At 72.8% G+C, this 56363-nt stretch carries 53 protein-coding genes and 2 tRNA genes (1 of these 55 cut by a window edge); 38 read left to right on the plus strand and 17 right to left on the minus strand.

Going from position 1 to position 56363, the window contains the following annotated elements; translation table 11 throughout:
* Positions 1–489: the 3' portion of an ATP-dependent DNA ligase gene (locus AB0C04_RS11960; RefSeq protein WP_357052047.1), read on the plus strand. It extends 1095 nt beyond the left edge of the window; the window shows 489 of its 1584 coding nt (coding positions 1096–1584); its start codon lies beyond the left edge, outside the window; the stop codon is at positions 487–489.
* A gap of 63 nt (positions 490–552) precedes the next feature.
* Here AB0C04_RS11960 and AB0C04_RS11965 read toward each other — a convergent pair whose 3' ends face one another.
* Positions 553–1377, minus strand: coding sequence for an SURF1 family protein (locus tag AB0C04_RS11965; RefSeq protein WP_357052050.1), 825 nt, complete (start codon positions 1375–1377; stop codon positions 553–555).
* A 165-nt stretch (positions 1378–1542) separates the two neighbouring features.
* Between AB0C04_RS11965 and AB0C04_RS11970 the strand changes: the two genes are divergently transcribed.
* Positions 1543–2946, plus strand: coding sequence for a cobyrinate a,c-diamide synthase (locus AB0C04_RS11970; protein WP_357052053.1), 1404 nt, complete (start codon positions 1543–1545; stop codon positions 2944–2946).
* Complete coding sequence (locus AB0C04_RS11975; RefSeq protein ID WP_357052056.1) at positions 2943–3512, plus strand: GNAT family protein; 570 nt, start codon at positions 2943–2945, stop codon at positions 3510–3512. The genes AB0C04_RS11970 and AB0C04_RS11975 overlap by 4 nt, the downstream gene beginning before the upstream one ends.
* Positions 3513–3618: 106 nt before the next feature.
* Here AB0C04_RS11975 and AB0C04_RS11980 read toward each other — a convergent pair whose 3' ends face one another.
* Positions 3619–5751, minus strand: coding sequence for a transglycosylase domain-containing protein (locus AB0C04_RS11980; protein ID WP_357052059.1), 2133 nt, complete (start codon positions 5749–5751; stop codon positions 3619–3621).
* 132 nt (positions 5752–5883) lie between these two features.
* Here AB0C04_RS11980 and cobC point away from each other — a divergent pair, with 132 nt between their 5' ends.
* The 3 genes from cobC (at position 5884) to cobA (ending at position 9450) form a co-directional block, all read left to right on the plus strand.
* Complete coding sequence (cobC, locus tag AB0C04_RS11985; protein ID WP_357052062.1) at positions 5884–7023, plus strand: Rv2231c family pyridoxal phosphate-dependent protein CobC; 1140 nt, start codon at positions 5884–5886, stop codon at positions 7021–7023.
* Entirely contained in the window at positions 7023–8147 is a 1125-nt protein-coding gene (gene cobT, locus AB0C04_RS11990) for a nicotinate-nucleotide--dimethylbenzimidazole phosphoribosyltransferase (protein WP_357052272.1), read from the plus strand. The genes cobC and cobT overlap by 1 nt, the downstream gene beginning before the upstream one ends.
* Before the next feature lie 67 nt (positions 8148–8214).
* The gene (gene cobA / locus AB0C04_RS11995) at positions 8215–9450 is read left to right on the plus strand and encodes a uroporphyrinogen-III C-methyltransferase (protein ID WP_357052065.1); all 1236 of its coding nucleotides are present in this window, start codon (positions 8215–8217) and stop codon (positions 9448–9450) included.
* Between the two features lie 154 nt (positions 9451–9604).
* Here cobA and otsB read toward each other — a convergent pair whose 3' ends face one another.
* Together otsB and AB0C04_RS12005 are read right to left on the minus strand one after the other, a co-directional pair.
* Positions 9605–12166, minus strand: coding sequence for a trehalose-phosphatase (gene otsB, locus AB0C04_RS12000; RefSeq protein WP_357052275.1), 2562 nt, complete (start codon positions 12164–12166; stop codon positions 9605–9607).
* 41 nt (positions 12167–12207) lie between these two features.
* Positions 12208–13608 (minus strand): trehalose-6-phosphate synthase, encoded by a 1401-nt coding sequence (locus AB0C04_RS12005; protein ID WP_350872038.1) that lies wholly within the window; start codon positions 13606–13608, stop codon positions 12208–12210.
* Positions 13609–13914: 306 nt separating this feature from the next.
* Here AB0C04_RS12005 and ettA point away from each other — a divergent pair, with 306 nt between their 5' ends.
* The 4 genes from ettA (at position 13915) to AB0C04_RS12025 (ending at position 17526) form a co-directional block, all read left to right on the plus strand.
* On the plus strand, positions 13915–15591 hold the full coding sequence (gene ettA, locus AB0C04_RS12010) for an energy-dependent translational throttle protein EttA (RefSeq protein WP_350872039.1): 1677 nt from the start codon (positions 13915–13917) through the stop codon (positions 15589–15591).
* A 2-nt stretch (positions 15592–15593) separates the two neighbouring features.
* Entirely contained in the window at positions 15594–16040 is a 447-nt protein-coding gene (locus tag AB0C04_RS12015) for a thioesterase family protein (RefSeq protein ID WP_357052070.1), read from the plus strand.
* 53 nt (positions 16041–16093) lie between these two features.
* Entirely contained in the window at positions 16094–16810 is a 717-nt protein-coding gene (locus AB0C04_RS12020) for a hypothetical protein (protein ID WP_357052073.1), read from the plus strand.
* 131 nt (positions 16811–16941) lie between these two features.
* A complete protein-coding gene (locus tag AB0C04_RS12025; RefSeq protein ID WP_357052076.1) occupies positions 16942–17526 on the plus strand; it encodes a YbjN domain-containing protein in 585 nt (194 codons plus the stop codon).
* 60 nt (positions 17527–17586) lie between these two features.
* On the opposite strand, the gene AB0C04_RS12030 is transcribed toward AB0C04_RS12025, so the two are convergent.
* The 3 genes from AB0C04_RS12030 to AB0C04_RS12040 form a co-directional block, all read right to left on the minus strand.
* Complete coding sequence (locus tag AB0C04_RS12030) at positions 17587–17967, minus strand: globin (RefSeq protein WP_357052079.1); 381 nt, start codon at positions 17965–17967, stop codon at positions 17587–17589.
* A 167-nt stretch (positions 17968–18134) separates the two neighbouring features.
* Positions 18135–19532 carry an MFS transporter gene (locus AB0C04_RS12035; RefSeq protein ID WP_357052082.1) on the minus strand — a complete coding sequence of 466 codons (1398 nt, stop codon included), beginning with the start codon at positions 19530–19532 and terminating at the stop codon, positions 18135–18137.
* Between the two features lie 236 nt (positions 19533–19768).
* A complete protein-coding gene (locus tag AB0C04_RS12040) occupies positions 19769–20836 on the minus strand; it encodes a mechanosensitive ion channel family protein (RefSeq protein ID WP_357052278.1) in 1068 nt (355 codons plus the stop codon).
* A 278-nt stretch (positions 20837–21114) separates the two neighbouring features.
* Here AB0C04_RS12040 and AB0C04_RS12045 point away from each other — a divergent pair, with 278 nt between their 5' ends.
* Entirely contained in the window at positions 21115–21648 is a 534-nt protein-coding gene (locus AB0C04_RS12045; protein WP_357052085.1) for an HNH endonuclease, read from the plus strand.
* 17 nt (positions 21649–21665) lie between these two features.
* Here AB0C04_RS12045 and AB0C04_RS12050 read toward each other — a convergent pair whose 3' ends face one another.
* From AB0C04_RS12050 to AB0C04_RS12060, 3 genes are all read right to left on the minus strand, one after another.
* Positions 21666–22508 carry a class F sortase gene (locus tag AB0C04_RS12050; RefSeq protein WP_357052088.1) on the minus strand — a complete coding sequence of 281 codons (843 nt, stop codon included), beginning with the start codon at positions 22506–22508 and terminating at the stop codon, positions 21666–21668.
* A 13-nt stretch (positions 22509–22521) separates the two neighbouring features.
* The gene (locus tag AB0C04_RS12055; RefSeq protein ID WP_357052091.1) at positions 22522–23061 is read right to left on the minus strand and encodes a hypothetical protein; all 540 of its coding nucleotides are present in this window, start codon (positions 23059–23061) and stop codon (positions 22522–22524) included.
* Between the two features lie 86 nt (positions 23062–23147).
* Entirely contained in the window at positions 23148–23618 is a 471-nt protein-coding gene (locus tag AB0C04_RS12060; RefSeq protein ID WP_357052094.1) for an Lrp/AsnC family transcriptional regulator, read from the minus strand.
* 146 nt (positions 23619–23764) lie between these two features.
* On the opposite strand from AB0C04_RS12060, the gene AB0C04_RS12065 reads away from it, so the two are divergent.
* From AB0C04_RS12065 to AB0C04_RS12130, 14 genes are all read left to right on the plus strand, one after another.
* Positions 23765–24667 (plus strand): tryptophan 2,3-dioxygenase family protein, encoded by a 903-nt coding sequence (locus AB0C04_RS12065; protein ID WP_357052097.1) that lies wholly within the window; start codon positions 23765–23767, stop codon positions 24665–24667.
* Between the two features lie 20 nt (positions 24668–24687).
* The gene (gene kynU / locus AB0C04_RS12070) at positions 24688–25995 is read left to right on the plus strand and encodes a kynureninase (protein ID WP_357052100.1); all 1308 of its coding nucleotides are present in this window, start codon (positions 24688–24690) and stop codon (positions 25993–25995) included.
* On the plus strand, positions 25992–27323 hold the full coding sequence (locus AB0C04_RS12075; RefSeq protein WP_357052103.1) for an NAD(P)/FAD-dependent oxidoreductase: 1332 nt from the start codon (positions 25992–25994) through the stop codon (positions 27321–27323). Before kynU ends, AB0C04_RS12075 begins: the two co-directional genes overlap by 4 nt.
* A 23-nt stretch (positions 27324–27346) precedes the next feature.
* Positions 27347–28828 (plus strand): 2-hydroxymuconic semialdehyde dehydrogenase, encoded by a 1482-nt coding sequence (locus tag AB0C04_RS12080; RefSeq protein ID WP_357052281.1) that lies wholly within the window; start codon positions 27347–27349, stop codon positions 28826–28828.
* 32 nt (positions 28829–28860) lie between these two features.
* Positions 28861–29655, plus strand: a complete 795-nt coding sequence (locus tag AB0C04_RS12085) for a fumarylacetoacetate hydrolase family protein (RefSeq protein WP_357052285.1) — start codon at positions 28861–28863, stop codon at positions 29653–29655.
* A complete protein-coding gene (locus AB0C04_RS12090) occupies positions 29652–30602 on the plus strand; it encodes an acetaldehyde dehydrogenase (acetylating) (protein WP_357052106.1) in 951 nt (316 codons plus the stop codon). The genes AB0C04_RS12085 and AB0C04_RS12090 overlap by 4 nt, the downstream gene beginning before the upstream one ends.
* The gene (gene dmpG, locus AB0C04_RS12095; protein WP_357052109.1) at positions 30599–31672 is read left to right on the plus strand and encodes a 4-hydroxy-2-oxovalerate aldolase; all 1074 of its coding nucleotides are present in this window, start codon (positions 30599–30601) and stop codon (positions 31670–31672) included. Before AB0C04_RS12090 ends, dmpG begins: the two co-directional genes overlap by 4 nt.
* Entirely contained in the window at positions 31669–32442 is a 774-nt protein-coding gene (locus tag AB0C04_RS12100; protein ID WP_357052112.1) for a fumarylacetoacetate hydrolase family protein, read from the plus strand. The genes dmpG and AB0C04_RS12100 overlap by 4 nt, the downstream gene beginning before the upstream one ends.
* Before the next feature lie 43 nt (positions 32443–32485).
* A complete protein-coding gene (locus AB0C04_RS12105; RefSeq protein WP_357052114.1) occupies positions 32486–32917 on the plus strand; it encodes a RidA family protein in 432 nt (143 codons plus the stop codon).
* On the plus strand, positions 32914–33438 hold the full coding sequence (locus AB0C04_RS12110; RefSeq protein ID WP_357052117.1) for a 3-hydroxyanthranilate 3,4-dioxygenase: 525 nt from the start codon (positions 32914–32916) through the stop codon (positions 33436–33438). The genes AB0C04_RS12105 and AB0C04_RS12110 overlap by 4 nt, the downstream gene beginning before the upstream one ends.
* Positions 33438–34472 carry an amidohydrolase family protein gene (locus AB0C04_RS12115; RefSeq protein WP_357052120.1) on the plus strand — a complete coding sequence of 345 codons (1035 nt, stop codon included), beginning with the start codon at positions 33438–33440 and terminating at the stop codon, positions 34470–34472. The genes AB0C04_RS12110 and AB0C04_RS12115 overlap by 1 nt, the downstream gene beginning before the upstream one ends.
* A gap of 418 nt (positions 34473–34890) precedes the next feature.
* A complete protein-coding gene (locus AB0C04_RS12120; RefSeq protein WP_357052123.1) occupies positions 34891–36354 on the plus strand; it encodes an amidase in 1464 nt (487 codons plus the stop codon).
* A gap of 75 nt (positions 36355–36429) precedes the next feature.
* Positions 36430–36720, plus strand: coding sequence for a hypothetical protein (locus AB0C04_RS12125; RefSeq protein ID WP_357052288.1), 291 nt, complete (start codon positions 36430–36432; stop codon positions 36718–36720).
* Complete coding sequence (locus AB0C04_RS12130; protein ID WP_357052126.1) at positions 36707–37114, plus strand: DUF5130 family protein; 408 nt, start codon at positions 36707–36709, stop codon at positions 37112–37114. The genes AB0C04_RS12125 and AB0C04_RS12130 overlap by 14 nt, the downstream gene beginning before the upstream one ends.
* 173 nt (positions 37115–37287) lie before the next feature.
* Here AB0C04_RS12130 and pepN read toward each other — a convergent pair whose 3' ends face one another.
* Positions 37288–39849, minus strand: coding sequence for an aminopeptidase N (gene pepN, locus AB0C04_RS12135; RefSeq protein WP_357052129.1), 2562 nt, complete (start codon positions 39847–39849; stop codon positions 37288–37290).
* A gap of 212 nt (positions 39850–40061) precedes the next feature.
* Here pepN and AB0C04_RS12140 point away from each other — a divergent pair, with 212 nt between their 5' ends.
* The 4 genes from AB0C04_RS12140 to AB0C04_RS12155 all read left to right on the plus strand — a co-directional run bounded on the left by AB0C04_RS12140 (position 40062) and on the right by AB0C04_RS12155 (position 43142).
* Positions 40062–40688: a disulfide bond formation protein DsbA gene (locus tag AB0C04_RS12140; protein WP_357052132.1), complete on the plus strand. Its 627-nt coding sequence runs from the start codon at positions 40062–40064 to the stop codon at positions 40686–40688.
* A 174-nt stretch (positions 40689–40862) separates the two neighbouring features.
* Complete coding sequence (locus AB0C04_RS12145; protein ID WP_357052135.1) at positions 40863–41306, plus strand: hypothetical protein; 444 nt, start codon at positions 40863–40865, stop codon at positions 41304–41306.
* A 97-nt stretch (positions 41307–41403) separates the two neighbouring features.
* Positions 41404–42603, plus strand: a complete 1200-nt coding sequence (locus tag AB0C04_RS12150; RefSeq protein ID WP_357052138.1) for a DUF1015 family protein — start codon at positions 41404–41406, stop codon at positions 42601–42603.
* Positions 42604–42674: 71 nt separating this feature from the next.
* Positions 42675–43142 carry a ribose-5-phosphate isomerase gene (locus AB0C04_RS12155; RefSeq protein ID WP_357052141.1) on the plus strand — a complete coding sequence of 156 codons (468 nt, stop codon included), beginning with the start codon at positions 42675–42677 and terminating at the stop codon, positions 43140–43142.
* Positions 43143–43190: 48 nt separating this feature from the next.
* On the opposite strand, the gene AB0C04_RS12160 is transcribed toward AB0C04_RS12155, so the two are convergent.
* Positions 43191–43529 carry a hypothetical protein gene (locus tag AB0C04_RS12160; RefSeq protein WP_357052144.1) on the minus strand — a complete coding sequence of 113 codons (339 nt, stop codon included), beginning with the start codon at positions 43527–43529 and terminating at the stop codon, positions 43191–43193.
* A gap of 141 nt (positions 43530–43670) precedes the next feature.
* On the opposite strand from AB0C04_RS12160, the gene AB0C04_RS12165 reads away from it, so the two are divergent.
* Positions 43671–44216: a hypothetical protein gene (locus tag AB0C04_RS12165; protein WP_357052147.1), complete on the plus strand. Its 546-nt coding sequence runs from the start codon at positions 43671–43673 to the stop codon at positions 44214–44216.
* Between the two features lie 157 nt (positions 44217–44373).
* Here the strand turns inward: AB0C04_RS12165 and AB0C04_RS12170 are convergent, their stop codons facing one another.
* Together AB0C04_RS12170 and AB0C04_RS12175 are read right to left on the minus strand one after the other, a co-directional pair.
* Positions 44374–44640 (minus strand): hypothetical protein, encoded by a 267-nt coding sequence (locus AB0C04_RS12170; RefSeq protein ID WP_357052150.1) that lies wholly within the window; start codon positions 44638–44640, stop codon positions 44374–44376.
* Positions 44641–44770: 130 nt separating this feature from the next.
* Positions 44771–46918: a M14 family zinc carboxypeptidase gene (locus tag AB0C04_RS12175; RefSeq protein WP_357052153.1), complete on the minus strand. Its 2148-nt coding sequence runs from the start codon at positions 46916–46918 to the stop codon at positions 44771–44773.
* A gap of 156 nt (positions 46919–47074) precedes the next feature.
* On the opposite strand from AB0C04_RS12175, the gene AB0C04_RS12180 reads away from it, so the two are divergent.
* Positions 47075–48106, plus strand: coding sequence for an L-dopachrome tautomerase-related protein (locus AB0C04_RS12180; protein ID WP_357052156.1), 1032 nt, complete (start codon positions 47075–47077; stop codon positions 48104–48106).
* Between the two features lie 51 nt (positions 48107–48157).
* Here the strand turns inward: AB0C04_RS12180 and AB0C04_RS12185 are convergent, their stop codons facing one another.
* Positions 48158–48739 carry a GNAT family N-acetyltransferase gene (locus AB0C04_RS12185; RefSeq protein WP_357052159.1) on the minus strand — a complete coding sequence of 194 codons (582 nt, stop codon included), beginning with the start codon at positions 48737–48739 and terminating at the stop codon, positions 48158–48160.
* A gap of 183 nt (positions 48740–48922) precedes the next feature.
* Here AB0C04_RS12185 and AB0C04_RS12190 point away from each other — a divergent pair, with 183 nt between their 5' ends.
* Complete coding sequence (locus tag AB0C04_RS12190) at positions 48923–49495, plus strand: N-acetyltransferase (protein WP_357052162.1); 573 nt, start codon at positions 48923–48925, stop codon at positions 49493–49495.
* A 95-nt stretch (positions 49496–49590) separates the two neighbouring features.
* Here the strand turns inward: AB0C04_RS12190 and AB0C04_RS12195 are convergent.
* Positions 49591–49664: transfer RNA gene (locus AB0C04_RS12195), tRNA-Gly, on the minus strand.
* A gap of 313 nt (positions 49665–49977) precedes the next feature.
* Between AB0C04_RS12195 and AB0C04_RS12200 the strand changes: the two genes are divergently transcribed.
* The 6 genes from AB0C04_RS12200 to AB0C04_RS12225 all read left to right on the plus strand — a co-directional run bounded on the left by AB0C04_RS12200 (position 49978) and on the right by AB0C04_RS12225 (position 55447).
* A tRNA-Pro gene (locus tag AB0C04_RS12200) sits at positions 49978–50051 on the plus strand.
* A 146-nt stretch (positions 50052–50197) separates the two neighbouring features.
* The gene (gene tig, locus AB0C04_RS12205) at positions 50198–51544 is read left to right on the plus strand and encodes a trigger factor (protein ID WP_357052165.1); all 1347 of its coding nucleotides are present in this window, start codon (positions 50198–50200) and stop codon (positions 51542–51544) included.
* Positions 51545–51714: 170 nt separating this feature from the next.
* Positions 51715–52356 (plus strand): ATP-dependent Clp protease proteolytic subunit, encoded by a 642-nt coding sequence (locus AB0C04_RS12210; protein ID WP_350872100.1) that lies wholly within the window; start codon positions 51715–51717, stop codon positions 52354–52356.
* Positions 52357–52366: 10 nt separating this feature from the next.
* Positions 52367–53029 carry an ATP-dependent Clp protease proteolytic subunit gene (locus AB0C04_RS12215; RefSeq protein ID WP_091595842.1) on the plus strand — a complete coding sequence of 221 codons (663 nt, stop codon included), beginning with the start codon at positions 52367–52369 and terminating at the stop codon, positions 53027–53029.
* Between the two features lie 209 nt (positions 53030–53238).
* The gene (gene clpX, locus AB0C04_RS12220; protein ID WP_357052170.1) at positions 53239–54534 is read left to right on the plus strand and encodes an ATP-dependent Clp protease ATP-binding subunit ClpX; all 1296 of its coding nucleotides are present in this window, start codon (positions 53239–53241) and stop codon (positions 54532–54534) included.
* 115 nt (positions 54535–54649) lie between these two features.
* Positions 54650–55447, plus strand: coding sequence for a carbon-nitrogen hydrolase family protein (locus tag AB0C04_RS12225; RefSeq protein ID WP_357052173.1), 798 nt, complete (start codon positions 54650–54652; stop codon positions 55445–55447).
* Positions 55448–55585: 138 nt separating this feature from the next.
* On the opposite strand, the gene AB0C04_RS12230 is transcribed toward AB0C04_RS12225, so the two are convergent.
* Positions 55586–55813 carry a hypothetical protein gene (locus AB0C04_RS12230; RefSeq protein ID WP_350872108.1) on the minus strand — a complete coding sequence of 76 codons (228 nt, stop codon included), beginning with the start codon at positions 55811–55813 and terminating at the stop codon, positions 55586–55588.
* Positions 55814–56363 lie beyond the last annotated feature (550 nt).

Below are 56363 nucleotides of genomic sequence, written 5' to 3' on the forward strand. Positions count from 1 at the left end.
GTCGACGCCGGTCAGGAGGGGGTCGTGGTGAAGGCGCCGGAGGCGCCCTACGACGCCGGCCGGCGCGGCGCCGCCTGGGTCAAGGTCAAACCCCGGCACACCCTCGACCTGGTGGTGCTCGCGGTCGAGTGGGGCAGCGGCCGACGCCAGGGCTGGCTCTCCAACCTGCACCTGGGCGCCCGCGACCCGCGCACCGGCGACTTCGTCATGCTGGGAAAGACGTTCAAGGGCCTCACCGACGATCTGCTGCGCTGGCAGACCGAGCGCTTCCTCGAACTGGCCGTGGAGCGGGGCGACTGGGTCGTCCGGGTCCGCCCCGAGCAGGTCGTCGAGATCGCCTTCGACGGCGTGCAGACCAGTTCGCGCTATCCGGGCGGGGTGACGCTGCGCTTCGCCCGGGTGGTGCGCTACCGCAGCGACAAGACGGCCGCCGAGGCGGACACCATCGACGCCGTCCGGGCCATCCACGCCGGGCGGGTCACCGACTGACCGCTCAGCCGGCCCACCGACTCCAGCGGTGGGACCGCGCACCGGTTACCGGGCCGGGGCCGGTCAGGCCGGTGCGCTCGGGGTCGGCTCGGCGGCCCGGTCGAGCGGCCGGGAGTCGGTGCCGCTTTCGCGGCGGGCCTCCCGGCGGGCCGCCCAGCCGTAGCCGACGATCGTCATCCCGGCGAAGAGCCACCACTGCACGACGTAGCCGAGGTTCTGCCAGTTGTTGGCGTGCCCGACCGGCACCGCGACGAAGGTCGGGTCGGCCGCCGGGGTCTGCTCGTCGAGCAGCAGATACGCGCCGTAGACCGGGTAGGGCAGCTCGCCGGCGAGCCGGGGAACCCCGATCCGCCGAGTCTCCAGCCGGCCGTCGCGCCGGTTGACCGTGGTCGCGCCGCTCTCGGTCTCGTGCACCCGGCCGACCACCGTCACGTCACCGGACGGGGCGGCGGGCACCTGCGGCTGGGCGGTCGCCGCCCCGCCCGGTGCCGGCGGGATCCAGCCGCGGTCCACCAGTACGGCGGTGCCGTCGCTGAGCACCAGCGGGGTGAGCACCTCGAAACCGACCTTGCTGTCCGCCGTACGGCCACGGACCAGGACGGTGTTGGTCGAGTCGTAACGCCCGGTGACGGTGACCCGGGTCCAGACCTTCTCCTCGGCCGGGCCCGGTCCGGCGGTGCCGGGGCCACCGGCCGGCGCGGCCAGCGCGTCGTGCAGCGGCACCGGCGACATCCGCAAACCGGCGTCGATCCGCTCGTTGACCTCGGTACGCCCCCGGTAGCGGTCCAACTGCCAGTTGCCCAGCCACACCATCACCGCCGCCGCGACCAGGGTCAACGCGAGGATGCCCAGCCAGCGTGGGCTCAGCAGGAACCGGTACACAGCCACGAGGCTACTCGTATGACCGGGGCCACTCTCCGCGACCGGCCGCTGCGCCCACCGCGACAGTCCCCGCTGCGGCGTTTACCCGTCGGGCCGGACCGGTATCGTTCCCGGGCGGACCGCTCCCACGGTCCTCAGCCGCGTACCCCCGCCGCCGACGAGGAGTCGATGATGACCGTCGTGCCGCGCCTGGTGTTCAGCGCGCCGTCCTCCGGGCACGGCAAGAACGCGCTGGCGATCGGGCTGCTCGCCGCGCTCGCCGACCGCGAGGTCCAGGTCGCCGGGTTCAAGATCGGGCCGGACCAGGTCGACGCCGCCTACCTCGGGCTCGCCGCCGGCCGGCCGGGTCGGACCCTCGACCCCCGGCTGGCCGGCGCCGACCGGCTCGCCCCGCTGCTCGCGCACGGCGCCGAGGGCGCCGGGCTGGCCGTGGTGCAGGGCAGCATGGGCCTCTACGACAGCGTCACCGGTCGCCCGGACCAGGACTCGACGGCGGCGGTGGCCGCCGCGCTGCGCAGCCCGGTGGTGCTCGCCGTTGACGTCGCCGCGATGGGCCAGTCGGCGGCCGCCCTGGTGCACGGTTTCCGCTCCTTCGACGAGCAGCTCTGGCTCGGCGGGGTGATCCTCACCCGGGTCGCCTCGTCCCGCCACGAGGCGATGCTCCGCGAGGCGCTCGACGACATCAACGTGCCGGTCTACGGCGCGCTGCGCCGCCAGGACCTCCCCCCGGTGCTCCCGGCCCGGCGGCACGGCGTGGTGCCGGTGATCGGTGGCTCCGCCGAGGCGGCCCGCGCCGTGCGCCGGCTGGGCGAGGCGGTCGCCGCCACGGTCGACGTGGAGCGCCTGCTCGGGCTGGCCCGCTCCGCACCGCCGCTGCCGGCCACTCCCTGGTCGGCGCAGGACGCGCTGGGCGCCCCGGCGGCCCCGGCGGAGCGTCCGGTGGTCGCGCTGGCAGGTGGGCCGGGCGGCAGCTACAGCCCGCCGGAGACCACCGAACTGCTCCGCGCGGCCGGCGCCGAGGTGGTCACGTTCGACCCGCTGCGCGACGAGGCGTTGCCCCCGGGCACCCGCGCGCTGGTCGTCGGTGGCGCGCTGCCCGAGGCGTACGCGGAGCAGCTGTCGGCCAACCGCAAGCTCTGCATCGCGGTGGCCGAGCTGGCTCGCACCGGGCGTCCGGTGGTGGCCGAGGGGACCGGCCTGCTGTGGCTGGCCCGCGAGTTGGACGGGCTGCCGATGTGCGGCGTGCTGGACGCGGTCGGCGCCAGCCGGGACGGCCTGGTGGTCGGCTACCGGGAGGCGACGGCCCACACCGAGAGCGTGGTCGCCGCGCAGGGCACGGTGCTGGTCGGCCACAAGGAGCACCGGGCGGTGCTCACCCCGCGCGCCGGCCAGCGGCCGGCGTGGAGCTGGGCCGGCGGCACGCCGGAGGGCTTCGTCTGGCGCAACGTCCACGCGTCCCAGCTCACCCTGCACTGGGCCGGTCACCCGGAGACCGCCACCCGGGTGGTCGCGGCGGCGCTCGCCGATCCGGCTCCCGAGGCGGTGCCGGCGCAGCCCGGCGGGGTGCCGGCGTGATCGGTCAGGTCGCGGTACGCCGCTTCCCGACGTTGACCGTCTCCACCCCGCGTACGGAGGTGCGACAGCTGGTGGCGACGGACGCGACGGCGGCCGGGGCGATCATGGCCGACCGGTTGACCCGGCGCTGGCTGCCGCTCGCCGACGACTCCGGCCCGATCGACGGCCACGCCTGGTGCACCGACCTGGCCCGGCAGCGTCGTGACAGCGGCGACGGTGACCACTACGGGGTGATCCGGCGAGAGGACGCCGAGTTGGTGGGCTGTCTCTGGACCCGCCGCACCGACTGGGGCGCCCGGCTCACCGAGATCTCCTACGCGATCGCGCCGCAGGCCCGGGGCTTCGGGTTGGCCGCCGAGGCGGTCGACGCGGTGGCCATCGCGCTGATCCTGGAGCACGGTTTCCAGCGGGTCGAGCTGCGGGTGGCGCCGGGCAACACCGCGTCTCGCCGGGTGGCCGAGAAGGCCGGCTTCAGCTACGAGGGGCTGCTGCGCAACGCCGGCTACGTGCGGGGCGCCCGGGTCGACCTCGAACTCTGGTCCTTCGTAGCCGCCGACCTCCACTGACCCACCCCACCCCACCCCGGTTCGGCGTGATCAAGAGGTCTGCGTCAGGAACCGGTCGGTTCCTGACGCAGACCTCTTGATCAACCCCGCTCGGTTGGTGGGTGGGTCAGCCGACTATGGCGTCGGAGGGTGGGGTGAACTGGCGGGTGGGTTGGCCCTTGAGGCCGTCGCGGAGGGTCTCGGAGACCGCGGCGATCGGGATCTGGGACTGCCCGTCACCGACCGCGTTGAACGGGTTGTCCGGGTCGGAGATGAAGCTCGCCGCGGCCAGCTCCGGGGTGTAGCCGACGAACCAGGCGGACCGGGTGCTGTCCGTGGTACCGGTCTTGCCGGCCACCGGCCGCCCGACGGTGCCCCGGACGCTGTCCGCCGTCGACCAGCCGCCGCAGCCGCCGCGGGCCGGGGTGTCGCCGGTCGGGCAGCGGGCCGCGTCGGTGGCGGCGCGCGCCGCGTCGGCGCTGACCACCTGCCGGCAGCGCGGCTTGGCGACCTCCCGTTGGATGCCGGAGGCGGTGGCGTACGTCGTCGGCGTGCCGTCCCGGTTCATGATCGCCTGCACCGGGATCGCCTCGCAGTACCGGCCGTCGGCGGCGATCGCGGCGTACGCGTTCGCCATCTCCAGCGGCGTGGCGTCGGAGACGCCCAGGGTGAACGCTCCCCACTTCTTCACCTTCGCCGGTGAGGCCTGATCCCGGTCGACGTCGGTGCGCCAGCGAAGCCCGAGCTGCTCGGCCAGCCGGACGCCCGCCTCGGCGCCGATCTGCTCCTCCAGCCATACGAAGTAGGTGTTGACCGACTTGCCGAACCCCGACCACATGGTCTGCTGACCGCTCATCGCCCCGCTCGCGTTGGACGGCGCCCAGTTGTCGAAGACCTTCGACTGGTAGCGGTACGGGGCGTTGAACGAGGTGGAGAGGGTCATCCCCGAGTTGAGCGCGGCCAGCATCGGGAACATCTTGAACGTCGATCCGGCCTGGTAGCCCGGTAGGTCACCGCCGCCGAGCAGCGGGGCCACCGTGTTCGGGTAGTTCGCCTTGATGTTCGGCCCGGCCTCCGGGTTGGAGCTCTGCGGGTTCTCGCTCAGGTCCAGCGAGTACGTCCGGTTCACCGCCATCGCCTTCACCCGCCCGGTGCCGGGCTCGGAGACCACGATGCCGTTGGCGAACGGGCTGCCGGTGTTCTCCTTGGCGCCGACGTTCTTCTCCGCCGCGTCCTGGATCTTCGGGTCGATGCTGAGCACGATCCGGTAGCCACCGCGGCGCAGCTTGTCCATCCGTTCCAGCCGGTTCTCCCCGAACGCCGGCTGCGCGCTCCACCAGTTCTTCAGGTAGTCGCAGGCGAAGCCCCAGCTGTTGTACTTCTCCGGGATCGAGGCGCAGTCGTTCGGCGGGTCGGTCAGCTTCAGCCGGATCGGCTCCGCCTTGGCCGTCGCGGCCGCGTCCGGCGAGAGGTAGCCGAGCTGGGTCATCCGGTCCAGCACGTAGTTGCGCCGGGCGGTGGCGTCCTTCTGGTCCGACGACGCGGGGTCGTACTCGCTGGGCGACTTGACCAGCCCGGCGAGGGTGGCCGCCTCGACCGGGCTGAGGTCCTTCGGGGTCTTGGAGAAGAAGATCTCGCTGGCCGCGTAGATGCCGTACGCGCGGTGCCCGAAGTACGCGGAGTTCAGGTAGCGCTCAAGGATGTCCTCCTTGCTGAGCTCCTTCTCCAGGTCCAGCGCCATCCGCATCTCTTTGACCTTGCGCAGGCTGGTCTGCTGGGTGGCCTCCTGGACCTCCGTCGGGGTCTTCGCGCTGTCCCGCAACGCCATCCGGACGTACTGCATGGTCAGCGTGGACGCGCCCTGGGACACCCCGCTGGAGCGGGCGTTGGCGACGAAGGCCCGGGCCACGCCCTTCGGGTCCACGCCCCGGTGCTGGTAGAAGCGCGAGTCCTCGGCCGCCACGATGGCCTGCTGGATGTTCGGCGACATGTCCGACAGCTTGGTGTACTGCCGATACTCCTCGTAGAACATCGTCAGCACGGTCTTGCCGTCGGGCGCGTACAGGTAGGACGTCTCGGCGGGTAGCGCGGTGGTCAGCAGCTTGGTCTTGTGCTCCATCGCGTGCGCGGTGGCCTTCGCGCCCAGCCCGGTGAAGGCGAAGAGCGGATAGGCGACGGCGGCGATCACGATGCCGGCTATCAGCCCGGCGCGGAGGAGAGGGACGACACGACCGGCGGCAGCAAGGGGTCGGTTGCTCACAGGGTCAAGCTATGACATTTCCGATTCAGAAATGAGAAGAATTCATAAACGGACGTACGTCGAACGGGTCGTGACGCGTCCCACGCCGTGATCGGCTGTCCCGCACGCCGCCTTCCCGGCAGGATCGCGGGCATGCGTGGTCAGCCGAGCGGGGCACCGGCGCGCGCCGGTGACGAACCGGCGCGCGCGCCGACGCCCGACCGCGTCCCGGCCCCGACCCCCGCCGGCGAGCCCGACCTCGCCCACCACGGGGACGCGGAGGTGGGGGACGGCCTGGTCGACCTCGCGGTCAACGTCCGCCGCGCGCCGATGCCGCCGTGGCTGGCGGAGCCGATCGCCGCCAGCCTGACCGACCTGGCCCGCTACCCGGATCCGGCACCCGCCCGGGCCGCGGTCGCCGCCCGGCACCGCCGCGCCCCGGACGAGGTGCTGCTCACCGCCGGTGCCGCCGAGGGGTTCGTGCTGCTCGCCCAGGCACTGCGCGGGGTCCGCCGGCCGGTCGTGGTGCATCCGCAGTTCACCGAGCCCGAGGCGGCGCTCCGGGCGGCCGGCCACCGGGTGGAACGGGTGCTGCTCGACGCGGGCGACGACTTCCACCTCGACCCGGCCCGGGTGCCCGCCGACGCCGACCTGGTGATGGTCGGCAACCCGACCAATCCCACCTCGGTCCTGCACCCGGCGCGGACGCTGGCCGCGCTGGCCCGCCCGGGCCGGGTCCTGGTCGTGGACGAGGCGTTCGCCGACACCACCGTCAGCCCCGGCCACCCGGGCGAGCCGGAGTCCCTCGCCGCCCGGCGAGACCTGCCCGGCCTGCTGGTGGTGCGCAGCCTCACCAAGACCTGGGGGCTGGCCGGGCTGCGGATCGGCTACCTGCTGGGCGCACCGGAGCTGCTGGCCCGGCTCGCCGCCGTCCAGCCGCTCTGGGCGGTCTCCACGCCCGCGCTGGCAGCGGCCGCCGCCTGCGCCACGCCGGCCGCGGTCGAGGCCGAGCGCGCGATCGCCGCGCGGCTCGCCGCCGACCGCGAGCACCTGGTCGCCCGGCTCGCCGCCCTGCCGGGGGTACGCGTCGCCGGCCGCCCGGCCAGCGCGTTCGTCCTGATCCACCTGCCCGGCGCCGCCATCGTCCGGGCCGGGCTGCGCGAGCGCGGCTGGGCGGTGCGCCGGGGGGACACCTTCCCCGGCCTCGGGCCGGACTGGCTGCGGGTGGCCGTGCGCGACCCGGCCACCACCGACGAGTTCATCCGGGTACTGGGCGAGATGCTGGAGGCATGATGCTGGAGACCACGATCGCGGCGATCGGGCCGTTGGACGAGCCGGCGATGGCCGCCGCCCGGGAGCTGCACGGCCGGCTCACCAAGCCGGCCGGTTCGCTCGGCGCCCTGGAGGAGCTGTCGGTACGCCTTGCCGGCCTGGCCGGGAACTGCCCGCCGCCGCTGCCCGAGCCGGCCGCCGTGGCGATCTTCGCCGGTGACCACGGCGTGCACGCCCAGGGGGTGACGCCCTGGCCGCAGGAGGTCACCGCGCAGATGATCGGCAACTTCCTCGCCGGCGGCGCGGTGGTCAACGCGTTCGCGCGGCAGGCCGGCGCCGCGGTCACCGTGGTCGACGTCGGGGTGGCGACCCCGATCCCCGCGGCCGCTGACGACGCTGCGGCGGCCGACGCTGCGGGCGACCGCGACGCCGGAGCGTCCGGGACGCTCGACTCGCGGGCGCCCCGGCTGGTCAGCGCCAACGTCCGGCCCGGCACCCAGGACCTCGCGGTGACCGCCGCGCTCACCCGCGACGAGGCCCGCGCCGCGGTCGAGACCGGCATCCGGGTCGCGAACGACCTCGTCGCGGCGGGCGCCGGCATCCTGCTCACCGGGGACATGGGCATCGGCAACACCACCCCGGCGGCCGCGCTGATCGCCGCGTTCACCGACGCCGATCCGGCTGCGGCGACCGGCCGTGGCACCGGCGTGGACGACCCGACGTACCGGCGGAAGGTCGAGGTGGTGCGGACCGCGCTGGACCGGCACCGGCCTGACCCGGCTGACCCGCTGGGCGTGCTGGCCGCGGTCGGCGGGCTGGAGCACGCCGCACTGACCGGGCTGATCCTCGGCGCCGCCGCGCACCGGGTGCCGGTGCTGCTGGACGGGGTGATCGCGGTGTCCGCCGCGCTCGCCGCCGCGGCCTTCGCCCCGGACGCGGTCGGCGCCATGGTCGCCGGGCACCGGTCCGCCGAGCCCGGCGCCACGCTGGCGCTGCGCCGGCTCGGGCTCGTCCCGCTGATCGACCTCGGCCTGCGCCTCGGCGAGGGCACCGGGGCGCTGCTCGCATTGCCGGTGGTCACCGGCGCGGTCCGGGTGCTGCACGAGGTGGCCACCTTCGACTCGGCCGGGGTGGCCGAGAAGTGAGCGAGCGAGCCCGAGGGTTCGGCGGCGGGGCCGCTCACGCCGGCGCCGAGCCGGGCGGGGCGGCGGCGTGAGCGAGACACCGTACCCGCTCGGGCTGCGGCTGGCCGGGCTGCGGGTGGTCGTGGTGGGCGGCGGAACGGTGGCCACCCGGCGGGTGCCCGCCCTGCTGGACGCGGGCGCGGACGTGCTGCTGGTGGCACCGGAGCTGACCCCGGCGCTGCGCGCGCACGTCGACGCCGGTCGGCTGCGCTGGGCGGCCCGCCGGTTCGCCCCCGAGGACCTGGACGGGGCCTGGCTGGTCCAGGTGGCGGTGGACGACCCGTCGGCCGCGGCGTCGGTCAGCGCCGCCGCCGCCGAGCGGCGCATCTTCTGCGTACGCGCCGACGACCGGACGGCGGCGACCGCCTGGACGCCGGCGGTGACCCGGCACGGGCCGGTGACGGTCGCGGTGCTGGGCGGTGGCGATCCGCGTCGGGCGATGAGCGTCCGGGACGCGGTACGCGAGCTGCTCGCCGCGCGCGCCGGGTTCGAGCCGGTGGCCGAGCCGGACGCGCCTCGGCGATCGGCGGGCGGCCCGGCCGGACGGGTCGCCCTGGTCGGCGCCGGGCCAGGTGATCCCGAGCTGATCACCGTGAAGGGCTGGCGGTTGCTGACCGAGGCGGACGTGGTGGTCGCCGACCGGCTGGTACCCGGGCTGCTCCTCGACGAGCTGCGGGCCGACGTGGAGCTGGTCGACGCCTCCAAGATCCCGTACGGGCCGGCCCGGGCCCAGGAGGAGATCAACCGGATCCTGGTCGACCGCGCCCGCGCCGGTGCGTTCGTGGTCCGGCTCAAGGGCGGCGACCCGTACGTCTTCGGTCGTGGTGGGGAGGAGCTGCTGGCCTGCGCCGAGGCCGGCGTACCGGTGACCGTGGTCCCCGGGGTGACCAGCTCCATCGCCGCCCCGGCGGCGGCCGGCATTCCGGTCACCCACCGGGCGGTCGCGCACGAGTTCACCGTGGTCTCGGGGCACCTGGCGCCGGACTCGCCGGCCTCACTGGTGCGCTGGGACGCGCTGGCCGGGTTGCGGGGCACGCTGGTGATCCTGATGGGGCTGAAGAACCTGGCCGGGATCACCGCCACCCTGCTCGCCCACGGCCGCCGGCCGGACACCCCCGCCGCGGTGGTCCAGGAGGCGACCACCGGCTCCCAGCGGGTCCTCCGGTCAACCCTGGCGAACGTCGCCGCCGACGCGACCACGGCGAACCTCCGCCCCCCGGCCGTAGTGGTCATCGGCAACGTGGTCGACGCCCTCGTCGTCTGACCGCCCCCGTCAGCGCTCGTTGATCGTGAAGTTGTCGTCGCGACACGCCGAGGCGGGCGACAACAACTTTGTGATCAACGCGTCGGGGTGAGCGGGGGAACACGGCGACGGCCGGAGCGCGAGGCTCCGGCCGTCGTCGGGGTGGACCGTCAGCTCACTGCTTGAGCATGTTGTCCAGCAGGAGGGCGCAGCGGATCAGGCCGAGGTGGCTGTAGGCCTGCGGGTGGTTGCCCAGCCCGCGCTCGGCCAGCGGGTCGTACTGCTCGGGGAGCAGCCCCGTCGGTCCGGCGGTGTCGACCATCTGGGCGAAGAGCTCCTCGGCGTCGAGCCGCCGGCCGGTGCGCAGGTACGCCTCGATCAGCCACGCCGTGCAGATGTGGAAGCCGCCCTCCCGCCCGGGCAGGCCGTCGTCCCAGTGGTAGCGGTAGACGACCGGCCCGCTGCGCAGGTCGGCCTCGATCTTCAGCACCGTGGAGAGGAAGCGCGGGTCGTCGCCCGGAAGCAGACCGGAGAGGCCGATCCAGAGCGACGAGGCGTCCATGTCCTCGTCACCGTAGGCGACGCTGTAGGCCTCCGCGTGCTCGTGCCAGCCGTGCTCCAGCACGTTGGCCGCGATCCGGTCGCGCAGCTCGACCCACTCCGGCCGGTCCTCGCCGCCGTGCTGGCGCACCACGTGCAGGGCCCGGTCCACGGTCATCCAGCACATGACCTTGGAGAAGATGTGGTGCCGCGGTGGGAGGCGGGCCTCCCAGATGCCGTGGTCGGGTTCGTGCCAGCGGCGGCTGACCGCCTCGACCATCGACTCCAGCACCCGCCACTCGGTCTCCCGGACCGAGCCGCGCAGGTCGGCCACGGCGGCGATCAGGTCGGCGACCGGGCCGAAGACGTCCAGCTGGAGCTGGTGGTTGGCCAGGTTGCCGACCCGGACGGGCCGGGAGCCGGCGTAGCCGGGCAGGGTGTCGATGACCGCCTCGGCGCCGAGTTCGTACCCGTCGACCGTGTAGAGCGGGTGCAGCCGCTCCGGGTGCCCGCCGGTGCGCTCGACGACGCCGTCGATCCAGCGCAGCAGCCCCTCGGCCTCCTCGGTCGAGCCGAGGTCGACCAGCGACCGGGCGGTCAGCGCGGCGTCGCGCAGCCAGCAGTAGCGGTAGTCCCAGTTGCGGACTCCGCCCAGCTCCTCCGGCAGCGAGGTGGTCGCGGCGGCCAGGATCGAGCCGGTGGGCTGGTGACAGAGCCCGCGCAGCGTCAGCGCGCTGCGGACCACCAGGTCGCGGGCGGTGGTGGGCAGCTTGAGCGAGGCCACCCAGTCCTTCCACGGCTGCTCCGCGGCGGCCTGTCGCTCGTGCACGGGCAGCCGGTGGTGTTCCACGCTGTGGGTGCCGAAGCGCAGCTCCAGCACGACCTGCCCGCCGGCCGCCCGCAGGTCCACGATTGCCTTGGCGGTCTCGTAGCCGCCGTCGCTGACGACGTCCCACTCGACCCCGGGGGAGTAGAGCACGATCGGCTCGTTCGAACCGAGCACCAGCAGACCGTCGCCGACCGGCTGCAGCTGCACCGCCACCTGGCCGAACTCGGGCCGGGGAGCGAACTCCACCCGGGCCCGGCCGTGGCCGGTGAGCACCCGGACCAGCGTCGAGTCGCCGGCCATGATGGCCGGGCCGTCCGGGGTGGTCTCCTGCGCCGGCAGGTCCAGCCAGTCGGTCACGGTGAGACCCGACCACCGGGTCTCCACCGTCATCGTGCCGCCGCGGTAGCGCTGGCCCAACGGGATGCCGCCGCGCTCCGGCGAGACGGTGAAGTGCCCGGCCGGGCTGCCGCCGACCAGGTCGGCGAAGATCGCCGCCGAGTCCGGCTTGGGGTTGCAGAGCCAGGTGACCTTCGCGTCGGGGGTGAGCAGCGCGACCGTCCGGCCGTTGGCCAGCATGGAGTGCCGCTCGATCGGCACCGCCCGCTCGCCGAAGAGCCAGTGCCGCCGGGTCTCCAGCAGCAGGCCGAGGGCCCGCGCCGCCTCGATCGGCTCGTCGACCCGGTAGTCGGCCTTGGTGTCGCCCACGCCGATCTTGATGCCGACGTCCGGCCCGTGCAGGTTGCCGAAGGCGTTCTCATCGGTGACGTCGTCGCCGATGAAGAGCACCGCGCTGGCGGAGAGCTGGGTCCGCAGCTGGTCGACCGCGGTGCCCTTGTGGGTGGCGACCACCGACAGCTCGATGACCTCCTTGCCCTGGGTGACCGTGACGCCGTCCCAGGTGGCGGGGCCGCCACGGACCGCGTCGATGGCGGCGGCGGCGACCTGCGGGTCGACCCCGCGGGTGTGCACCGCCACGCTCGCCGGCTTGCGCTCCAGCCGTACGCCCGGGTGGCTCGCGGCGATCTCGCGCAGCGCGTCGCGCAGCCGGGTGCGGACCGCGATCAGCTCCGGGGAGAGCCGCTCGACGAAGCCGATGTCGAACTCGGAGCCGTGGCTGCCGACCAGGTGGACCTCGCTGGGCAGCCGGGAGAGCGCGGCCAGGTCGCGCAGCGCCCGGCCGGAGACCACCGCCACGCTCGTCTGGGGCAGGGAGGCCAGCGCGCGGATCGCGGCGACCGCCTCGGGCAGCGGTACGGCCTTGCTCGGGTCCTCGACGATCGGGGCCAGGGTGCCGTCGTAGTCGCAGGCGATCAGGAGCTGGGGGACCCGGGCGATCCGGCCGATGGCCGAGCGCAGTTCCGGGTCCATGACGCCGGTGGCGATGGTGGCGCCACCGGGGACGGGCGTGTTCACGCGGCCTCCGCCTCCGGCACGCCGAGCTCGGTGAGGAACGACTTGGCCCAGTGGCCAACGTCATTGGTACGCAGATGGCGTTGCATCGTCCGCATGCGGCGGCGGGCCTCCGGCTTCTCCACATGCACGGCCCGCAGCAGGGCGTCCTTGACCGCGTCCGGGTCGTGCGGGTTGCACAAAAATGCCTGGCGCAGCTCCGTGGCCGCGCCGGCGAACTCACTGAGCACGAGCGCGCCGCCCTGGTCCCCGCGCGATGCGACGTACTCCTTGGCCACCAGATTCATTCCGTCTCGAAGCGGGGTCACCATCATCACGTCGGCAGCGACGTACATCGCGGCAAGTTCACTGCGACTGTACGACTGATGCAGATAATGCACCGCCGGCACGCCGACCCTGCCGAATTCGCCATTAATCCGACCAACCTCGCGTTCTACCTTGACCCGAAGGGCCTGGTAGTGCTCCACGCGTTCGCGGCTCGGTGTGGCCACCTGGACCATGACCGCGTCGGGCACTGTCAGCTTTCCGTCAGCCAGCAGTTCCCGGAAGGCCTTGAGCCGCAGCTCGATGCCCTTGGTGTAGTCGAGCCGGTCCACGCCCAGGATGATCGTCTTGGGGTTGCCCAGCTCCTCGCGGATCTCCTTGGCCCGGGCCAGCACCGCCGGGTCGGCGGCCATCCGCTCCATCTCCCGGGTGTCGATCGAGATGGGGAAGGCCCCGGCCTTCACCTGCCGGCCGTCGACCTGGATCATCTGCCCCTCGTAGCGCAGCCCGAGCAGGTGCCGGGCCAGCCGGACGAAGTTCTGCGCGGCCAGCCGCTGCTGGAACCCGACCAGGTCGGCGCCGAGCAGGCCGCGCAGGATCTCGGTGCGGAACGGCATCTGCATGAACAGCTCGATCGGCGGGAACGGGATGTGCAGGAAGAAGCCGATCCGCAGGTCCGGCCGGAGCTCGCGGAGCATCGCCGGCACCAGCTGGAGCTGGTAGTCCTGCACCCAGACCGTGGCGCCCTCGGCCGCCACCTCCGCCGCGGCCTCGGCGAACCGGGCGTTGACCAGCCGGTACGCCTCCCGCCAGCGGCGCTTGTAGGCCGGCGTCTCGACCGCGTCGTGGTAGAGCGGCCAGATCGTCGCGTTGGACTGACCCTCGTAGTAGCGCTCCAGCTCCTCGGCGCTGAGCGGGACCGGGTGCAGCCGGATGCCCTCCAGGTCGAACGGTTCGGGGGCGGCGCCGGTGCCGCCGGCCCAGCCGACCCAGGTGCCCTGATGCTCGGCGAGGACGGGATGCAGCGCCGTCACCAGCCCGCCCGGGCTGCGTCGCCACTGCCGTCCCTCAGGTGTGCTCACCTCGTCGACCGGCAGGCGGTTCGCCACTACGACAAAGGAGCTGCGGACGGTCACGTTCGGCCACCTCCGGGTGCTGACGGGTCAACCGCGAATGAGCGTACTGAGCGTAGCTGCGGCGTCTGGGGCCCCGTGCCGGAGTTCCCTACCCGTCCCACGGTCGCCGAATCCTGCCGGTGATCTTGCCAACAGCCGCCGAACGGGCTGCACGGGGGGCGGGGTGATGTGGGCGAAGTCCGCCGTACCTGTCAGGATTGACGACGGCGTGCGTGCAGCCGGCCCCGGCCGGCGGCGGCCGGCGGAAGTCGCAGCCCGCGCCGCGCCGCAAGCTCGCGATCCCAATCGACGGAGGTAGCCCGCACCGTGGCCCAGTTCATCTACGTCCTGGAAAAGGCGCGCAAGGCGCACGGCGACAAGGTCGTGCTGGACAACGTGACGCTGAACTTCCTGCCCGGGGCCAAGATCGGCGTGGTCGGGCCGAACGGCGCCGGTAAGTCCAGCCTCCTCAAGATCATGGCAGGGCTCGACAAGCCGAGCAACGGCGAGGCCCGGCTGATGCCCGGCTACACCGTCGGCATGCTCGCCCAGGAGCCTCCGCTCAACGACGCCAAGACCGTGCTCGGCAACGTCGAGGAGGCGGTCGCCGAGACCAAGGCCAAGCTGGAGCGGTTCAACAAGATCGCCGAGCAGATGGCGACGGACTACTCCGACGAGCTGATGGAGGAGATGGGCAAGCTCCAGGAGGAGCTGGACCACCTCGACGCCTGGGACATCGACTCCAAGCTCGAACTGGCCATGGACGCGCTGCGCTGCCCGCCGCCGGACGCCGACGTCACCCAGCTCTCCGGTGGTGAGCGTCGCCGGGTGGCGCTCTGCAAGCTGCTGCTGGAGGCGCCCGACCTGCTGCTGCTCGACGAGCCCACCAACCACCTGGACGCCGAGAGCGTCTCCTGGCTGGAGCAGCACCTGGCCAAGTACGCCGGCACCGTCATGGCGATCACCCACGACCGGTACTTCCTGGACAACGTGGCCAACTGGATCCTCGAGCTGGACCGCGGCCGGACCTACCCCTACGAGGGCAACTACTCCACCTACCTGGAGAAGAAGGCCGCCCGGCTGGCCGTCGAGGGCCGCCGCGACGCCAAGATGAAGAAGCGCCTCACCGAGGAGCTGGAGTGGGTCCGCTCCAACGCCAAGGCCCGGCAGACCAAGTCCAAGGCCCGCCTGGACCGGTACGACGAGATGGCCACCGAGGCGGAGAAGACCCGCAAGCTGGACTTCGAGGAGATCCAGATCCCGCCGGGCCCGCGCCTGGGCAGCACGGTCATCGAGGCGTCCCACCTCACCAAGGGCTTCGGCGACCGGGTGCTGATCAACGACCTGTCGTTCTCGTTGCCGCGCAACGGCATCGTCGGCATCATCGGCCCGAACGGCGTCGGCAAGACCACCCTGTTCAAGACCATCGTCGGGCTGGAGCAGCCGACGAGCGGCTCGGTCCGGGTCGGCGAGACCGTCTCGCTGTCGTACGTCGACCAGAACCGGCAGGGCCTCAGCGGCGACAAGACCGTCTGGGAGGTCGTCTCCGACGGGCTGGACTACCTGATGGTGGGCAAGGTCGAGATGCCGTCCCGGGCGTACATCGCCGCGTTCGGCTTCAAGGGCCCGGACCAGCAGAAGCCGACCAAGGTGCTCTCCGGCGGTGAGCGCAACCGGCTCAACCTGGCGCTGACGCTGAAGATCGGCGGCAACGTGATCCTGCTCGACGAGCCGACCAACGACCTGGACGTGGAGACCCTCTCCAGCCTGGAGAACGCGCTGCTGGAGTTCCCGGGCTGCGCCGTGGTCATCTCGCACGACCGGATGTTCCTGGACCGGGTCGCGACGCACATCCTGGCCTGGGAGGGCGACGACGAGGACCCGTCGAAGTGGTTCTGGTTCGAGGGCAACTTCGACGCGTACGAGAAGAACAAGATCGACCGGCTCGGCGCGGAGGCCGCCCGGCCGCACCGGGTGACCTACCGCAAGCTGACCCGCGACTGATCATGGCTGACCGGTTCGTCTACCAGTGCACCCTGCGGTGGTCCGACCTGGACGCGTTCGGCCACGTCAACAACTCGCGCTTCCTCACCCTCTATGAGGAGGCCCGGGTGGCGTTGATGTTCGCCGGTGCCCGGGCGGCGGGGGTCGACTCGTTCGCCGACGGAGTGGTGATCCGCCGGCACGAGGTCGACTACCTGCGCCCGGTCGACTATCCGTTGGCCGGGGCCACCGCCGAGGGCGGGCCGACCGTGCGGATCGAACTCTGGGTGGAGGAGATCAAGCCCTCCCGGTTCACCGTCGCGTACGAGCTCTACGACGGCGAGGTGCTCGCCGGGCGGGCCCGGTCGGTGCTGGTGCCGTTCGACCTCGGTCGGCAGCTGCCCCGGCGGATCACCGACCGGGAGCGGGAGTTCCTGCGGACGTACGCGCTCTCCGGCGGGTCGGCGTGACCCGGCCGGGGCCGGCCGGTCCGCGGCCCGTCCCGGCGGCGTCCGGTGGGGCGGTGGCGCCGAGCAGCGGCTCGCCGGCGGAGCCCGCGCCCGCTGCCGGCGGGCACGGCATCGTCGGGGTCGCCGACGCCGGCGCGTTCCTGGCCCGGCTGCTCCGGCTGGACCCGGCCCTCCCGGTTCGGCTCCGTCCGGTCGACGGCGGCCGGACGGCGCTCTGGGCCCGGCTGCCCTGGCAGGTGCTGGTGGTGCGCACCGTGGCCGGCCCGGGGCCGGGGGACGTGACCGTCTCGGCCGCGGAACTCCTGGCCGAGCTGGAACGCTCCGGCCCGGCGCTGCCGGCCCGGCGGGACGCGCAGTGGCGGTGGCCGTTGCCGCCGGCGGCGAGCCGGCCGGTGGAGACGCTGCCCGCCGCCGACCTGTGGCGGATCGCCCGGGCGGCGGCCGGCACCCTGCGGGCCGCCAGCGAACACGGTGTGGCCGGTCGGGCGGTGGGGCAGCGGGCGCTGCGCGACGCGCTGCTCGACCACGTGGCCGTGCTGGTCACCCCGGAGGATCCGCCCGGTGCGCCGGTCGAGGTGCCGCAACGACTGGTGCAGGGGCTGGTCCGGATGGGCTTTCTGGGCCCGCCGGACGGCTCCCGGCCGGAGGCCGACGCCCAGGTGCGCGTAGGCGGCCGATGGGTCGGGCTGGTGGGACCATACGGAGCGGCCTGGTCGCAGAAGGCCACGGATCTTGGCCTGACGCCCCTCGGGGGTCGTCCGAACGGATGACCCTGGGTCATTCTTCTGGGTTGGGGCGGTCGTTGGGGGGATGCTTCAACCCGGCTGTCCGGGTACCGTCCATCCTCGGATCCAACGCACCGTAGGCGACTGGATCCGCTGGGGAGTGAGGTGCGCGAGCGATGCCGTGGTGGTCATGGCGCCCGGGTCCCGCCGGCGGCGGCGATCCGGAAAGTCGGAGCGGGATCACAGTGGAGAGCACCGTCCGGGTCGGACCACCGACCCCGCGCCAGCCGGGAGACGACTGCACGGCCAACGACCGGTCGGTGACCGTCGGGATGCCGGCCACCGTCGAGCCGGTCACGCTGAGCCGGGTCTGCGACGCGCTCGACTTGCTCGACGTGCGCTACCTGGCTGACGGTGACGGCAACCTGCTGGCCATGTGGGAGCGGCACGCGGTGCTGGTCACCCTCGAAGGGCCCGAGGACGAGATTCTGGTGATGCGGGCGCGTCCGCACGCGACCGTCCCGCCGGACTGGGCCGACCGGGCCTACCGGGTGGTCAACGAGTGGAACCACACCCGCCGGTTCTGCAAGGCCTACATCGGCGACCCGACCGAGCGCGGTCAGCTGCCGATCTACGCCGAGTTGCAGGTGCCGTTGGGTGCCGGCACCCACGACGCGCTCCTGGTCGAGATGCTCGACTGCGGCGCGGCGGTGGCCACCAGCTTCGTGGACTGGCTGCACGACGAGGGCGCGCTGCTCTGAGCCGCCGGGCCGGCCGCGTGGTGCGGCGGATCCCCGCCGCCACGACCGCCGGCCCGGCCGTCAGGCCGGGTCCTCCATCACGTTCACCATGAAGTACGCGGCCCGCTCCAGGTAGTCCCAGAGCGCGGTGGCGTGCTCCGGCGGCAGGTCCAGCCGGTCGAGGGCGCGGCGCATGTTCCGCAGCCAGGCGTCCCGCTCCGCCGCGCCGATCCGGAACGGCGCGTGCCGCATCCGCAGCCGCGGGTGCCCGCGCTGCGCCGAGTAGGTGTTCGGCCCGCCCCAGTACTGGATCAGGAAGAGGCTGAACCGCTCGGCCGCCGGACCCAGGTCCTCCTCGGGATACATCGGTCGCAGCAGCGGGTCCTCGGCGACGCCGGCGTAGAACTCGTCCACCAGCTTGCGGAAGGTGGGTTCGCCGCCGATCGCCTCGAAGAGAGTCATCGACGGCTGGGCACGGTCGGATTCACCTGCGGGGTGCACCGTTCCATCCTGCCAGGCGACCTGAGCGCCGGCGGTACGGGTGGACCCGCCGTCGATGTGCGTCGGGTCACGGGCGTGCGGTCGGCCGGCAACGTCATCCGGTAGCGGGCGTGCGGCCGGGCCGGACGTCAGCTGACCGCGTGCCGCCGCCGACCGTTCTCGCCGGGCTGCCCGGGAACCGGGTCGGCCGCGGGGTGCGGCCGGTCGGCGGCTGGCGAGCCCTCGGGACCCTCCGGGCCGGGCGTCGCGTTCGCCGAGTCCGCCGCCGTCATGGCGGCGGCGACCGACTGCTGGCTCGGCCAGCGCAGGGCGGCCACGAGCATCAGCAGGACCCCGGCGGCGCTCCAGATGCCGACCACCAACGGAATCTTGAAGCGGTCCGCGAGCACTCCGGTGACCAGCACCGCGAGGCCCTGGATCACCTGGACCCCGGTGGCCATCACGCCGAAGGCGCGGGCCCGGAACGCGTCCGGCAGGGCCTGCACGAAGAGCCCGTTGGCGGTCGGCAGCATGCCGGCGACCGCGAAGCCGCAGGCGGCCGCGAGCAGCGCCACCACCAGGGCCGGTGGGTCGAACAGTGCGGGCACCAGGGTGAGCGGGGCGAGCACCGCCAGCGGGCGCATCAGGGTGAGCCGGCGGGCCGGCCCGAAGGCCCGCCCGACCAGCAGCCCGCCGAGGATGAAGCCAACCGGATTGGCGGCCATGATCACCGCCTGCGCCATGCCCGCGTCGAGGTCACCCCCGGCTTTGGTGGCGGCCCAGGGGGCGGCGAGGCCTTCCGGCACGATCGAGAAGAGCATGGCGCTGAACACCAGCACGGCGATGGCCCGCAGCACCGGGGTGCCGAACACGATCTGGAACCCCTGGGAGGTCTCCCGGAGCAGGTGGGTGCGGTGCGCCGGGCTCAGGGCGGCCGGGCGGTCCTCCACGCCCAGGCGGACCAGGACCGCCGAGACGGCGAAGGTGCCCGCGTTGATCAGCAGTGCGGTGACCGGGTCGAGGGCGGCGATCGAGGCCCCCATGAGGTAGCCGACCACCTGGGCCGCCTGACCGACGCTGGCGTTCAGGGACAGCCCGAGGACCAGCCGGTCGCCGGCGAGGATCTGTGGCATCAGCGCGGACTTCGCGGCCTGGCTGGGCGGGTTGGCCAGGGTGGTGAGGAAGAGCAGCGCCAGCAGGACCTGCACCGGCAGGCTCGGGATGGCCATGAGCAGCATCAGCGCCATCCGGATCACGTCGCACGCCACCATCACCCGCCGGTACGGGTAGCGCTCGGCGAGCGCGGCGAGCAGCGGACCGCCGGCCAGCCACGGCAGGTAGCTGACCGCGAAGGCGGCGGCGGAGAGCGCGACCGACTTGGTCTCCTGATAGACCAGCAGGGTGACCGCGGCCTTGGCGAGGTAGTCACCGACCCAGGAGAGCGAACCCGCCGCGAAGACAGCCCGGAATTCCCGTTGGGCGAAGACCTCGCGGAAGGTGGCCGGCCCCTCCGCTGAGGGTCGCTCGTCGGACACCGTCGCCTCCATGTTCCCCAGGACGGCCACTCGTGACGGCGTCGGCCCGGGAACTGTCGTCAGATCAATTGATCAGCGAGGACGCCAGCACGCTCCGGCGGGGGAACGCGTGCCCCGGATTCTGCCCGATCGTCTGACAACTAGCTAGGGCGAACGGATAGATCGTCGCATCTCCGACTGAACGAACGGACGATACCTGAGGGGCCACGCGGACCGCGACCCCACAACCGACGGCCATATCGGACCGCTCAGGTCGCGCCGCCCCGCCCCGGCTCGCCGTCGGCCGGCGGCCGGCCGGGCAGACCGGGGAAGAGGCGGGCGGCGGCGATCTGCGCGGTGATCCCGGAGTTCTCCAACGCCTCGGCCAGCCGACGACGCAGCTCCCGACCCACCGCGAACTGGCCGTCCGCGGTCGTCTTCACCACCGTGCGGATCACCGCGCCGTCCACCGTCATCTGCTCCACGCCGAGCACCTCCGGCTCCTCGACGATCTCCGGCGCCAGCTCCGGGTCCAGGGCGACCGAGGCGGCCGCGGTACGCAGCACCGCGGTGGCCTCCTCGGTGGCGGCGAACCCGATCGGCAGGTCGACCACGACCAGGGCCCAGCCCTGACTCTTGTTGCCCACCCGGACGATCTCGCCGTTGCGGATGTACCAGAGCACGCCGCGCCCGTCCCGGACGGTGGTGACCCGCAGCCCCACCGACTCCACCACGCCGTTGGCCTCGCCGAGGTCGACGTTGTCACCGACGCCGTACTGGTCCTCGATCAGCATGAACAGGCCGGCGATCAGGTCCTTCACCAGGCTCTGCGCGCCGAAGCCCAGGGCCACGCCGGCGATGCCCGCGCTGGCCAGCAGCGGGGCCAGGTCGAAGCTGAACTCGCGCAGGATCATCAACAGCGCGATGCCGAAGAAGAACGCCGTGGTCAGGCTGCGCAGCACCGAGCCGATCGCCTCGGCCCGTTGCCGCCGTCGCTCGGGCACGAACTCGCCGGGCTCCACCGCGGCGCTCGGGATCCGCTCGCGCAGTGGCCGCAGCATGGTCGGCACCCCGGCGTCGGTGGTGGTGCGGACCAGCCGGCTGATGGTCCGGTGCACGGCCCAGCGGGCGATCACCGCCAGCAGCAGGATCAGCACCACCCGCAGCGGCTTGACCAGGATCCAGTAGCTGCCCTCGGCGAACCAGACCGACCTGGTGGTCTCCCAGGTGACCCGGCACACCGTCTCGTTCAGGCATTCCGGGCTCGGGGCGGGGGTACCGGGCACGGCCGCGAGGAGCGTCAGGACGGAGGCAGTCACCCTGTCTTCGTACCGCAACCGGCCCGGTGGCCCGCCGCCGACCCACCGCAGGGTGACCGGCCCGTCGCTGTCACCCGGCCGGTGGGTGAACGGAGCGGGCGAACCGGTCATCTCGCGGGGCCCGGAAAAACCTTCACGAGGGAGCCCGGATTAGTACGTGCAATCCGGGGTCCGATCAGGGACTATTGGCGCAACGGACGTCGGTGATCCGGCCGACGTCGACCGTGCTGGGCCGTCATGCCCGGCCCCGGTCGGCGGCGCGCGGAGGGGGCCGCTGAACCGGGAGGGTGAGCGCGATGCCTGACATACGACCCACGGTGGGCTCCGGTGCGCTGGTCCTCAACGCCACCTACGAGCCGCTGTGTGTCGTGTCGGTGCGTCGTGCCGCGATCCTCGTCCTCTCCGCCAAGGCGGTCTGTGTCGCCGACGGCGACGGCATCCTGCACAGCGCCCGGAACGCCCTGCCGGTGCCCTCGGTGGTCAGGCTGACCCGGTTCGTCCGGGTGCCCTACCGCACCCACGTCGGTCTGTCCCGGCGGGCGATCTTCGCCCGGGACGGCTGGCGCTGCGCCTACTGTCGGGGCCCCGCCGAGACCATCGACCACGTCTTCCCCCGCAGCCGGGGCGGCCGGCACGCCTGGGAGAACGTGGTCGCCGCCTGCGCCCGCTGCAACCACACCAAGGGCGACAAGACCCCCGCCGAGCTGGGCTGGCGACTGCACTCGTCGCCCGCGGCACCGAAGGGCACCGCCTGGCGGGTGCTCGGCCACCGGGCACCCGACCCGCGCTGGGCCGACTGGCTCGACCTGCGCGAACCCGAGGCGGCCTGAGGCCGGCGGTTGGCCGGTCACTGGCGCACCTTCACCAGCGAGGCGAAGACCACGACGTTGTCCGCGTAGCCGGTCTCCCCGCCGACCCAGCGCCCGCCACAGGTGATCAGGCGCAGGTTGGGGCGGCTGAAGTCCCCGAACACCTCGTCCACCGGCAGATCCGCCTTGTCGAACTTCTCCACCGAGTCCACCTCGAAGACGGCGATCGTGCCGTCCTCCCGCCGGACCTCCACCCGGTCGCCGGGGCGCAGCCCCTTCAACTCGTGGAAGACCGCTGGTCCGGTGGTGGTGTCCACGTGTCCGACGATCACCGACGGGCCGTACTGGCCGGGTGTCGGCCCCTGGTCGTACCAGGCGGCCTCCTGGGCCCGGGCGGCGTCCGGCACTCCGATGCTGCCGTCCGGGGCGATGCCCACGCTGTGCACCGGGGCGCGCAGGTCGATGGAGTGGATGCTGAGGTCCACCGGGCGGCTCGCCGGCAGCACCGGGAAGTTCTTCGGCGGCGGCCGGAGCCCGGCGCTGAGCTGCTCCGGCAGCACGTTGATCCCGGTGATCCGCTCCACCCCCAGCATCGCGACGATCAGCACCATCAGCCCCGCGATCAGCAGCACCGGCAGTCCCGGCCCGACGCCGATGCCGATCCGGCGGCGCGCCGTGGGCCCTGCCCGCGGCCGCGCCGGCAGTGGCGGGGCCTTCGGGTCGGTGCTGGCGAGGCTGGCGGCGATCGTGTGCCGGCCGACCCGGCGCAGCCGGCCCGAGGTCCTGGCCACCAGCCGGCCGGACGCCCGCAGGACCGATCGGGCCGTCGAGCCGGCCCGGGGCCGGTCCGGTCGCCTGCGCCGCGAGGGTGAGCGGGCCATGATGCCCCCCGGGTCAGGACCCGGACCCGGTCCGTCGGCGGCCACCGGCCATGCCGAGCGCCACCGCGGCGGCCACCACGACCACCCCGCCGATCAGCAGCAGCGTGCCGGTGCCCCGGCCGACGGCCGTGCCCCCGCCACCGGTCGCCGGGCCCTTGCTCGGTTGGGCCATGTTCAGCACGGTGAGGGTGGTGGACGCGGTGTTGCCGTTCTGGCACCGCAGGTTGACCGGGTAGTCACCGGGTTGCTTGTCGCTTGGCACGGTCGCCGAGCCGGTCAGGAAGCCGTTGTCCGGCCGCAGGGTGACCCGGTTGAACGCCTCCGACTGCACCTCGGCCTGGCGGTTGTTGTCGTTGTCGCAGCTGGCCCGGAGCTGGACCCGGCCGCCCGCCTGGACGCTGCTCGGCGTCACCTCGATGAACGTGTTCTCGCCCGCCCGAGCGGGCCCGGCGCCGGCCAGGACGAACGCCGCGATCAGCGCGAACGCCCCGAGCAGCCTGAAGATGGTCGACGGGGCGGGAAACACGCCACCGTCCGGTCGCAGACCCCGCATGATCCTCCCTCCCGGCACCGGTGCACCGGTCCTGCTGGGGCGACCCGCGGTGCTTTCCCCCTGGTCTGCCGGCTAACCCGGGCGCCTCAGCGGCGGCGGCCGCCAGAGGCGTCGTCCGGGCCGGCGAGCGGGGTGACCGGGTGCCAGTCCAGCGGGGTGGAGAGCACCATCGTGCTGGACGGCTGGCCGTACGGGGCGAGCCGGTCGATGACCCGCTCGAAGTCGGTGATCGAGCCGGCCGCGACCTTGAGCATGCTGCACGCGTCCCCGGTGATGCGGTGGATCTCGAGGATCTCCGGCCAGCCGGCCACCTCGGGGTCGTGCAGGATGCAGCGCGAGCCGTAACAGGACATCCGGATGAGGGCGACCACACCACGACCGGCCCGACTCAGGTCGACGTGGGCGTGGTAGCCGGTGATCACGCCCGACTCCTCCAGCCGGCGGACCCGCTCCGCCACCGCAGGCGGGGAGAGGTGCACCCGGCGGGAGAGTTCACTGAAGGAGAGGCGCGCGTCGGCCTGCAGCTCACGCAGCAGCGCCCAGTCCATGTCGTCCACGAGGCGACCTTACATTCGGCAACCGGAAGCAATCTCATGCCTTCGGTGTGGCAGGCCCATCCGCGCCGTCGCCGTTGATCCGGCATTCCATCCGCCGATCCAGGCGCGGGATCATGACCTCACCCCGGTTTCTTGAGGAGACGACGTTGGAACAGACGGAGCTGCGGGCGCCCGCCCTGACCGCAGCGGTGCGCCCGATCACGCCGCAGCAGCGGGCGGCCACGGCGGCGCGCAACGGTGGCGGACCGACGCTGGAGTTCGCCGAGCAGGTGCCCTACGACGCGTACACCCACGCCAGCACACTGCACCGGCTGCAACAGCCGCTCAGCGACGACCCGGGCGAGATGTCCTTCCTCATGGTCAGCCAGATCATGGAGCTCTACTTCGGGCTGACCCGCCACGAGCTGATCGAGGCCCAGCGACTGCTCCGCGCCGACCAGGTCTGGGAGGCGCTGGCGCCGCTGCGCCGGGCCGGGCTGCACCTGGAGGGGCTCAACGCCGCCTGGCGAGGGCTGCGCTGGATGACCCCGGCCGACTTCAACCGCTTCCGCGACCTGCTCGGCGACGCCTCCGGCTTCCAGTCGGCGATGTACCGGCACCTGGAGTTCCTGCTCGGCCTCCGCGACCCCGCGCTGATCCGGCCGTTCCGCCGGCAGACCGAGGTGTACGCCGAGCTGGGCGCCACGCTGGCCGCGCCGAGCCTCTGGGACGACGTGATCGCCCTGCTCGCCCGCAGGGGCTTCGACCTCCCGGCCGAGCTGCTGTCCCGCGACGTCTCGGTCGAGCACCAGCCGGAGCCCCAGGTCGAGGCGGCCTGGGTGCGGATCTACGCCGACAGCGGGCCGGAGAACGATCTCCGGCTGCTCGGCGAGGCGCTGACCGAGGTGGCCGAGCAGTTCGGCGACTGGCGATGGCAGCATGTCAAGGCGGTGCAGCGGACCATGGGCGCCAAGGTCGGCAGCGGTGGCTCCGCCGGGCTCGCGTGGTTGCAGCGCAGCATGGCCCGGGTGGTCTTCCCGGAGCTGTGGTCGGCCCGCACCAACATGTGACCGGAGAGCGAGACACCCCCATGAACGCCCCGCACCCCGCACCGTCCCACCTCACCGCAGCGGAGGCCGAGGCGCGCCGACTGGACGCCGCCGATCCCGGGCACCGCCACCTGTTCCACGTGCCGCCGGCCGAGGGCGGTCGCTTCCCCGAGGTCGCCTACCTGGCCGGCAACTCGCTCGGGCTGCAACCGCGGGCCACCCGCGACGAGCTCCTCGCCGACCTGGACGCCTGGCGCCAGCTCGGCGTCGAGGGGCACCTGGAGGCCGAGCGGCCCTGGTTGCCGTACCACGAGCTGCTCACCGCGCCGGCCGCGCGGCTGGTCGGCGCCCTGCCGGCGGAGACCGTGGTGATGAACTCGCTCACGGTCAACCTGCACCTGCTGATGGTCAGCTTCTACCGTCCGGCGGGCCGGCGGACCCGGATCGTGATCGAGGACGCCGCCTTCCCCTCCGACAGCTACGCGGTGCGCAGCCAGGCCCGGTTCCACGGGTTGGACCCGGACGAGGCCGTGGTCCGGTTGACGCCACGACCCGGTGAGGACGCCCTGCGCACCGAGGACGTGCTCGACTACCTGGCCACCGAGGGCGACCGGGTGGCGCTGGTGCTGCTCGGCGGGGTCAACCACCTGACCGGTGAGCTGCTGGACATCCCGGCCGTGACCGCGGCCGGCCGGGCCGCCGGCGCGGTGGTCGGCTGGGATCTCGCGCACGCCGCCGGCAACGTGCCGCTGGCCCTGCATGACTGGGACGTGGACTTCGCCGCCTGGTGCTCGTACAAGTACCTGAACTCGGGGCCGGGTGCGCTGGCGGGTGTCTTCGTGCACGAGCGGCACCTCGGCGACCCGACGCTGCCCCGCTTCGAGGGGTGGTGGAGCACCGAGGCCAGCACCCGGTTCGAGATGACCCCGGTGTCCCGGCCGCCGGCCACCGTGGAGGCATGGCAGATCTCCAACCCGCCGATCTTCGCGATGGGTCCGGTCCGCACCTCGCTGGAGCTCTTCGACTCGGTCGGCATGCCGGCGCTGCGCGAGCGGAGCCTGCGGCTCACCGGATACCTGGAGCGGCTGCTCGACGAGGTGACCGCCGGCCGGCCGCTGACCGTGGTCACCCCGCGCGACCCGGCGCGACGCGGCTGTCAGCTCTCGGTGCGGATCGGGGCGGGCAGCGCCAACGAGCTGACCAAGCGGCTGCGGCACGAGCACGGCGTGATCGCCGACGCCCGGGAGCCGGACGTCGTACGGTTCGCGCCGGTGCCGCTCTACTCGACCTACCACGACTGCTGGCGGGTCGCCGACGCGCTGGCCGCCACTGTGGAGAAGAACCGATGACGGAACGCGACGAGATCGCGGTGGTCGGCGCCGGGCTCGCCGGCTGCCTGCTGGCCTGCTTCCTGGCCCGGCGCGGCTACCCGGTGGCGCTCTACGAGCGGCGGCCGGATCCGCGTTCCGGCCGGGTCGAGCGGGGCCGCTCGATCAACCTGGCGCTCTCCGAGCGTGGCCTGGACGCGATGCGCCGGATCGGCCTGGACACCCAGGTGATGACGGACGCGCTGCCGATGCGCGGCCGGATGATCCACCCGGTGGCGGGGGAGCCGCAGTTCCAGTCCTACAGCGCCGCCGGAGACCGGGCGATCAACTCGATCAGCCGGGGCGCGCTGAACAACGCGCTGCTCGACGCGGCCACGGCGCTGCCCGGCGTGCGGGTCGCCTTCGACCACCGGCTGGTCGGGCTGGACCCGGCGACCGGCGAGATGACCTTCGAGACCCCGCAGGGCAAGGTGGTGGCGACCGCGCCGGTGGTGCTCGGCGCCGACGGGGCCGGCTCGGCGGTACGCGGGCAGCTGCTCGGCCACGGACTGCTGACCGAGAGTCTGGACTTCCTCGACTACGGCTACAAGGAACTCACCATTCCGCCGCTCGGCGGCGACTTCGCGCTCAACCCGGACGCGCTGCACATCTGGCCCCGGGGCACCTCGATGATGATCGCCCTGCCGAACCCGGACCGCTCCTTCACCTGCACGCTCTTCTGGCCCACCCACGGCACGGCCAGCTTCGCCTCGCTGGGCAGCCCGGCGGCGATCGAGCGGCACTTCGCCGAGCACTACCCCGACCTGGTGCCGCTCGCGCCCAACCTGGTGGACGACTACCAGCACAACCCGGTCGGCGTGCTCGGCACCGTCCGGTGCACCCCGTGGCAGGTGGACGGGAAGGTCGGCCTGCTCGGCGACGCGGCGCACGCCATCGTGCCGTTCTACGGCCAGGGCGCGAACGCCGCCTTCGAGGACGTGGTCGAGCTGGATCGCTGCCTCGACGAGTGCGCCGACAACTGGGCGAGCGCGCTGCCGCTGTTCCAGCGACGCCGGCAGGAGAACACCGAGGCGATCGCCCGGATGGCGCTGGCCAACTTCGTGGAGATGCGGGACAAGGTCGCCTCACCGCTGTTCCAGCTCGGCCGGCGGGTCGAGCACGCACTGGAGCGGGCGCTTCCCGGCCGGTACGTTTCCCGGTACGAGCTGGTGTCCTTCTCCACCACCCCGTACGCCGAGGTGCGCCGTCGGGTGCGCCGGCAGCATCGGCTGCTCGGCGCGGCCGCCGCGGGCGCGGTGGTGCTGCTGGGCGGTGTGGTCGGGGCCCTGATCAGCCGAGGGAGGCGCTGATGACGCTCTGGGATCCCCGGCTGATGGCCGGCCACGCGGCGGACGGTCCGGGCCTGCTGCGCAACTTCGTCGGCGGCGAGTTCCTCGACGGCGGGCGACGGTTCGCCAAGCGCAGCCCGGTGACCGGCGAGCCGGTCTTCGAGGTGGCCGAGGCGTCGCAGTCCACGGTGGACGACGCCGTCGCCGCCGCCCGGGCGGCGCTGCGCGGACCGTGGGGCCGGATGGGGGAGCGGGAGCGCGCCGAGGTGCTCCGCCGGGTCGCCGACGAACTGGAACGCCGCTTCGACGACCTGGTCACCGCCGAGGTGGCGGACACCGGCAAGGCCATCGCGCAGGCCCGCACCCTGGACATCCCACGCGGCGCGGCGAACTTCCGGGCGTTCGCCGAGATCGTCGCCACCGCGCCCACCGAGTCGTTCACCACGGTCACCCCGACCGGCGGCCGGGCGCTCAACTACGCCGTCCGCAAGCCGGTCGGCGTGGTGGCCGTCATCGTGCCGTGGAACCTGCCGCTGCTGTTGCTCACCTGGAAGGTGGCGCCCGCGCTGGCCAGTGGCAACGCGGTGGTGGTCAAGCCCAGCGAGGAGACCCCGGCGTCGGCGACCCTGCTCGCCGAGGTGATGGCCGCGGCCGGCGTGCCGGCCGGGGTGTTCAACCTGGTGCACGGCTTCGGGCCGGACTCGGCCGGGGAGTTCCTCACCCGGCACCCCGGCGTCGACGCGATCACCTTCACCGGCGAGTCGGCCACCGGCAGCGCCATCATGCGGGCCGCGGCCGACGGGGTGAAGGCGGTCAGCTTCGAGCTGGGCGGCAAGAACGCCGGGCTGGTCTTCGCCGACACCGACCTGGACGCCGCGGTGGCCGGCTCGGTCCGGTCCAGCTTCACCAACGGCGGTCAGGTGTGCCTCTGCACCGAACGCATCTACGTGCAGCGGCCGGTCTTCGAGGAGTTCACCGCGCGGCTGGCCAAGCGGGCCGGCGAGTTGGCGTACGGCTGGCCGGCCGACGAGGCCACGGCGAACATGCCGCTGATCTCGCACACCCACCGGGACAAGGTGCTCGGCCACTACGACCTGGCCCGGGCCGAGGGCGCCGAGGTGCTCACCGGGGGCGGCACGCCGCGCTTCGGCGACGCCCGCGACGGCGGGGCGTACGTGCAGCCGACCGTGCTCACCGGGCTCGGCCCGGACGCCCGGACCAACCGGGAGGAGATCTTCGGCCCGGTGGTGCACGTCGCGCCCTTCGACGACGAGGAGGAGGCGTACGCCCTCGCCAACGGCACCGAGTACGGGCTGGCGGCGACCGTGTGGACCCGGGACGTGGGCCGGGCGCACCGGGCCGGCGCCCGGCTCGACGCCGGCATCGTCTGGGTGAACACCTGGTTCCTGCGCGACCTGCGCACCCCGTTCGGCGGGGTGAAGGCGTCCGGGATCGGCCGCGAGGGTGGCGTGCACTCGCTGGACTTCTACTCCGAACTCACCAACGTCTGCGTGGACCTCTCGTGAGCGAGCGCAGCGAGCCAACCGACGGGCGGCAGATGGACGTCGACATCGAAGCGGCGAACCGTGAACTCGCCGAGGCGCGCAGCAGCGGGAAGCCCTGCGCGCCGCTGCGCGGGCGGCTGCTGCCCGAGGGGGACGTCGAGTCGGCGTACCGGGTGCAGCAGCTCCAGGCGCGCGCCTGGCAGGGTCGCGGCGAACGCCGGGTGGGCGCCAAGATCGGGCTGACCTCCCGGGCGGTGCAGGAGAGCCTCGGCGTCTTCCAGCCGGACTTCGGCATCCTCACCGACGCGATGGCGGTCGGCGACGGGGTCGAGGTGCCGATCGACCGGCTCCTGCAGCCCCGGGTGGAGGCGGAGGTCGCCTTCGTGCTCGGCGCCGACCTGCCCGACGAGCGGGTGACCACCGCGACGCTGATCCGGGCGGTCGACCACCTGCTGCCGGCCATCGAGATCGTCGACTCCCGGATCGCCGGCTGGGACATCTCCATCGTGGACACCGTCGCGGACAACGCGTCGAGCGGGATGTTCGTGCTCGGCACCTCGCCGCGCCGCCTCGCCGACGTCGACCTGCGGCTGTGCGGCATGGTGCTGGAGCACGCGGGTGAGCCGGTCTCGGTCGGCGCGGGGGCGGCCTGCCTCGGCAACCCGCTGCACGCGTTGGAGTGGCTGGCGCGCACCCTGGCCCGCTCGGGCGACCCGCTGCGCGCCGGTGACGTGGTGCTCTCCGGGGCGCTCGGCCCGATGGTGCCGGTCACCCCGGGCGCGGCGTACGAGGCCCGGATCTCCGGCCTCGGCTCGGTCCGGACCTGCTTCGGAAAGGAAGCGGCATGAGTGCGAGGGCGACCGGGGTGGCGGTGATCGGGTCGGGCAACATCGGCACCGATCTGATGATCAAGGTGTTGCGGCTGAGTGACCGGCTCCGCATGGTCGCGATGGCCGGCATCGACCCGGAGTCGGACGGCCTGGCCCGGGCCCGCCGGCTCGGCGTGGCGACCACCGCCGGCGGCGTCGACGGCCTGGTGGCGATGCCCGAGTTCGCCGACGTCGAGCTGGTCTTCGACGCCACCTCGGCCGGGGCGCACCGGCACAACGACGCGGTGCTGCGCGCGTACGGCCGCACCGTGGTCGACCTGACCCCGGCTGCCATCGGCCCGTACGTGGTGCCGCCGGTCAACCTCGACGAGCACCTGCACGAGCGCAACGTCAACATGGTCACCTGCGGCGGGCAGGCCACCGTGCCGATCGTCGCCGCGGTCGGTCGGGCCACCCCGGTGGCGTACGGCGAGATCGTCGCCTCGATCGCCTCGCGGTCGGCCGGGCCGGGCACCCGGGCGAACATCGACGAGTTCACCGAGACCACCGCCCGGGCGATCGAGGTGGTCGGCGGGGCCGAGCGGGGCAAGGCGATCATCGTGCTCAACCCGGCCGAGCCGCCGCTGCTGATGCGCGACACCGTCTACTGCCTCTGCCCGGACGCCGACGCGGACACCGCCGCCATCGCCGCCTCGGTGGCCGACATGGTCGCCCGCGTCCAGGAGTACGTGCCGGGCTACCGGCTCAAGCAGGACGTCCAGTTCGACCGGGTCGACACCTACGTCCCGTCGCTGGGCCGCCACCTCACCGGCCTGCAGGTCTCGGTCTTCCTGGAGGTCTCCGGCGCCGGGCACTACCTGCCGGCGTACGCCGGGAACCTGGACATCATGACCTCGGCCGCGCTGCGCACCGCGGAGCGGCTGGTCGCGCTGCGGGGCGCCGCATCCACGGGGGTGACCGCGTGACCGACCTCTACATCCAGGACGTGACGCTGCGCGACGGCATGCACGCCGTCGGTCACCGCTACACCGTCGACCAGGTGCGCACCATCGCCGCCGCGCTGGACGCGGGCGGGGTGGCCGCGATCGAGGTGGCGCACGGCGACGGGCTCGCCGGATCCAGCGTCAACTACGGCCACGGCGCGGCCAGCGACGCGCAGTGGATCGCGGCGGCGGCCGAGGTGATGTCCAACGCGAGGCTGACCACGCTGCTGCTGCCCGGCATCGGCACCATCGCCGACCTGAAGGCCGCGAAGGCGCTCGGCGTGACCAGCGTCCGGATCGCCACCCACTGCACCGAGGCCGACATCTCCGCCCAGCACATCTCCTGGGCCCGGGAGAACGGCATGGACGTGGCCGGCTTCCTGATGATGTCGCACATGAACGACCCCGCCGGGCTCGCCGCACAGGCCAAGCTGATGGAGTCGTACGGGGCGCACTGCGTCTACGTCACCGACTCCGGCGGTCGGCTGCTGATGTCCGACGTGGCGCAGCGGGTCGACGCCTACCGGCAGGTGCTGGAGCCGCAGACGCAGATCGGCATCCACGCCCACCACAACCTCTCGCTCGGGGTGGCGAACAGCGTGCTGGCCGTCGAGCACGGCCGGATCACCGGTGCCGGGCCGGCCGGCGCGCAAGCGCCGCACGGGCGGACCGTCCGGGTGGACGCCTCGCTGGCCGGGCAGGGCGCCGGCGCGGGCAACGCTCCGCTGGAGGTCTTCGTGGCGGTGGCCGAGCTGCACGGCTGGAAGCACGGCTGCGACGTCTTCGCGCTGATGGACGCGGCCGACGACCTGGTCCGCCCGACGCAGGACCGGCCCGTCCAGGTCGATCGGGAGACCCTCTCGCTCGGCTACGCCGGGGTCTACTCCAGCTTCCTGCGGCACGCCGAGCGCGCCTCGGCGAAGTACGGGGTGGACGTCCGTTCGATCCTGGTCGAGCTGGGGCGACGCCGGATGGTCGGCGGCCAGGAGGACATGATCGTCGACGTGGCGCTGGACCTGGCCGGTCGGCGCGAGCAGGAGGAACCCGCATGATCGGGCCGGACACCGTCGGGATCGCCGAGAAGCTGGGAGTGGCGGCCGACACCGCCACCGCGATCGGCCAGCTCGCCGCCGACACCGGCCTCGACGTGGATGCCGCGTACGCCGTGCAGACCGCGCTGGTGCGGCGCCGGCTCGACCGGGGCGAGCGGCTGGTCGGGCTGAAGATGGGGCTCACCAGCAAGGCGAAGATGGCCCAGGTCGGCGTGGACGAGGTGATCTGGGGCCGGCTCACCGACGTGATGCGGGTGCCCGACGGCGGCACGGTCGACGTCGGCGGGTACATCCACCCGCGGGTGGAGCCGGAGGTGGCGTTCCTGCTCGACCGGCTCCCCGAACCGGGCGAGCCGGTGGGTGACTTCACCGACGCCGTCCGCGCCGTCGCTCCGGCGATCGAGCTGATCGACTCCCGGTACGCCAACTTCACCTTCTCGCTGCCCGACGTGATCGCCGACAACACCTCGGCCGCGGCCTTCGTGGTCGGCCCGTGGTCGCCGGTGCCGGACGGCCTGGAGAATCTCGGCGTGCTGCTGGAAGTCGACGGGCGGGTGGCCCAGGTCGGCTCGACCGCGGCGATCCTCGGCGACCCGCGACGGGCGCTCGACGAGGGAATCCGTTTGGCCGGGCGGCACGGGGTGCGACTGCGCGAGGGCTGGGTCTTCCTGGCCGGCGCGGCGACGGCGGCGGTGCCGCTGCGCCCGGGCGCGCACGTGCGGGCCGTGGTCGAGAAGCTCGGCGCGGCCTCGCTGCGGGCGGCGTCGTGACCGCGAGGAGCGACGAGGCCCGGGCGCGAACGGCGGCACCGCGGTGAGCGCGGGTGAGGCCCGGGTGGTGGCCGGCAAGGCCGTGCCGCGCGGGGCGTTCCCCCACGTCAAGGTGGCCGGCGGCTTCGTCTTCGTCTCCGGTACGTCGTCCCGCCGGCCGGACAACACCTTCGCCGGGGTCGAGGTGGACGAGTTCGGCACCACCGCCCTGGACATCCGGGCGCAGACCCGGGCGGTCATCGAGAACATCCGCGACCTGCTGCGCTCCGTCGGCGCCGAGCTGGCCGACCTGGTCCAGGTCACCAGCTACCTGGTGAACATGAACGACTTCGGCGGCTACAACGAGGTGTGGGCGGAGTTCTTCGACGCCACCGGGCCCACCCGGACGACCGTGGCCGTGCACCAGCTGCCGCACCCGCACCTGCTCATCGAGATTCAGGCCGTGGCACTTCTCCCCTCAGGAGGTCAGTCGTGAGCGAGATCGCCGAGCCGTTCAGCTTTCCGGGATGGATCGCGGAGAACCAGCACCTGCTGAAGCCCCCGGTCGGCAACAAGGAGATGTTCCCCGGCGGGGACGACTTCATCGTGATGGTGGTGGGCGGGCCGAACCAGCGCACCGACTTCCACATCGACCCGTACGAGGAGTTCTTCTACCAGGTCAAGGGCAACATGCACATCAACCTGATGCTCCCCGAGGGGCCGCGTACGGTGCACGTGCGCGAGGGTCAGATGTGGATGCTGCCCCGCAACACCCCGCACTCGCCGCAGCGCCCGGAGGCCGGCTCGATCGGTGTGGTGGTGGAGCGGATCCGGGAGGAGGGCACCCTGGAGAAGTTCCAGTGGTACTGCGCGGAGTGCGGCTACAAGGTGCACGAGGTGGAGTTGCAGGTGCGCGACATCGCCGCCGACCTGCCCCCGGTCTTCCAGGCCTTCTACGCCGACGAGAACGCGCGTACCTGCGCCAACTGCGGCGCGCTGCACCCGGGCAAGGGCTGATGGCGGAACCCGCCCGAGGCCTGCCGGGGCAGGCACGGTCCCCGGTGGTCGACGTGCACACGCACGTCGTACCGAAGGGGTGGCCGGACCTCGGCGCCGCGTGCGGTGGGTCCGACTGGCCGTGGCTGCGGATCGACTCCGAACGCGCCGCCATGATCATGGTCGGCGAGACGGAGTTCCGGCCGGTCGGCGCCGAGTGCTGGGACGCGCCGACCCGGCTGGCCGACATGGACGCTGACGGCGTCGACGTGCAGGTCGTCTCGCCGACCCCGGTCTTCTTCAGCTACGACCGCCCTGCCGACCAGGCGGTGAAGGTGGCCCGGATCTTCAACGACCTCACGCTGGCGGTGACCGAGGCCGGCGGGGAGCGGCTGGTGCCGTTCTGCCAGGTGCCGTTGCAGGACCCGGACGCCGCCTGCGCGGAACTGGACCGCTGCCTCGCCAACGGACACGTCGGCGTGGAGATCGGCAACCACGTCGGCGACCGCGACCTGGACGACGAGGGCGTGGTCAGCTTCCTGCAGCACTGCGCGCGGGTCGGCGCCCCGGTCTTCGTCCACCCGTGGGACATGCCGGGCGGTCCTCGACTGGACCGGTGGATGGCCCGCTGGCTGACCGGGATGCCCGCCGAGACCCACCTGTCGGTGCTGGCCCTGATCCTCGGCGGTGTCTTCGACCGGGTGCCACCCTCGCTGCGGATCTGCTTCGCGCACGGCGGTGGCAGCTTCCCGTTCTGGCTCGGCCGTGCCGAGAACGCCTGGCACCGCCGGGGCGACCTGGTCCGTGGCGCCTCGACCGCGCCACCCAGCTCGTACCTCGACCGGTTCAGCGTCGACTCGGTGGTCTTCGCCACGCCCGCGTTGCGACTGCTGGTGGAGACCATGGGGGAGGACCGGGTGCTGGTCGGCAGCGACTACCCGTACCCGCTGGGCGAACGCCCGGTCGGCCAGGTGGTGCACCAGGCCGACTTCCTCACCGCCGAACAGCGCGACAAGCTCCTCTCCGGCAACGCCCGGCGCTTCCTGTACGGCTGACGGCTGGCGTCCTGCCCTCCGGGTCGCCCCGCCACCCTGTCTCTGCCGCTCTGCCGCTCTGCCGCTCTGCCGCTCTGCCGCCTGGTGCCGTGCGTGCCGCCTGCCGCGTGCCGCACGCCCTGCAACCTTTGCTCTGCTTCAGCCCAGGCGACACTGATGGGCCTCAGGTGGCGCCTGGGCTGAAGCAGAGCAAAGCGTCCGGAGAAGGGTCCCGGCCCAGACCGGGGACCGGAGAGCGGGGACCGGAGAGCGGGGACGGGAGAGCGGGGACCGGAGAGCGGGACCGGAGAGCGGGGCCGGAGAGCGGACCCGGAGAGCGGGACCGGCGACCGAGCGGAACGGGCGGGTCGGGCGATCCGCCCGGGCGGGCCGGCGCGTGACGAGTGCGAGCGGTCGGTCGTCCGGGCAGGATGAGGTCATGGCCGAGCCGCACGACCTGACCGCGCTGGAGCAGGCCGCCGCGATCGCCCGCGGCGAGCTGTCCAGCGCTGAGCTGGTCGCGCACCAGCTCGGCCGGGTGGCCGCGCTCGGCGACACCGTCGGCGCGTTCGTCACGGTCACCGCCGAGCTGGCCGGGCAGGCCGCCGCGGCGGCGGACGCGGTCCCGGCCGGGCAGCGCGGCCCGCTGCACGGCGTGCCGACCGCGATCAAGGACCTCACCCTCACCGCGGGGGTGCGCACCACCTTCGGCTCGGCCGCCTTCACCGACTTCGTGCCGCCGGTCGACGCCGACGTGGTCCGCTTCATGCGGGCCGCCGGCCTGGTCAGCCTCGGTAAGACCACCACCTCCGAGCTGGGTTGCTCGCTCTACTCGGAAGGGCTGGTCGCGCCGCCGGCCCGCAACCCGTGGGACCTGACGTACACCGCCGGCGGCTCCAGCGGCGGCGCGGCTGCCGCGGTCGCGGCCGGGCTGGTGCCGGTCGCGCAGGGGTCCGACGGTGGCGGGTCGCTGCGCATTCCGGCCGCGCTCTGCGGCCTGGTCGGCTACAAACCCAGTCGGGGCCTGGTCCCCGGCGGTCCGCTCGGTTTCGGCGCGTTCGGCCTGCCCACCCACGGCCCGATCGGGCGGACCGTCACCGACGTCGCCGCCCTGCTCGACGTGCTGGCCCAGCCGATGCCCGGCGAGCCCTACCTGCCGCCGGTCCCACCGCCCGGTGGCTACCTGGCGGCGGCCCGCGCGGCCGCGCCGGGCCGGCTGCGGATCGGCCGGTTCACCGCACCGATGCTCGCCGAGGAGCCCGTACACCCGGACTGCGTCGCCGCCGTGGACCGGGCCGCCGCGCTGCTCACCGCCGCCGGCCACGAGGTGGTCGAGGTGCCACCGCCACTCGGGCCCGCGGCGTGGCCGCTCTTCGAGATCGTCTGGTACGTGCTGGCGCTCTCGCCGGTGCCGCCGGAGCGGGAGAGCGAACTGCTGCCGCTCACCCGCTTCCTCCGGGCCCGGGGCGCCGAGATCTCCGCCGGGACGCTCTCCGCCACGCTGGGCGAACTCCAGGCCCAGGTACGCCTCGGCGCCCGCCGTACCGCCGGCTGCGACCTGCTGCTCTGCCCCACCCTCGCCGCCCCGCAGGCGCCGGTCGGCTGGTTCACCGCCGACGGCGACCCGGCGGCCGATTTCGACCGACAACGCCGGTTCTCGCCGTACTGCGCCATCTTCAACGTCACGGGCGAACCGTCCATCTCGCTGCCGGTCGGCGCCACGGCGGCGGGGCTGCCGGTGGGAGCCCTCCTGACCGGCCGGTACGGTGACGACGCGCGTTTGATCGCCACGGCTGCGCAACTGGAGCACTCCAGTGGCGGATGGGATCACCACCCCGCAATCTGGCGGGCCGTCGACTCCGCTAACGTGAATGGCAGCGGGGTCGGGCGGTCGACGCGTTGACCATGTCCACCCGACCTGGATGCTTAAGGTCTCTTCTTCCGCCTGGGGGCGTTGGGATTGTCTGTTACCGACACGTTGCTGGTCTTCGTCGGCATCCCGGCGGCCGCCGTACTGGTGATCGGCGGCCTGGCGTACGCCAGTAGCCGCGGCCGCGGTGGGGGCGGCAGCGCGAAGCGCTACCGGCCGGGCCGACCCTTCGACTTCACTCCGGTCTGGTTCCTGGCCCGTCCGGAGCAGCTGGCCGACTCGGCCGGCACCTCCCTGGCGGCGGGCGCACAGGCGCCGGCGCTGTCCAGTCGCAAGCAGGAACAGGCTGACCGGGAGGCCCCGGCCAGTGGAACCGGAGGCGCAAGTGACCGTTGGTGAGACGCAGGCCGCTACGGGCAACCCGCCGGAGGTGCTGGACGGCCCCTTCTCGACCCGGCAGCTGCTGCGCATCGACGAGGCGCTCCGCCTGGCCGACCAGGGCACCGGCCTGGTCTTCTCGATCTTCGTCGGTGGTCTCGACGAGCCGATCCGGGAGCACGCCGAGCGGCTGCACCGCCAGCTCGCCGACCCGGACAAGTCGGTGCTGATCGCGGTGTCGCCCAACCAGCGGCAGCTGGAAATCGTCACCGGCCGGCACGCGCGCAAGCGCATCCCCGACACGTACGCCAAGCTCGCGGCGCTCTCCATGGTCGGCGCGTTCAGCGGCGGCGACCTGGCCGGCGGCATCATCAACGGCCTCGACCAGCTGGCCAGCCACGCCGGCAAGGGCTGACACCCCGTACGACGAAGCCCGGCCCGCGCACTCGCGGGCCGGGCTTTCTCGTGCCCGGTGCTGGCGTGCACGAATTGGATGAGCGTGCTCGCGGCAGGCAGTGTGGCGCCGACAACGGCCCGGGGCCGGCGAGGGCTCGCACCCTCGCCGGCCCCGGGCCGGTCCACCGCCGATCAGGCGCTCTGCGCGGCGTCCTTCGCCCGGGCCCGCAGGGCGCGGACGACGCCGTCGCGGCCCTCCGCCACCAGCCGGCGCAGCGGCGCCGGGTGCCCCTCCTCGGCCAGCCAGGCGTCCGTGGCCGCCACCGTGTCGTCGTCCACCTGGTAGGCGGGGTAGGCGAGCTGGGCGAACTCCTGCGCCGGCTCGCTGTCCCGGCTCGCCCACACCTGAGCGACCGCGGCGAAGTACTTCTCCCGGTACGGCGTGACCAGCTCGACCTGGGTGGGGTGGACGAAGCCCTGCAGCAGCGCCCGGTGCCGCCAGTTCGGCAACGCCTCCGGGCCGGTCAGCTGGGCCCAGACGGCGGCCTTGTTCTCCGCGGTCGGCACCAGCGCGTGCACGTACGCGGCCTCCCGCTCGCCGCTAGCCGTCCGGTCCTTGGCCAGCTCGGCCTCCACGTCGGCCGGCCCGGCCGCCCCGTTGGCCACCAGCGCGCCGAGCACTCCCCAGCGCAGCTCGGTGTCGATGGTCAGCCCGGCCGGCACCTCGTTGCCGTCGAGCCAGCCACGCAGCGTGGACAGATCCTCGCTGGAGCGGGCCGCCGAGGCGTACGCCCGGGCCCAGGCGAGCTGGAAACCGCTGCCCGGCTCGGCGGCGGCGAGCGCGGTCTTCGCGGTGCGGGCCAGATCCGCCCAGCCGATCGGCGCCCAGGCCGGGTCGGCGTAGAGGGTGAGCGTCGTGGTGGCCTGCCGCAGCGTGGCGGTGACCAGGTTGATGTCGGACTCCGCGGGCAGCCCGGCCAGCACCAGCGCCACGTAGTCCCGGGCGGCGAGCTCGGCGTCGCGGATCATGTCCCACGCCGCGGTCCAGCAGAGCGCCCGGGCCAGCGACGACTCGAAGCCGCCGATGTGCTGCACCACGGTGGACATCGACCGCTCGTCCAGCCGCAGCTTGGCGTAGGTGAGGTCGTCGTCGTTGAGCAGCAGCACGTCGGCCGCGGGGACGCCGGACAGCTCGGTCACCTCGGTGCGCTCCCCGGCGACGTCCACCTCGTAGCGCTCCCGGCGGACCAGTCGCCCGTCGGTCAGGTCGTAGAGGCCGACCCCGATCCGGTGGGTGCGCAGCGTCGGGTAGCCGCCCGGCGCCTCCTGCCGGACCACCACCTGCTGGTAGTTGCCGTCCGGGCCGATCGTCACCTCCGGACGCAGCGTGTTGACCTGTGCCGTCTCCAGCCACTGGGCGGCGAACTTGCGCAGCTCCCGCCCGGAGGCGGCTTCCAACTCGGAGAGCAGGTCGTCGAAGGTGGCGTTGCCCCACGCGTGCTTGCCGAAGTAGGCCCGCAGGCCGGCCACGAACGGCTCCTCGCCGACGTACGCGACCAGCTGCTTGAGCACGCTCGCGCCCTTGGCGTACGTGATGCCGTCGAAGTTGACCTCGACGGCCTCCAGGTCCGGCATCTCGCAGTAGACCGGGTGGGTGGACGAGAGCTGGTCCTGCCGGTAGCCCCAGTTCTTGCGGATCGACAGGAAGGTCGTCCACGCGTCGCCGAACCGGGTCGCGTGGGTGTTGCACCAGTGGCTGGCCCACTCGGCGAACGACTCGTTCAGCCACAGGTCGTTCCACCAGCGCATGGTGACCAGGTCACCGAACCACATGTGGGCAAGCTCGTGCAGGATCGTGTTGGCCCGCTGCTCGTACTCGAAGTCCGTGACCTGCGAGCGGAAGATGTAGTGCGACTCGGCGTGCGTGACGCAGCCGAAGTTCTCCATCGCACCGGCGTTGAAGTCGGGCACCCAGAGCTGGTCGTACTTCGGCAGCGGGTAGCGCACCCCGAACTTCTCGTGGAAGAAGTCGAAGCCCTGCTTGGTGATGAGGAAGAGGTCGTCCGCGTCCAGGTACTGGGCCATCGAGGCCCGGCAGAAGACGCCCAGGTCGATGCCGTCGTGGCTGTCGCGCACCTCGTGGTAGGGCCCCGCGCAGAGCGCGGTGATGTAGGTGCTCATCCGGGCCGACTCGACGAAGTGGACGACCTTCAGCCCCTCGCCGGCGGGCTCCTCGCGCTCCACCGGCATGTTGGACACCACGCGCCAGTGCGCCGGCACGGTGGCCCGCCAGGTGTAGACGCTCTTCAGGTCGGGCTGGTCGAAGCAGGCGAACACCCGCTGCGCGTCGGCCGTCTCGAACTGGCTGTAGAGGTAGGTCTCGCCGTCGACCGGGTCGACCGTGCGGTGCAGGCCCTGGCCGCTGTTCGAGTAGCCGAAGTCGGCGTCGACCACCAGGGTGTTCTCACTGTCCAGCCCGGAGAGCACGAGCCCCTTCTCGGCCGACCAGTCGGCGAGGTCCACCGGCGAGCCGTTCAGCGTCGCCGAGCGCACCGACTCGGCGGCCACCTCGATGAAGGTGCTCGCGCCCGGCTCGGCGCAGCGGAACCGGACCTCGGTGGTGGAGCGGAACGTGCGGCCGTCGGCCGCCTGCACCGCGGTCGACAGATCCAGACTGACCTCGTACCCGGTCACCTCGAGCAGGCGGGCCCGCTCGGTCGCCTCGACCTGCGTCAGGTTGCGTACTCCCGGCACTGTTCGTCTCCATCCCACTCTCGCCGTACGCCGCGGCGGCGTCGTCCGCCGGCCGCTCGTGGCGGTCGGCCCGGAACCGAGTCTTCCATGCACCGGCACCCCGCGGTGGCCGAGGTCACGCTCTCATTCCGCTGTCGATCGACGGTTTCCGGGGTGAAGATCGGGGTTGGACGTCGCAGGCGCGGCGTCACCCGTCGCGAAGGGACCTCACCGTGACCGATCGTGTCACCGCCGACATGTGGTTCGACCCGGCCTGCCCCTGGGCGTGGATCACGTCCCGCTGGCTGCTCGAGGTCGAGCAGGTGCGTGACGTGGACATCCGCTTCCACGTGATGAGCCTGTCCGTGCTCAACGAGGGCCGCGACGAGCTGCCCGAGGAATACAAGACGTTCCTCAGCACCGCCTGGGGCCCGGTGCGCGTCTGCATCGCCGCCGAGCAGCGGTACGGCGGCGACGTGCTCCGCAAGCTCTACACCGCCTTCGGCACCCGGATCCACCTCGGCAAGGAGGAACGGGGTCCCGAGCTCTACGCCGCCGCGCTGACCGACGCTGGTCTGGACCCGGCGCTGGCCGCGGCCGCCGACAGCACCGAGTACGACGAGGCGCTGCGGGCCAGCCACGAGGCCGGCATGCGCCCGGTCGGCCAGGACGTCGGCACCCCGGTCATCCACGCGCCCGGCCCGGACGGGAGCCCGGTCGCGTTCTTCGGCCCGGTGATCACCCCCGCCCCGAAGGGGGAGGCCGCCGGTCGGCTCTGGGACGGCGTGCTGCTGGTCGCCGGCACGCCCGGCTTCTACGAGCTCAAGCGCAGCCGCGAGCTCGGGCCGATTTTCGACTGACCCACCGGCCCACCGATCGACAGGCCCACTGACCGGCCCCGACCCGACGTCGGGGCCGGTCAACACCCGTGGCGGCGCGATCAACCCCGTCACCGCTCCGCTTCGACCTCGTTTGGCCCGATGTCCGCCGCAGCGATTCGCAACCCGCAAACTGCAGCTCGTGGAGGCATCCCGATGGCGAAGCACCGCCGCACCCCCGGTCAAGATCTGCTCAACCGGGAGGAGGCGGCCGACACCCCGGCGTACTGGTCGGTCGACGACTCCCGTTGGCCCGCGCTCCGACCCGACCTGCCCGCGGACGTGGCCGACCTGCTCGCCCCGCCGATCGTGGTGGGGGTGGCCCGGGTGGCGCCGACGTCCCGGCTGACCCCGCCCGGAACCACCGACCCGACCTTCCGGCTGCCCCCGTCCACCGCCACCGAGCCGGCGCGGCCGGTTCCGCCCGGCGTCGCCAACGCGGCCCGATCGGCCCAGCCCGCGCCCGGCCCCGCCCGGTCGGCCCCGCCCGGCGCCGGCAACCCGGCCCGGCGGACGCTGCCCGCCCCGGCCGGTCGTGGCCCTGCCGGCGGGCCGGTGAACGCCGGCCGGCACCGCCAGTCGACCGAGCACGCCGGCTGACCGTGCCGGACCTCCGGCCGGCCCGCCCCTTTCATCTGGTGGACGCCGCCCCGGGTCCGCGTCCGGGTCGACGCGGGCGACGGTAGCGTCAGCGGTCATGACGGTCGTGCACCCGATCACCCGGGCCTGGATCACCACTGGCGGCACCGGCGCGCAGAACTACGACGAGTTCGCCGACGACGCGGAGATCACCGCGATCATCGAGGGGAACCCGCACAGCGCCCTCGGCATCGAGATGCCGCACCGGGCGCCGGAGAGCGTCGGCAAGTCCTTCCTCGACGCGCTGCCCGACGCGGTGGCCCGGCTCGCCGAGGCGAAGGCCGACGGCAGCTACACCCCCGCCGAGCAGGTGGTGGTGCTCTACCGGATCAGCGCCCCGGGCGAGGAGCCGGCCTACGGACTCTTCGCCATGGTGGACACCGACCAGATCTCCACGCGGGCCGACGAGCCGGGCCTGGTGATCCGCAACGAGGACGTCTTTATCGCCAAGGTGCGCGAGCGGGTCGCCCTCGCCGAGTCGCTCGGGCACCTGCTCTCGCCGGTGCTGCTGTTGCAGACCGGGCGCGGCGAGGAGTTGCACGAGGCGCTCGCCGCGGCCACCGAGTCGGCCGGCGCGCCCGCCGCCACCGACACCGACCAGGCCGGGCGGACCCACGCGATCTGGCTGCTCGGCCCCGGCCCGCGGCAGGACGAGCTGACCGCGCTGGCCGGCGGCGGTGAGCTGGTGGTCGCCGACGGCAACCACCGCAGCCTCGCCGCGCAGACCGGTGGGCTGCCGCGCTTCCTGGCGGTGGTCACCACGCCCCGGTCGGTGGCGATCCAGCCGTACAACCGGCTGGTCAGCGAGTTGACCACCACCGGGCCGGAGCTGCTCGACCGGCTCCGCGCGGCCGGCGCGGCGATCACCGAGATCGACGGGCCGGTCGAGGTCCCGGCGGCCGGCGGCACCGTCCACCTCCGCCTGGCGGGCCAGGGGTACGCGGTGACGCTGCCGAACGTCGACGGCGACCGGCTGGAGAACCTCGACCATGCCCTGGTCGAGCGGTTGCTGCTGCGCGACGCCCTCGGTCTCGACCCGGGCGACAAGCGGATCACCTACGTCGGCGGCGACTACCCGGCGAGCTGGCTGACCGGTGAGGTCGACGCCGGCCGGGCCGAGCTGGCCATCCTGATCGCCCCGGTGACCGTGGACGATTTCGTCGCGGTGAACCTGGCCCGGGAGAAGATGCCGCGCAAGAGCACCTGGTTCACCCCGAAGGCGCGCGGCGGCCTGGTGGTGGCCGAGCTCGCCCGCTGAGCTGTGACCAATCCGCCTCGGTGGCGCCGCCCGCGCGGCGTCGCCGTCGGCGGCCTGAAAGACTGCGCGGTATGCGCGTCTACCTGGGATCCGACCACGCCGGTTACGAGCTGAAGGTGCACCTGGCCAACTACCTGGCCAAGCAGGGGTACGAGGTGGTGGACGTCGGGCCGCACGGGTTCGACCCCGACGACGACTACCCGACCTTCTGCCTGCACACCGGCGACCGGGTGGTGGCCGATGCGGGCAGCCTCGGTGTGGTCATCGGCGGCTCGGGCAACGGGGAGCAGATCGCCGCCAACAAGATCCAGGGCGTGCGGGCGGCGCTGGCCTGGAACATCGAGACCGCCCAGCTCTCCCGCCAGCACAACGACGCCAACATCGTCGCCGTCGGCGCCCGCCAGCACACCCTGGACGAGGCGACCGGCATCGTCGAGGCGTTCCTCGACACGCCGTTCTCCGGCAACGAGCGGCACGCCCGGCGGATCGCCCAGGTCGCCGCGTACGAGCAGTCCCGGGAGCTGCCGCCGCTGCCGTGACGGTCGCCGGCTGATCCCCGGCATCCGGCTCGGGGTGCCGGGCGGCGGTCAGCGCGGTGAGCGGGGCAGCTCCTCGCGGGGCACCCAGTTGCGCCGGACCACCACCACCCGGGCCTCGGCCGCGGCGAGGTCCTCCTCGCCGGGCCGGGCGGCGTCCCGGGCGCGCAGGGCGGCGCTCAGCCCCACCTGCGACGACCCCGAGCCGACCAGACCGCGCAGCCCGCGCTCGCCGTCCCGCTCGTCGCCGGCCGGCCCGCGGCGTCGGGGCGGCTCGGCCCCGTCGTGCACCCCGGTCGTGCTGACCGAGTGCCCGTCGGTGCCCCGGGTCGCCGGGTCGCCTTCGGCGTGGTGCCGCAGCCGCCGTCGCCGTCGCTCCGCATCACCCATCAGCCGACCGTACCCCCGTCGCCGCCGCGCGTCGGCGGCACCGCTCGGGCGGTGCCGGACTCGGCGACCGATTTGCCGGGTGGCTACCCTCGGAAACAGACGGCGGACGGTGGTGCCGTCGGTCAGGGGGAGGAACGAGAGATGGCGGACCAGACACAGCCCTGGGCGGAGCGGACCGTCGAGGTGCCGCCGCAGCCCGGTGTCGGGGTGCCACCGCAACGGGACGGGTTCCGCCGGGGCGTCGCCCCGGTCGGGCAGCCGCGGACGCCGCGCACCGAGCCCTTCCCCGTGGTCGGGCAGGAGCCGACCGGCACCGGCTGGCCGGAGGGGCCGACGCCGCGCCGGCCGATGAGCTGGCACCTGGCCCAGCTGCGGCGCGGCGGCGAGTGGAGCGCCGCGGGCGGGCTCTTCGCCTTCGTCTGCTGGGGGATCTGGGCGATCTCCGGGCAGGGCGACCTGACCGCGCCGCTGCTGATCCTCGTGTTGAGCCTGCTGGTCGCGGTCGGGCTCTTCGCGCTCTCCCGGCTGGTCGGGCGGGTTGTCCTCGAGCGGCAGCTGGGCCGGGTCCGGCGCAGCGCCCGGGGCGCGCACCTGGTCACCGCGGTCTTCCTGGCCGGCCTGGGGGTCGCCTGGCTCCAGCAGACCGAGTGGGTCATGTCGGCCTGGAACTGGATCACCGGCCGCTGACGGCGGTACGCCCGGGCGGGCTGGCCACCGCCGCCCGCCCGCGCGCCCGGTCGCGGGTACGGCCGCGACGCCGGTCGTTCTCCACCAGGCCGGGCTGCTTACCCGGCCGGCCGCGGTTCATCCGCGGCCGGCCGGTCCGGTTGCGACCGTCCGCCGGTCAGTGCGTGCCGCCGTGCCCCTCGGCGTCGGCCCGCGGCGAGGCGACCCGGGCGGCCGGGTCTTCCACGCCGGGCTCGCCGCCGTCCGGCGCGACCACGCCGTCGTAGTTGTAGACCGTCCCGCCCTCGCCGTGCTGCTTCGTGGTCCGGATGTAGCGATGGAACATGCCGTCGATCTCCAGCTCCACGAGGGCGGCACCGCCCGCGTCGTGGGTGCTGCCGTCCCGAGGCCCGCCGACCAGGTGCGCTGTGTTGTTCGTGTCCATGCCGATGCCCGTACCCGGGTCGTCTCGGCGCAAAACGGACGTCCCCGGACCGGTCACCCGCCGCAACCGCCTCGGCGGGTGACCGGTGGAGGTGACCCGGCCGCCGGGCGGGCGGCGGGGTCACGGGCGGTCAGCCGGCGGCCTGCGCGGCGGCCCAGTCGCGGGCGACCCGGACCATCTCCACCAGACCGCCGGCGTACTCCTGGGATTCGCCGTGCGCCTCATCGAACGGCGGCTGGAAGCCGACGCCCTCCCACTCGGCGGTGACCGGGTTCCAGCGGTCGTTACCCACCTCGAAGTCCCAGGCGAAGATGCCGAGCTCGTAGTAGAGCTGGTCCGCCGAGTTGCCGGCGGCCGAGTAGAGCACGTCCGCGACCGGTCCGGTCTGCGACGGCCAGGTGACCGTGCCGCGCTCCTGTGCGATGGCGCCGACGATCCGCCGGGCGCTGTTCAGGAAGAGCGTCGACTCGTCGATCGACGGCCGGGGCAGCGTGACCCGCCCGTCGGCCCGGTACGCCCCCGGCGGCCACATGAAGTACCCGCCGTAGGAGTGCACGTTCATCGCGAACCGGATGTTCGAGTGCGCCTGGGCCAGCGCGATGACGTTGCGGCTCTCCGCCTCGGAGAGCTCGCTGGTCCCGGCGTAGGTGCCGGAGAGGCAGTTGCTGCTCGCGCCCACGTAGCCGTCGAAGTGCGAGCCGACGGTGTAGTTGCGGTTCAGGTCCACCCCCCACGAGTCGCGGTAGCGCGGGTCACGGTCGGCGTTCGCGCAGTGGTTGACCAGGTTCTTGCGCTGGAAGTTGTAGTCGTGGAAGGAGTAGTTCGCGCCGTCCGGGTTCACCGTCGGGATGACGAAGATGTCCACCTGCTCCAGCAGTTCCCGGGTGGCCGGGTCGGTGTGGGCGTTGGCCAGCATCCGCTCCGCGAACTCCAGCGTGACCAGCGGCGTCGCCCACTCCCGGGCGTGCTCCTGGGAGTACGCCAGCACGCCGACCCGGGAACCGTCCCGGTGCACGCCGATGCGCAGCGCCTGCACGGTCCACGCCTTGGTCGGCACCTCCGCGCCCTGCAGCCCGTCGTCGAGCCGGACCGGGCTGACGACCGGCATCGGCAGGCCGGCCGAGCCCTCCTCGACGAAGGCCCGGAACCGGTTCGGGAACCGGCTGTTGATCGCGGCGGCGACGTCGTCGGTGCTGCTGGTGATCTTGCCGGCTCCGTCGGTCGCCAACGAGACGGTCAGGACCCGGTCCCGGTAACCGACCGTCAGGGCGCGACCCGGTCGACCCGGGTCGACGGTACGCACCTGGACGCCGTTCATGCCCTGGTCGCCGAAGCGCACCGACTCGACCACGACGGCCGCGGCGGCCGGGTCGCCGAGGTACGCCACCGCGGTCCGCCGGTAGCCCTGGGTGCGGTTGGGAAGGTCGATCACGTCGACCAGCCCCGGGTACTGGCGGGCGAGCCGCTTGATCCGGGCCTGGATGTCGACCGGGGTGAGGTAGGCGTCGATGAAGTCCTTCTGGTAGCCGGCGGGCAGCGGCGGCGGGGCGGCGCTCGGCCAGGGTGCCGGGGTGACGACCCGGCTGACCCCGCCGAGGCTGGACGTCGCGGTCACCTGCACCGGCCGGCTCGGCACCGGCTGGGGGAGCGCGTAGTGGTACTGGTACTCGCCGGAGTCCTCGAACCGGAACAGCGGGACGGAACCCGTCGCCCCGTCGGCGGTGCGCCAGTTGACCGTGATCTCCACGTCCGGGTCGTCGGTCGCGGTCGTCGCCACCTGGGTCTGCACGAAGGTCTGGCCTCCGGTGCTCCACCAGTACGCCTGAAGGAAGTGCAGGGTGTCCACGGCCGCCGCGGCGCCGGCCGTACGCTGCCCGGCCGCCGGGGCCCGCAGGCCGGCGGCGGTGCGCTGCTGCGCGGCACGGACGCTCTCCGCCAGGTGTCGGGCGCCGTCGCCCTCGCGCTGCACCACCCGCAGCGCGGTGGCGCCCTGCGCGGTCAGCTCGGCGAGTTGCGCGCCGGTCAGCACCAGATCGGCGAGGACCCGCCCGTCCGCGGAGCGGGGCCGGTTGGCGAGGTCGGCGCCGCGGGCGACGAGCTGGTCGAGCTGCGCCTGGTCGCGCAGCTGGACCCGGATCACCGCGGTCTCGCCGCTGGCCAGGGTGACCGTGGGTGGTGGTGCGGCTGGCGCGGCCGCGCCGGAGCCGGGATGAGACAGCACCGCGCTGAGCAGGATCGCTGTGGTGGCGGCAGCCGTCCACCGTCGTCGGACGATCATGTGCCCTCCTGACGGACATCGATGTCACGGGTGCTACCCACACCAGTGCACAGATCGACAACTGTCAAGCAGTGGGCTTCCGGTGGCGGTGTTTCGAAGGGTGGGGCCGGGGAACGCGCGCTGCCGTCAACGACCCGGTAGCCGCGAAGGAGCGCCATGTCCGCCCTGCCCGCCCGGGAAGACCCGCGCCTGACGCCGGTGCTCGCCAACGACCGGGTCTGCACCGGCGTCACCACCGTCGGCGGACGGATCTTCCTGAGCTTCCCCGGCGCTGACGAGCCGGGGGTGAAGGTCGCCGAGGCGCTCCCGGACGGCCGGCGGGAGCCCTGGCCGGACGCGTCCTGGAACGCGGCCCACGGCGACGGGGCGTACGTCAACGTCAACGGTCTGCGGGCCGGGCCGGACGGGCGGCTGTGGATCATCGACGCGGGCGCGCCGGGACCCGGTCAGCCGCAGGTCCCCGGCGGCGCCCGGCTGATCGTCGCGGACGCGGCAACCGGGGAGGTGACCCGGATCTACGAACTCACCGCCGCGGTCGTCGAGACCAGCTACGTCGACGACGTCCGGTTCAACGGCGGCACCGGCTACCTGACCGACGCCGGGGCGCCAGGGTTGATCGTGCTCGACCTGGCGACCGGCGCGGCCCGCCGGGTGCTCGACGGACACCCGAGCACGGTGGGCCGGCGGCTGGTTGCCGACGGCGAGGTGCTGCACGGCCCGGACGGCGCCGAGGTCGTCCTGCACGCCGACCAACTGGAGGTGTCGCCGGACGGGCGGTACCTCTACTACCAGCCGGCCTCCGGCGGCCTGTCCCGGATCGAGACCCGCTGGCTGGACGACCCGACGGCCACCCCCGAGACGGTGGCCGCGCAGGTCGAGCCGTGGCTGGACACCCCGACGACCGGCGGCACCGCGATCGACGCGGCCGGCACGATCTACCTGAGTGACGTCGAACGGAGGCGGATCCTCGCTATCTCGCCGGACCGCGCGGTGACGACGTTGATCGCCGATCCGCGGCTGGTCTGGGTGGATGCCATGTGGGTCGACGCCGGGGGCGACCTCTGGCTGCCCGCGGCGCAGCTGCACCGGACGCCGGGCCTGGCCGGTGGCGCCCAGCGGGTGCAGTACCCGGCCTGGATCTACCGGCTGAGCATCGGTACCGGTCCGGCCCCCAACGACCACGCCTGATCGACGCCGTGGCCGTCGACTGCGGCGGCGACGTCGGTGGCGCCATCGGCGTCAGCGGCGGTCGACGACCTCCGCCCGGCGGGCGAGCCACTCCTGCCGGGTCAGCGCGTACTCGACCTCGCCGAGCTCGGTGCCCGGCAGCGGGTCGTCGAAGTCGAGGTGGAACGTGCGGACGTACCGCAGCCCGACCGAGGCCATGGTGGCTCGGGACGGGGTGTTGACCGTCATGGTCTCGGCGAAGATCCGGGTCAGGCCGAGATCCTCGAAGCCGTGCCGGACCAGCTCGCGGGCCCCCTCGCTGGCCAGGCCCCGGCGCCAGTACCGGCGCAGCAGCCGGTAGCCGAGTTCGGCCTGCCCCTCGACCGGGCCCTGGTCGGCGCCCTCCGGCGGTTCGAGGATCCACCAACCGACGAACGCCCCGTCGACGAGACCGGCCCAGAAACCCAGGCCGGGCACCTGCTGCGCGGCCGCGAGCCGCCGCCGGTGCAGGGCCTGCACCTCCGCACGGGTACGCGCCGGGCCGAGGTAGCGCATGACCTCCGGGTCGGCGTCGAGCTCCACCTCGTGGTCGAGGTGCTCGTCGGAGAGGGGGACGAGGTGGATTCGGCTGGTTCGCAGCGTGGCCTGGGGCATACGGCGGATTCTCGCCCGCGCCAGCGGGGCGGAGCAGCCGATTATTCGCCGGCCGGCGCGTCCGGTGGTACGGCTGACCCTCGGGACGTCAACGATGGAGCGACGAGCGAAGGGGGGCGTTGGGGCTGGCCCCGGCTCGCCGGGTGGTCCTGGTGGTACGACGGCCTGAGATAGGTTTCCGCGGTGACAGCACCCGAGATCACCGTCGCCACCCCGGAAGACCGTGCACAGGTCATCACCTCGCTGGTCGCCGCCTTCAGCAAGGATGCCGTCCTGCGGTACCTGTTTCCCGACGAGGCGACCTATCCGCGGTACGCCGCCGCTTTCTTCGGGCACCTCTTCGACAAGCGGGTGGGCAAGGGAACGATCTGGACGATCGAGCACGGCGCGTCGGTCGCGATCTGGGAACCCCCCGCCGCCGAGAACGAGTGGCCGGATGACGATCTCGCCGCCCACCTTCCCGCCGACGTGTTGACCCGCGTCCGCGGCTACGACGAGGCGGTTCACGCCGCACTGCCGGCCGCCCCCTTCTGGTACCTCGGGGTGTTGGGTACCCACCCTGACAACGCCGGCCGCCGGTGGGGCCACGCCGTCATGAAGATGGGACTGGACCGCGCCGCCGCAGACGGCCTGCCGGCGATCCTGGAGACCAGCAACCCCGACAACGTCGAGGTGTACCGCCGTGCCGGCTGGGACGTGGTGCACGCCTTCGCGGAGCCCGTGCCCACCTGGATCATGCGGCAGTCGACTCGCTGACGTCGTCGTATCGCGGACGCCAAGCCAGATTCGGACCCGGCGGTACGGAACGGCCCAGGTGCCGCGGTCACGCGGTCTACCTGGGCCTTCGTGGGTGGAGCGGGCGACGGGAATCGAACCCGCACCGTCAGTTTGGAAGACTGAAGCTCTGCCATTGAGCTACGCCCGCGTACGCCCCGACACACCCGGGACGCGCACAGCGTACCCAATGCCCTCGCTCCGCACGCAGTCGTGTCCCCCCGCGCGCCGCGCCGCCCGCCCGCCCGCCCGCCAGGATCCACGCACTCTCCGGGATGTCGGGGCCTGGGGAGGCGGGGGAGGCCACGACATCCCGGAAGTTGCGGCCTCCAACCGGCCGGCGCGAGCGACACGCGAGGCCGCGCCGAGCGGGTGTGAGCGGCGGGGGAAAGCGGGCGTTGTGTCGGGTTGGTGGTGCCCCGGGGCCCGGGCCGGGGTGCGACGGCATACACTTCTCGTCGCCACGGGGTGTGGCGCAGCTTGGTAGCGCACTCGCTTTGGGAGCGAGGGGCCGTGGGTTCAAATCCCGCCACCCCGACTGTCGTCCGCAGCCGGGTCGTCCGGGGCGCCGCCGATTTTTCCCGCGCGGTCCCCGGGCGCTGCCGGAGCGCCCGACCGGCTCGCCTACACTCGATGGGCTGAATCACGCCCAGACTCAACTGAGATCCGTCAAGGAGTACGCCTGTGAAGAGCACCGTCGAGACTCTGAGCCCGACGCGCGTTCGGCTCGCCATCGAGGTGCCGTTCGTCGAGCTCGAGCCGAGCCTCAAGAAGGCGTACCGGGAGATCGGCTCGCAGGTCCAGGTTCCCGGTTTCCGCCGGGGCAAGGTGCCGACCGCCGTCATCGACCAGCGGGTGGGCCGGGGCACCGTGCTCAACGAGGCCGTGCAGGACGCCATCCCGGAGAACATCCTGGCCGCCGTCCGCGAGCACGACCTGAAGACGCTCGGCCGCCCCGAGGTCGAGATCACCGAGTTCAACGACGGTGACTCCCTCAACTTCACCGCCGAGGTCGACGTCCGCCCGGAGATCACCCTGCCCGACCTGGCCACCGTCGAGGTGACCGTGGACGAGCTGCAGATCGACGAGAGTGAGATCGACGAGCAGGTGAAGAACCTGCGCGAGCGGTTCGCGACCCTGAAGACCGTCGAGCGCGCCGCCCAGGAGGGCGACTACGTCCAGATCGACCTGAACGCCACGGTCGACGGCGAGGACGTGCCGGGCGGCTCGGCGAGCAACATCTCGCACGAGGTCGGCAGCAAGCAGCTCCTGCCGGGTCTGGACGAGGCCGTGGTGGGCCTCGCGGCCGGCGACACCACCACCTTCACCACCCAGCTCGTCGGCGGCGACTTCGCCGGCCGGGACGCCGAGGTGGCGGTGACCGTGCGCACGGTCAAGGAGAAGGAGCTGCCGGAGCTCGACGACGACTTCGCCCAGATGGCGAGCGAGTTCGACACGATCGAGGAGCTCCGCAACGACCTGCGCGAGCGGGTCAGCCGGGGCAAGCAGGTCGAGCAGATCTACGCCGCCCGGGACAAGGCCCTGGAGCAGCTGGTCGCCGCCGCCGAGGTGCCGGCGCCGGAGGGGGTCGTCCGCGAGGAGGTCGACAGTCGCAAGCAGGCGATGATCGACCAGCTGGAGCGGATCGGCGCCACCCTGGAGGACTACCTCGCCTCGGAGGAGAAGACCGAGGAGCAGATCGACACCGAGCTGACCGAGGCGGCGACCGAGGGGGTCAAGGTCCAGCTGCTGCTGGACACCCTGGCCGACGCCGAGGACGTCCAGGTCTCCGACGACGAGTTCGGCCACGAGATCGTGCACCGGGCCCAGCGTGCCGGGATGGCCCCGCAGCAGTACTACGACCAGCTGGTGCGCTCGGGCGCGGCGGCCGCCGTCTTCGGCGACGTCCGGCGCGGCAAGGCTCTCGCTTCGGTGATGGAGCGGATCACGATCAAGGACAGCGCTGGCAACGAGGTCACCCTCGAGGCGCTGCGCGCGGCCAACGAGGCCGAGCACAACCACGAGCACTGATCGTCGGGTGAGGCCGTCGTCCGCCGGTTCCGGTGGGCGGCGGCCACAACCCTTTTTCGGTACGGCCCGAGGGTGGCTGCGCTGAGAGCGAACAGTGCCACGACCGGGACTCTGCTGCCCGGCCCAGCGGTTAGGGTCGGGTAGGACGGTACGGAGAGCGAAGGGCTGCCATGACCGACATGCACATCCCAGCGAAGCCGCTCCGGGCGATCGATGCCCGAGGTGGCGACAACATTGGCAACCTCGACGACTCGGTCTACAACCGGTTGCTCAAGGAGCGGATCATCTTCCTGGGCAGCGAGGTGACCGACCAGGTCGCCAACCGCATCTGCGCGCAGCTGCTGCTGCTCGCCGCGGAGGACCCGGACCGCGACATCAACCTCTGGATCAACTCGCCGGGTGGCTCGGTCTACTCCGGCATGGCGATCTACGACACCATGCAGTTCATCGACAACGACGTCTCGACGGTGGCGATGGGCATGGCCGCCTCGATGGGCCAGCTGCTGCTGTGCGCGGGCACCAAGGGCAAGCGCTACGCCCTGCCGCACGCGCGGATCATGATGCACCAGCCGTCGGGCGGCGTGGGCGGCACCGCCGCCGACATCGCGATCCAGGCGGAGCAGATGCTCTACACCAAGCGGATGTTCCAGGAGCGGGTCGCGCACCACACCGGTCAGGCTCCCGAGCAGATCGAGGCCGACTCGGACCGCGACCGTTGGTTCACCGCCCAGGAGGCCGTGGACTACGGCTTCATCGACAAGGTCATCACCGGAGCCACCCAGGTTCCGGAAGGTGCCGGGACCCTGAGCTGAGGAGCTGACGATGACCGACCTGAGTTTGCCGCCCCAGTTCGCGGCCGTGCACAACCGCTACGTGCTGCCGTCGTTCGTCGAGCGCACGTCGTACGGGGTCAAGGAGTCCAACCCGTACAACAAGCTCTTCGAGGACCGGATCATCTTCCTCGGCGTCCAGGTGGACGACGCGTCGGCCAACGACGTGATGGCCCAGCTGCTGACGCTCGAGGGCACCGACCCGGACCGCGACATCATCATGTACATCAACTCGCCGGGCGGTTCGTTCACCGCCATGACGGCGATCTACGACACCATGCAGTACGTCCGGCCGGACATCCAGACCGTCTGCCTCGGCCAGGCCGCCAGCGCGGCGGCGGTGCTGCTCGCGGCCGGCACGCCGGGTAAGCGGATGGCGCTGCCGAACTCGCGGATCATCATCCACCAGCCGGCCACCGAGGGCGGCTACGGGCAGGGCTCGGACATCGAGATCCAGGCCCGGGAGATCCTGCGGATGCGGACCCAGCTGGAGGAGATGCTCTCTCGGCACTGCAACCAGCCGGTCGACAAGGTTCGCAAGGACATCGACCGCGACAAGATCATGACGGCCGAGGAGTCCCGGGAGTACGGGCTGGTCGACACGATCCTGACCAGCCGCAAGAAGGGCCTGCTGGCCGCCAACGCGGCCAGCTGACCGGTACCGGGTCGGAGGTCGGCCGGGGCGTTGATCCCGGCCGACCTCTGACACACCCGTTTTGGGGGTCGGAGAAAGCTCCGCCAGCGGGTAACGTCGGGTCTGTACCGCTTCGCTGGGACGGCCCGGCGGGGTGAACGAGACGGGCGGGGCGTAGCCGCCGCAGGTCATGGCCGGGTCCCCGGCCGGTGAGTGCAGGGAGAACGTAGGTGGCACGGATCGGTGACGGCGGCGACCTACTCAAGTGCTCGTTCTGCGGCAAGTCGCAGAAGCAGGTCAAGAAGCTCATCGCGGGCCCCGGGGTCTACATCTGCGACGAGTGCATCGATCTCTGCAACGAGATCATCGAGGAAGAGCTGGCCGAGTCCGGCGAGGTGAAGTGGGAAGAGCTTCCCAAGCCGATGGAGATCTGCCAGTTCCTCGACAACTACGTCGTCGGGCAGGATCAGGCCAAGAAGGCGCTGGCCGTCGCGGTCTACAACCACTACAAGCGGATCCAGGCCGAGTCGGCCGGCGGGTCGGGCACCGGCGGCGACGCCGTCGAGCTGGCCAAGTCCAACATCCTCCTGCTCGGCCCCACCGGGTGCGGCAAGACCCACCTGGCGCAGACCCTGGCCCGGATGCTCAACGTCCCGTTCGCGATCGCCGACGCCACCGCGCTCACCGAGGCCGGCTACGTCGGTGAGGACGTCGAAAACATCCTCCTCAAGCTGATCCAGGCCGCCGACTACGACATCAAGCGCGCCGAGACCGGCATCATCTACATCGACGAGGTCGACAAGATCGCCCGCAAGTCGGAGAACCCGTCGATCACCCGGGACGTCTCCGGCGAGGGGGTGCAGCAGGCGCTGCTCAAGATGCTGGAAGGCACCGTGGCGAACGTGCCGCCGCAGGGCGGCCGGAAACACCCGCACCAGGAGTTCATCCAGATCGACACCACCAACGTGCTGTTCATCTGCGGTGGCGCCTTCGCCGGTCTGGACCAGATCATCGAGGCGCGCACGGGTCACGGCGGCACCGGCTTCGGCGCCCGGCTCCGGGCGGTCTCGGAGCGGTCGACCGACGACATCTTCAGCCAGGTGATGCCGGAGGACATGCTCAAGTTCGGGCTGATCCCCGAGTTCATCGGCCGGCTCCCGGTGATCACGAACGTCCGCAGCCTGGACCGTGAGGCGCTGGTCCGGATCCTCACCGAGCCGCGCAACGCGCTGGTCCGGCAATACCAGCGCCTCTTCGAGCTGGATGGCGTCGAGCTGGAGTTCGAAGAGCCGGCGTTGGAGGCGATCGCCGACCAGGCGATGCTGCGCGGCACCGGCGCCCGCGGGCTCCGCGCGATCATGGAGGAGGTGCTGCTCTCCGTGATGTACGAGGTGCCGAGCAACCCCGACGCCGCCCGGGTGCTGATCACCCGTGAGGTCGTTCTCGAGAACGTCAACCCGACGATCGTGCCCCGCGAGTTCACCGGCCGGCGTGCCCGCCGCGACCGCGAGGAGAAGTCGGCCTGACCGCCGTGCAGCAGGCCCGGCCGCGGCCGGCTGCTGGCGGCGTCCACCCGGCCACGCGCCGGCGGTCCACGGCCAACGCTGTCCCGGCGCCGCGCGCCCCCGTAGGCTGAATTCCATGCGTGTCGCCGTCTGCCAGCTCAACGCCCGGGACGACCGCAAGGCGAACCTCGCCGCCGCGGAGTCGTTGCTGGAGCGCGCCGCCGCCGGCGGCGCGGACCTCGCGATCCTGCCCGAGTACGTCGACTACCTGGGCCCCGCGCCCGGGTCGCCCGCGCCGGAGCCGGTCGACGGTGAGGTAGGCCAGTTCTTCGCCGCCGTGGCCCGCCGGCTGGGGATCTGGGTGGTCGCTGGGTCGTTCCACGAGGCCGGACCGGATCCGGAGCACACCTGGAACACCTCGCTGGTCTTCGACCGCGCCGGCGCGCTGGCCGCGAGCTATCGCAAGATCCACCTGTACGACGTGGAGATCCCCGGTCGGGTGTCCTATCGGGAGTCGGCGACGGTGGCCCCGGGGGACCAGCCGGTGACGATCACCGTGGAGGGCGTCCGGGTCGGCCTGTCGATCTGTTACGACCTGCGCTTTCCCGAGCTCTACCGCCGGCTCGCCACCGAGGGTGGAGCCCAGGTGCTGGTGGTGCCGGCCGCCTTCATGCTGCACACCGGCCGGGACCACTGGGAGGTGCTGCTCCGCGCCCGGGCGATCGAGAACCAGTGCTACGTGCTGGCGGCCGGCCAGATCGGCGACCACGACCCGGGGCGGACCTGCTTCGGTCGCAGTATGGTGGTCGACCCCTGGGGGACGGTGCTCGCCCAGGTACCCGACGAGCCCGGTGTCGCCTTCGCGGACCTGAATCTCGACCGGCTCGCCACCATCCGCGCCGAGCTGCCGAGCCTGGCCAACCGGCGGTTCTGACTCGTCTGCCCGCCGACACCGGCCGGATCAGCGCCGGACTGGTTGTCGCGTCAGCGCCGAGCCGGCGCGGGTAACCGGCGGGCCGGCATGGGGTAAGCGGGCGCGCGGGTGCTGCGTCAGCGGCGGGCCGGCATTGGGTCAACCCTGCAGCAGGACGCCCACCAGGGCGAAGCCGGCGATCGCCGCGGCGGTGACCAGTAGCGCGGTGGTCATCCGGGACCGGCCGCGTCGGGCCAACCGGCCCACCGACAGGACGAGGACGACGAGCACGAAGGCGCCGATGACCAGCTGCCAGAACGGCAGGAGGAGCCCGAGCAGCGCTTCCTCGGCGAGAAGGATCGCCGGCGGCCGGGATACGTCATCCATGCCAGACACTCTGGCACGCCCAGGCGATCCGCGCGGCGCTGTCGGCCGGCGTATCCACATCGGGCGATCGGGTCGGGCCGGTCGTCGGGTGCCGGGACCGGCGGAGGGGCCACAGTGACCGCCGTTGATTTGCCTTCTCCGGGCTGTCCGCGTAACTTTCTCTCTGCACGGGGGAGGCCGGACAAACTGGCCGAGAACGGGCGCCGGGCTCGCGGCGGAAACGCCAGCGGGGCTGAGATCGGGCGGTGCGGAACACTCCGGGAAACACGGGGTTGCGAACGCGAAACCGACCGGGTAGAGTTCTGAAGCCGGCAGGAGCCGGGCGGATAGCCGCGAAGCGGCGATCGGCCGGTCTGCGGTTTCCCACGACAGCAACGACCGCCGAACTTCGGCGTGCGTCGACGTGGGTCCGGATCTCACTTCGTTGATCACCTCGGAAACGAGATTGACAACGCGAGGCGGTCCGAGTAGGTTAGAGAGGTTGCCCCGAGGGGCGCTCCGCGAAGCGGGGTTGCTGTTCGGTGTGTGGTTGTTCTTTGAGAACTCAACA

Source organism: Micromonospora sp. NPDC048909, from assembly GCF_040649635.1.
GTDB lineage: Bacteria > Actinomycetota > Actinomycetes > Mycobacteriales > Micromonosporaceae > Micromonospora.

What these genes read in the sequence shown, in the direction of transcription:
- AB0C04_RS12155 (WP_357052141.1), top strand. Translation starts at nt 42,675, where the DNA reads ATGCGCGTCTACCTGGGATCCGACCACGCCGGTTACGAGCTGAAGGTG.
- AB0C04_RS12045 (WP_357052085.1), top strand. Translation starts at nt 21,115, where the DNA reads ATGCCTGACATACGACCCACGGTGGGCTCCGGTGCGCTGGTCCTCAAC.
- AB0C04_RS12035 (WP_357052082.1), bottom strand. Translation starts at nt 19,532, where the DNA reads ATGGAGGCGACGGTGTCCGACGAGCGACCCTCAGCGGAGGGGCCGGCC.
- AB0C04_RS12100 (WP_357052112.1), top strand. Translation starts at nt 31,669, where the DNA reads ATGATCGGGCCGGACACCGTCGGGATCGCCGAGAAGCTGGGAGTGGCG.
- AB0C04_RS12015 (WP_357052070.1), top strand. Translation starts at nt 15,594, where the DNA reads ATGGCTGACCGGTTCGTCTACCAGTGCACCCTGCGGTGGTCCGACCTG.
- AB0C04_RS12175 (WP_357052153.1), bottom strand. Translation starts at nt 46,918, where the DNA reads ATGATCGTCCGACGACGGTGGACGGCTGCCGCCACCACAGCGATCCTG.
- AB0C04_RS12210 (WP_350872100.1), top strand. Translation starts at nt 51,715, where the DNA reads ATGACCGACATGCACATCCCAGCGAAGCCGCTCCGGGCGATCGATGCC.
- AB0C04_RS12115 (WP_357052120.1), top strand. Translation starts at nt 33,438, where the DNA reads ATGGCGGAACCCGCCCGAGGCCTGCCGGGGCAGGCACGGTCCCCGGTG.
- AB0C04_RS12090 (WP_357052106.1), top strand. Translation starts at nt 29,652, where the DNA reads ATGAGTGCGAGGGCGACCGGGGTGGCGGTGATCGGGTCGGGCAACATC.
- AB0C04_RS12225 (WP_357052173.1), top strand. Translation starts at nt 54,650, where the DNA reads ATGCGTGTCGCCGTCTGCCAGCTCAACGCCCGGGACGACCGCAAGGCG.
- AB0C04_RS12075 (WP_357052103.1), top strand. Translation starts at nt 25,992, where the DNA reads ATGACGGAACGCGACGAGATCGCGGTGGTCGGCGCCGGGCTCGCCGGC.
- AB0C04_RS12050 (WP_357052088.1), bottom strand. Translation starts at nt 22,508, where the DNA reads ATGGCCCGCTCACCCTCGCGGCGCAGGCGACCGGACCGGCCCCGGGCC.
- AB0C04_RS12165 (WP_357052147.1), top strand. Translation starts at nt 43,671, where the DNA reads ATGGCGGACCAGACACAGCCCTGGGCGGAGCGGACCGTCGAGGTGCCG.
- otsB (WP_357052275.1), bottom strand. Translation starts at nt 12,166, where the DNA reads ATGGACCCGGAACTGCGCTCGGCCATCGGCCGGATCGCCCGGGTCCCC.
- AB0C04_RS12170 (WP_357052150.1), bottom strand. Translation starts at nt 44,640, where the DNA reads ATGGACACGAACAACACAGCGCACCTGGTCGGCGGGCCTCGGGACGGC.
- AB0C04_RS12025 (WP_357052076.1), top strand. Translation starts at nt 16,942, where the DNA reads ATGCCGTGGTGGTCATGGCGCCCGGGTCCCGCCGGCGGCGGCGATCCG.
- AB0C04_RS12145 (WP_357052135.1), top strand. Translation starts at nt 40,863, where the DNA reads ATGGCGAAGCACCGCCGCACCCCCGGTCAAGATCTGCTCAACCGGGAG.
- AB0C04_RS11970 (WP_357052053.1), top strand. Translation starts at nt 1,543, where the DNA reads ATGACCGTCGTGCCGCGCCTGGTGTTCAGCGCGCCGTCCTCCGGGCAC.
- AB0C04_RS12215 (WP_091595842.1), top strand. Translation starts at nt 52,367, where the DNA reads ATGACCGACCTGAGTTTGCCGCCCCAGTTCGCGGCCGTGCACAACCGC.
- AB0C04_RS12185 (WP_357052159.1), bottom strand. Translation starts at nt 48,739, where the DNA reads ATGCCCCAGGCCACGCTGCGAACCAGCCGAATCCACCTCGTCCCCCTC.
- AB0C04_RS12180 (WP_357052156.1), top strand. Translation starts at nt 47,075, where the DNA reads ATGTCCGCCCTGCCCGCCCGGGAAGACCCGCGCCTGACGCCGGTGCTC.
- AB0C04_RS12080 (WP_357052281.1), top strand. Translation starts at nt 27,347, where the DNA reads ATGGCCGGCCACGCGGCGGACGGTCCGGGCCTGCTGCGCAACTTCGTC.
- AB0C04_RS12230 (WP_350872108.1), bottom strand. Translation starts at nt 55,813, where the DNA reads ATGGATGACGTATCCCGGCCGCCGGCGATCCTTCTCGCCGAGGAAGCG.
- AB0C04_RS12150 (WP_357052138.1), top strand. Translation starts at nt 41,404, where the DNA reads ATGACGGTCGTGCACCCGATCACCCGGGCCTGGATCACCACTGGCGGC.
- AB0C04_RS12160 (WP_357052144.1), bottom strand. Translation starts at nt 43,529, where the DNA reads ATGGGTGATGCGGAGCGACGGCGACGGCGGCTGCGGCACCACGCCGAA.
- cobT (WP_357052272.1), top strand. Translation starts at nt 7,023, where the DNA reads ATGCTGGAGACCACGATCGCGGCGATCGGGCCGTTGGACGAGCCGGCG.
- cobC (WP_357052062.1), top strand. Translation starts at nt 5,884, where the DNA reads ATGCGTGGTCAGCCGAGCGGGGCACCGGCGCGCGCCGGTGACGAACCG.
- AB0C04_RS12085 (WP_357052285.1), top strand. Translation starts at nt 28,861, where the DNA reads ATGGACGTCGACATCGAAGCGGCGAACCGTGAACTCGCCGAGGCGCGC.
- AB0C04_RS12120 (WP_357052123.1), top strand. Translation starts at nt 34,891, where the DNA reads ATGGCCGAGCCGCACGACCTGACCGCGCTGGAGCAGGCCGCCGCGATC.
- kynU (WP_357052100.1), top strand. Translation starts at nt 24,688, where the DNA reads ATGAACGCCCCGCACCCCGCACCGTCCCACCTCACCGCAGCGGAGGCC.
- AB0C04_RS12030 (WP_357052079.1), bottom strand. Translation starts at nt 17,967, where the DNA reads ATGACTCTCTTCGAGGCGATCGGCGGCGAACCCACCTTCCGCAAGCTG.
- AB0C04_RS12055 (WP_357052091.1), bottom strand. Translation starts at nt 23,061, where the DNA reads ATGCGGGGTCTGCGACCGGACGGTGGCGTGTTTCCCGCCCCGTCGACC.